The sequence below is a fragment of the Dictyobacter formicarum genome (assembly GCF_016587435.1).
In genome coordinates, this window is sequence record NZ_BNJJ01000023.1 from 57,672 (window position 1) to 115,342 (window position 57,671).

Consider the following 57,671-nt stretch of genomic DNA (forward strand, 5'->3'; position numbering starts at 1 on the left):
CTTTGTAGTCGATGAATAGGAACGCCAATCATTGACAATCGTGCTACCCATCCTTCCCTTGCCAATGAAAGACGCTTAAACAGACGCCGCACCAGGCGTCAAGGTTACTTCGTAACACGCCACCTATCACGGCGTACAAGCCAGAAGAGCTGCACCGTACACCTTACTTCGCCTTCAATGCACAGCCGCCCGCGAACTTGCGCGAGAGCTTTCAGTCCCTTCTGACACCCCTTATAAACTTTGAAGTTAGGCATGCGAGAACGTACCTACACATGCCAGGCCGCAGTCAGGAGCATTCACACACGCGCTACCATGTGTCAGAGGCTCAAACGTTGGCTTTCCTCAGTGTGCCAGACCCCTTAGAGAACCTATCAAATTGTTCATGTGCCACCTGTAGTCAGTCAAATTATTTTCTGACTAATCACATGCTTCAATTATAGTCAGTCAAATTATTTTCGTCAACATAATTTGACTCAAATTTTATTAAAACTGACTGTTTTAATAAAATTTTAATATTTCATGGAATGTTTGACTATTTTTGATATGTTGACTATAATTATTCAAAAGAGGCCAAAAAAGGGAGTCAAATTATGAGTCAAGAAAAATACATCTCATCAAAAGAAGGAGCAGCCTTATTAGGCGTGACAAAGCAATCGTTTTTTTATTATGTAGAGTCTAGAGGGATAAGAAGGCGAGAGATTAACGACGGAGGAAAAGACCAGTACGAGTATAGCTATGATGACCTCGTAAATATTAAAGATGAGGTTCAGGCTAAAATAACAAGCAGGAAAAAGAGCACATCCACAAAGGCCGCGGGAGCTACCAGAGAAGTAGGAAAACAAAAAGAGCCATCGGGAAAAACAGCATGGGCAGCTGCTGAAGACCTGCCCTACATCTATGCTTTAGACTGTGATACCTACGGCCTTGAGTATTCTGTTCCACCAACCAAGACGATCCATTGGTGGCAAAAAAATCAGACAGCTATTAGAGTGCTCTACAACGAAGAGAATCGCAAAGATATATGGGGATGTTTGACTCTGTTACCAATGGAAGAGGAAATAATCTTTAATCTGCTAAGAGGTGACTTAAGCGAGCAGCAGATAACAGCAGACCACATTTTAACGTATGAGCCGGGCAAGGAATACAACTGCTATGTAACCTCTTGCGTGATCAGGCCAGATAAGAGCAGTTCCTTCAACTCACTTCTTAATAGCGTGCTGGAACACTGGATAAACCATCCAGAAATAAAAATTAACAAGCTATACGGTTTCGCAGCAGGAGCGACCGAGGATATGTCAGATGAAAATGATGGAATGAGATTGATCAAAAAACTATTCTTCAGCCCTCGATATGACATAGACAAAAACGCCTGGGAGCTGAACTTAAACTACTACAATCCATCTCCAATCATTCAGAAATTTCAGAAGCGATTAAAGGAAGCAAGAAAAGAGAATTAAGCAGGATGCTCCAACAATTTTTTGTATCCATTCCTAAATGGCTCTACTTCTTACTCATCTTAGTAGCGTTTGAACTAGTAGCGGATATCCTGGCAAAACAGTTTGCCATCAGCGGCAAATACACATTTGCAATTTTATCAATTGTAGGATTTATAGCAGCCAACACCGCCTGGCTCATAAGTTTGAGAACTGGAGCAGAACTAGGCAAAGGCGCAGTTCTTTTTTCTGTTCTCTCAGCTATTGGAGCAGTGATTGTAGCTATCCTTATCTACCATGAGAAAGTGTCAACTTACCAGTTCATTGGCTTGATATTAGGCATCGCAGCAATTGCATTTCTCTCAATTGAATAACATAAGTATAGACATCAACTTAAGCCCCAGCAGATTCACTCAAGGAATTGAGAAGAAATGCCGGGGTTTTGTATTTAGGCGGAGATAAAAATAGTTATGGATCAGCAACGATATAAAAAGTAGGTATCTATCGAGCGAGCTTTTATTGACATTAATGATAGGCGGGTATATGATGCCATAAGTATACGGAGGGAGGCCGCACATGACATTACAGCCTATCACTGAGAATACGCTGTTCTATGGAGATAATCTAGATATTTTAGACCAGTACATTGCAGATAATAGTGTTGATCTGGTTTATCTTGATCCACCTTTTAATTCAAACCGCAACTATAATGTGTTATTTAAAGATGAGAGTGGTCAAGATAGTGAAGCACAAATCACTGCATTTGAAGATACTTGGCATTGGAATTACATTGCAGAGCAGACTTATAATGATCTAGTTACTAATGCAACTCCCCAGGTAAGTAAACTGATAGAGGCTCTAAGATCAGCTATAGGCACGAATCAAATGACTGCGTACCTTGTTATGATGGCCGCAAGGTTAGTTGAATTACATCGTGTGCTCAAACCTACAGGTAGTTTATATTTGCATTGCGATATGACTGCAAGCCATTATCTTAAAATTATTCTTGATACAATTTTTACACCTGAAAAATTCCGCAATGAAATTATTTGGAAACGTACGAGCGCTAGAAGTGATTCTCATAAATGGAACCACATCCATGATGTTATCCTATTTTATACAAAAACTGATTCCTATACTTGGAATACACAATACACTGCTTATGATCAAGAATATATTGATAGTTTTTATAAAAACGTTGAGCCTGAAACTGGTAGAAGATATGCTTCAGATAATTTAACTGCTTCTGGAACAAGAGATGGTAGTTCTGGTGATACATGGAGAGGCATAAATGTGCGAGCCAAGGGTATCCACTGGAAATATACAATAGAAACACTAGAGCAGTTAGATAAAGAAGGGCGAATTATATGGCCCAAGAAAGAAGGTGGTGTTCCTCGTTATAAGCGTTATTTAGATGAAATGCCAGGAGTTGCTATCCAATCTATTATAACTAACATCCCCCGTTATCAGCATTTTCAGCAGAAAAATTAGGTTATCCTACTCAAAAACCATTAGCTCTACTTGAACGTATCATCTTAGCTAGCAGTAACCCAGGAGATATTATTCTTGATCCCTTTTGCGGTTGTGGTACTGCTGTAGCAGCTGCTCAAAAACTTGATCGCAAATGGATAGGTATTGACATTACCCATTTGAGTATTGCCCTCCAAAAATACCGCCTTGAAGCAATGTATCCAGGTATCAAGTTTCAAGTCAAAGGTGAGCCTAATGACTTAGGAGCTGCCATACAGCTTTCTCGCGAAGACCGTTATCAGTTTCAATGGTGGGCATTATCACTTATTCGTGCTAAACCACTTGGCGGCCAGGAAGGAAGTAAAGAAGGCAAAAAAGGCAGCGATAAAGGGATTGATGGAGTTATTGCCTTTATCGATGATAACACAGGCAAAGCCAAGCGCGTACTTGTCCAGGTAAAATCAGGGCATGTGAAATCTGGTGATATCCGTGATCTACGAGGAACGATACAGAGAGAACAAGCGGCTATTGGTGTATTCATAACGCTAGAAAGCCCTTCTCGCGACATGATCACGGAGAGTGTGAGCGCAGGCTTCTATCATTCAGTTGGCTGGGGCCAGGATTATCCACGCATTCAAATACTTACCATTGATGATCTTTTACGTGGACGTACCCAGTTGAAAATGCCACCACAATTCGGAACGTTCAAACAAGCATCACGAGTACAGAGAAACATCGCTGAACAGCCTGAATTGTTCGGCTAGAAGATCTACAAGCAAGTCCTTCTATAAACATAAAGAGCACCTGGCGGAAATAACCAGGTGCTTTATGCTGTGTACTGAGAAGTAAAGAGATTAAGATTTGTTTCTCAAATCAGTCAGCAACTGCAAAATCTGATCAAGTTTCTTATCCAAAACATCGAAACGTTTATCATGCATATCAAGGTGAGCATCTTGCGCAGCAAAATGATTATCTTGTCGCTCGAAACGATCAAGCATATCCTGCTTAAAATCTGCTATTTGACTTCGCACAGCATTAAGGCGCTCATAGGCACCCATAGCCAGGCCCTTCACCAGAGCCAGATCTACAGCTGAATCCTGGTAAGCTCTTACGGTTTCAGCTTTGAACTGCTTCAGATCGTTTTCTACAGTGGTTAAGCGCTCTTCTTGAGTTGGCATAGAAACCAGCCTTTCAACGTAAATGGTTGATGGCATCACGTCCTACATAGACGCAATTATACCATACAATAAACGACACCTCATCAAAAGGGGATGAAAAACAGGACTCCCGAGGAGAAGTACACAAATACGAAAGAAGCAACCAGTCAAAGAGGAAAAAAAACAGCAGTTCTGACGAATCAGCCGTTCTCACGTAGCAAAAAGCCCATCCATAGCTTTGCTGTCTGCTTGCTATGAATGGGCCTGTCAGGCGGGTTTAGGTGGGCGATTAGGGATTCGAACCCCAGACCTACTGTGTGTAAAACAGTCGCTCTAACCAACTGAGCTAATCGCCCTTGATATGTCTCGCAGATGTGTATGAGCATCCGATTCAATTGCTCTTTTCGGATGCTGTTATCAGGTGCCCTCGAGTGGACTCGAACCACCACGCCTCTCGGCACAGCCCCTCAAGCTGCTGCGTATACCATTCCGCCACGAGGGCATTTACTGCGCGACTACGTGGACTATATTAACACCGATGACGCTATTTTGTCAACAGTTTTTTTAGGAATTTTCGGGGTTGCCGCCAAATCGTTTCAGGAGTCCTCCTTCTTTACTTTCGGCTTTTACCGGGGCTCTATCTGGTAGAGTTATGCCTGTCTTGATGGGCTTGAGCGTTTCAGTGTTGCTGGCTGTGATTTTTCCTATAGTTATTGGCTGCAACTGTTCTGTGTCGAGGTCGGACGATTTGATGAGCCGGGTTGGATGTGCCAGTCGAGGGCTGCTGCTATATGGGTGCGCCGACTTTTTGGTGTGCTGCGGGTAAATCGGCGCTTCGTTGTAAGCGGGCATATACGGCGTGAGCGGGACAGTTCCGATGCCTGCCAGGCTGGGCGTGGGAGGGACCACTCCAATGTCGGCCAGCATGGGGGTGGGTGGAACTGGCGCCAGTTCTTCAGTGTTTGTGAGGCGCGGTATCGCGGCCAGGCTGGTACGCGTCCAGGTAGATGTGCCCGGGGCGATAATGACTTTGCGCCGCCGTAGTACCAGGCCAGCATATGCCAGGAGAATGGCCAGCAGCATGATGCCTTCAATCAGCAGCGGTTGCTGTTGGCTGGCTGACTGATCAGGCTGGCTGCTTATATCTATTGGGCCCTGAGTACTATGGATCGGCGTGGGTTGTGACTTTGGAGTTTGATCGTTATTGCCCTCGGTTTTGTCGAGCCAGAGTTGATGACGTTTTGCGCTGGCCTGTTGCTCCCAGTTTTGTTCGTTGCCAATTGGTATATAGGCACGCGCCTGGGGTGTGGGTTGCGCGGTTGGTGCAGCCTGGGGAATCGCCGTTGGAGTTGGTGGTGGCGCTTCATTACGGTAGCGGGCCATCAGATTGACCACTTTATAGGCCCAGTTGCCAGAGCCGGAAGTGCCAACATAGGGTCCACTGATACTGTAGACGGTAGTGGCTCCCTGACTAACATATCTATTATGGAGCAAATTGAACCACTCGGTTATCGCTACTCCATAGGAAGGATAGATAGTGTAGCCGTCATAGGCCACCGGATAAACGCCGTTGCCACGCACACTGCCAGGATTACGGTCTCCCAGCCCGACGCCAGCCATGCCATCGTTTGTTTCGGTCCACCATACCGCCAGAGCAAAGGCATCATCAATATTGGTGTTGCGTGAGGCCTGCTCGACGATGGCTCCTGTGCCAACCATAGGGCTTCCCACCTGGGCAAAAATATGATCTACGGTGGCAGCCGAAAGGGAAGGAGCACCAACAACCGACATATCCGCGGCCTTACTGCTTTGTTGCGTCTGCCAGAAAAATCCTGCTATTCCACCGACCACAATCATGAACGAACTGAGCGCGAGTAATAGATGAGTTTTTTGTCGACGCCGGGATCTAATTATGCTTGTCATACAAAATACCAACCTTGACTCTCTTACAAACATTTGTTAGAGACATTATAAACAGACACATGAAATAATACTCTGCAGGGTCCGTATTTTTTTGAACGAGAAATGCAATATAGTTCGTTGATAATAGATATGATTGTATGTGCAGGTCAGCGTCTGATACAGATGCTGGCTTGTGGAATATATCTGCTCCTCAGCGCGCTAAGGAGCAAAGCACTCCCTTACGGGCGGGCGCATGCGCGCCCCAGCTATTGTTATTTGCTGACAGTGTGCACTGCGCATCAACAAATGGAAGATGTTTTGAGCTCCTATAAGATTGAAGCTCATGCCATAAGAAGACGATTATGATGAAAATCAAGCATTCGTTAGTTGAAACGGAATTTGTCGATTAAATACCTGGCTTGTGGATTGGCATGTGTCTATGTAGTAAATATGCTACATTTATGGCGCGATGGGTTATTGATGCTAATAGTACTTATGCTTGTGTACGTTTTACTTTGTAACAATATTTTACGTCAAATTATGTGTATGATTCTGTACAGGAACAGTCATATAAGTAGTGGTAGTGTGATCAATTGAATTGTAACATGCCTCAAGAATTTAAGGGCGTAATCTACCTTCCTAGTAGGTAGTAGGTCCTAACGGGGGTATGCTATACTGAAGGGCACATATCGTATCCCGTACAAATGCAGTGAAAAGATGGGGGGCTCACAATCAGCGGCCGATCGAAACACCAAACCGGTCTTTTGGACCGCGGCACCTTTCTTCATAAGCGCTACCAGATCCAAAGAGTGATTGGAAAAGGTGGCATGGGTGCGGTATATCTGGCGAAGGATATTAAAGAGCAGGGACAACTCTACGCCATCAAGGAGATGAGTCTGTCTTTAATCCCGCAAAATGAGCAGCAACAAACAATCCACAACTTTAAGGTTGAGGCAAAAATGTTATGGTCCTTGCACCATCCTAATTTGCCTACCGTTCATGGCGTGTTCACCCAGAATGATCGTTACTTTCTGGTCATGGATTATATTGATGGATTTACGCTAGAGGAATTGCTGGAGCGTAATAAGGCTCCCTTTCCTGAGCGGCGTGTGCTGGATTGGGCTCGTCAGTTGTGTGATGTGCTGGCCTACCTGCATAGCCATAGTCCACCGATCATTTTCCGTGATATGAAACCAGGAAATATTATGTTGTCGCGCAGTGGCCAGGTTAAGCTGATTGATTTTGGAATTGCGCGTTTCTTTCGTCCCTCAAATGCGCCCGATACGCAGATATTAGGGACGCCTGGTTATGCGCCTCCTGAGCAGTATGGGAAGGCGCAGACTGATGAGCGTTCGGATATCTATGCGCTGGGGATGACAATCTTCCATCTGTTGACCAATACGTTATCGGATGAAGGCTTTGGCTTAGAGCATGTGCGCGATATTAATCCGCGTATCTCTCCCATGGTGGCGCGCGCTCTGGAGAAGGCAACCAGCATTAAGCCCAGTGATCGCTATGAGAGCGTTGAGATATTCCGTCATGCTTTACTGGGTGTGGGCACTTTTGGTTTTGCTACCGGCGATGTCGCTTCGACTCCCGAAGAACTGGCAAGATTGTGCGCTACCTACCCTGAGGAAGCGGCTGAATATTTGCTGGATCAAGAGATTGAATCCTGGTTATTAGACCTGGGCGAAGATGAGTTGTCGGAAATCGCCAACCATCTGGCCAGGACGGTTGCTGATCCAGTCGATGCAATTGAAAAATTTGTCGAGGCTGTGCTCTATAATAAAGGGGGCCCAGGCCGCTACACGCTTCCACCAGACGTAAATTTAAACAATACGGTGAGCAACGTCAATGTACAGGTACGTAACCCGACCGCCCGGCATTATACTCCTCCTCCTGTAACGCAGACGGCCAGCGCCAACAGTCGGCAGCGCCAGACGCAGAAGGGACATATGCCTGTACCTGTCAGTCCTCGTGTGCTGGATTTTGGTACAGTCTATCCCGGCCTCTCGGCCCCATTGAAGATTACTATTGGGGATGCCGCCGGTCATGAGGTGAGCGGGACTATACATACTGATGAAGCCTGGATTCAGTTGAGCCAGACGACTTTTGATGCACCTCTGACCGAGATTAATGTACGTGTTAATAGTTTGCAGCTATCACGCCAGAATCACTATAGCGGCTTGATTGTGATCAGGATGGATGATGATGCGCGGGGCGAATTGATTGTGAAGGTGGAGGCGGAGGTGCAGGGCTTTATTGTGCGCAACAAGCGCCATCCGGGTCGCACTAATGGAGCAGACCTCGATTACTATGATGATGATGAACTCGATAGCCAGGGCGAGTTTCCGGCCATAAAAGGCAGTGGCCAACAGGTCATGACGCCGCCGACGCTGTTTCCGCGTAGCAGCGGAGATCTGGCCAAATATGGCACACCGAACATGAATGACTGGAATCCCTGGCCGATGGGGAACACGTTGCGCCGTTGGCGCTTATTAATGCTGACGCTGATGTGCTCATTTATGCTGGCCAGTCTTGCCTATACCTGGCTGGCACCGTGGCATCCTCTCCCATTGAACGGACCAGCGCACAACAGTAATCCTTTGTTCTTATTGATCCTTTTTATCTCTATTCCAGTCTCTACCATTGGTGCCCTTGTGCTGCAATTTGAGCGCAGTTGGCGCGCTCAGGGCGTCTATAATCGTTCTTTAACAGGGATGGCCAGTTCCCTGGTGATCCTTGGTCTGGGCGAGTTAATCTGGCAGATTGCAGTACGTTCCCCGTTAGGCTGGGTTCAATTAGTAGTCATGCTGGCAACCGCGGCCATTGGAGCAACTACAGGCGTCTATACACGCCCTCACCGCTCGATTCTGGCCCTGATCAAGAGTGTGCAGTCCTCAACCCACCAGTCGCGCTGGATGATGATTATATTGGCCCTGCTGGTTGGCTCTATCCTGGGCATCTTCCTGACGTTTGGCTTCGGCTTCAACCTCTTTACAGTGTTTGGTATCCTGTTAGCGATAGGCATTACTGTGGGGTTAGTAGAACGGGTTGATTATCTGGTGAAGTACAAGCTTCTTTAGAAGGATTGTCGTGGGGAACGAAACAAACATAGCGCGGCCAGACCTGATTGTTATACTGGGTCCGACTGCTTCTGGTAAGAGCGCGCTGGGTATCGCGCTGGCACAACGCTTTAATGGAGAGATCGTCTCCGCGGATTCGCGACAGGTATATCGTGGTCTGGATATTGGGACCGCCAAGGTGACACCGGAAGAGAGGAGCCTGGTGCCCCATCATCTGCTGGATGTTGTGGAGCCAGAGGAGGTCTATAGCGTAGCGCAATTTCAGCATGAGGCGATTGCTGCGATCAACGCGATCCTGCACTGTGGACGCCAGCCCTTGCTGGTGGGGGGCTCGCCACATTATATTCAGACGGTAGTGGACCATTTTGATATTCCGACCGTAGCACCGCAACCGGAGTTGCGCGCGCAGTTGGAGGCTCGTCCTCTAGAGGATCTATTGCTACAATTGGAACAACTTGATCCTCAGAGCGCAGCCAGCATCGACCGCCAGAATCCTCGCCGTGTGATCCGGGCGCTAGAAGTTTGCCTGGTAACCGGCAAACCCTTCTCGCAGCAGCGTGGAATTTCGCGGCCGCTATATCGTTGCCTCTTACTGGGTATCCAGTGGCCGCGAGAGATCCTTTACCAGCGTATCGATAGCCGCATTGATGAACGGCTGCAGCAGGGTCTGGTGGCGGAAGTACAGGCACAACTGGAAAAAGGTCTGACCCATGAACGCCTGGACGCGTTTGGCCTTGAATATCGCTTTGTGAGCCGCTGGCTACGAGGCGAATTCGCCAGCGAAGCCGAGATGGTACAGCGCTTAAAATATGCCTCGCACGATTTTGCGCGTCGCCAGTTAAGCTGGTTCAGACGAGATAAGAGTATCCTCTGGCTCGATGGACCGGGAGATTGCATTGAGCAGGCAAGCACTGCTGTGCAGGCCTTTCTAAACCAGCCCGAAGAAATTTCCACTTCCTAAATGAAATGTATTGGCCGCAGGCACGAAACGCATGCTTTTTCCATTTTTTCACAAAATGGGGATCCCGAGCGCACACGATTGGAGCATATAGGATATAATAATGGGGAATTATTCTGCTTGATGGCTTTTTGTATGTGGCGTAAAGAAAGGGAATAGAGCAATGGTTACCGCACTTGTCTTAATCAATGTGCAGCGTGGCACTGTGAATGAGACCGCACAGCGCTTATTAGAGGTGAATGGTGTGGCAGAGGTCTATTCAGTGACTGGTGAATACGATCTGGTTGCTTTATTGCGTTTCCAAAATTATGAAGATCTTGCCAGCGTAGTGACTGATCATATGTTGAAAATCACTACTATTACTAAAACACATACATTGATGGGCTTTAAATGCTTTTCACGAGCTGATCTGCAGCAAGCCTGGGATTTAGGGGTTGAATAATTAGGATCACCTGATTTTTATGATATTGCAAACTGAACGGCTTATATTACGAGATTTCGATGAACGAGATTGGAAGCTAACGCTGGAGTATCAATCTGATCCTGAATTCTTGCGCTTTAATCCCTGGACACATCGCACTGAGACGGATGCACACTCTTTGATCAGGATGTTTATCAATTGGAGCCGTGAGCAGCCTCGTAAGAAGTACCAGCTGGCGATTGTTTTGCGTGAGAATAATCAGTTGATCGGCAATTGTGGCCTGCGCATGAATCACGCGCATGCTGAGGTGGCTGATCTGGGCTATGAGCTAGATCGTCGTTACTGGCACAATGGGTACGCCACTGAGGCTTCGCAGGCACTGCTGGCGTTTGGCTTTGAGCAGTTGCAGTTGCATCGGATCTGGGCTTATTGCCTGTCGGAAAATATCGCTTCGGCACATGTATTGGAAAAAATCGGCATGCGCTATGAAGGTTTACAGCTTGAAAGCGAATGGATGAAGGGGCGCTGGTGGAACACTTTGCAGTATGCGATGCTGGAGCGTGAATGGCAAAGCATGCATCCGCATTCCTAGTTTCCCTTTTCCGGCGGTCTCTATAGCGTCCAGACCCGGACATTTTTAAAGGCGGCTTCCGCTGGTCCAGCAGTCATTGAGCCTGCGAGCAAGCCGATCTGTCCATGGGTGTAACCTCCATCATGAATCGATGAAACCTCTTGCCGATTGACATAGAGCGTCAGTACATCATGCTGGGCCACAACCGCGATCAAGTTAGGTTGCTGCAAGCCCTGGTTGAAGGCTTTGCTATTGCCCTGGTCAAGCAGCGTGGCATGGGCAATGCTATTGTCGGCGAAGCGATAGAACCAGTACGAGCCATCGGTATGGATACGGAAAAGATAGAAGTGCCCGTCGATACTGTTTTCTGATCGGAAGACGATGCCTCCAAATTCCCCTTGCTGAATGGTCATCTCTACCTCGTAAGCAAAATTGGTATAATCGGTTTTCTGAGCAATGCATGCGTGAAAATAACCGGTCAGGGGTTGATAGGCAACATAGGTATTATTTTTGAACAGGCAACGTGCCTGGCTCGCGTTGGCCCCTTCCTGCCAGTTAATGGCGGGATCAGGCTGCTGCAGCGTGCTGTTAAGCACCAGGCGGCCTGTATGGGGAGGATAGGGATCAGGTGGTCCAAAGCTGATGAAGCCGCTGGTATAGGCGATGAGCGCAGCGCTGACTACTACCATCATTACTATGAGCGGAACGAGGATGAAGATGCGCTTTCGAGGTGCCGGTGGCGGTTCTGAGGCCGGAATTTCAGCCACTACTTCACTTATCTCCATGACGGGAGTCAGTGTCGCGGCCTGATCTTCTGTAAGACCGGTAGGTATGGTAGGCGATGGTTCCATTACCAGCCCGAGCTCATAGGCATCCATATCCAGCCGTGAGCACAGTTTTTCGCGGAAGTAGGCGGAAGGGACAGAAACGTTACGCTCCCACGAACTGATGCGATTAGGGGTCGTGCCCAGTTCTTCTGCCATGCGGGCCTGTGACCAGCCACGCATCTCACGCTGATATTTCACGATCTCAGAGAAGGTCTTTTGTTTAGAGGTCTCCATCTGGCGCACCTGCGTTTCTGTATTGATTTACTTGTATTATAGCATTTCTAACAGAAAAAACGTATACATCTCTGATTTTCATGGCATCAATGAAAAGCCTGTGGCATCATCAATGATTGCCACAGGCTTTGTTGCTCTCACTTTATCGTGTGGGCTGGTTGTGCATAAACCAGACATAGCCATCTTCGAGGCCGGGTTCAGCGGGGGTTGCTTGCTGCCTGGTCGCCGGCGTGCCAACCACGCGATACTGGGTAGCGTTACTCATCTGCGTGGTCGAAACGATACTGAAGTTGCCCTCAGGTCGTATTCCATCGGTGGTGATATGCCAGACATGACCACGCGTTTGCTCAAGCATCTGGACAATCGTGCCCTGGAAGATGATCTGACCAGCTTTCATCATCGCAATATTACGGCAGGTCTGTGCGATATCTTCAACAATATGGGTTGAGAGAAGGACCGTGCGTTCTCCGGCCAGATCCGAGAGCAGGTTACGAAAGCGAATACGCTCCTCGGGATCCAGACCAGCGGTTGGCTCATCGACAATCAAGAAACGAGGATTATTGAGCAGGGCCTGCGCGATCCCCACGCGCCGCTTCATGCCGCCTGAGTACGTTTTTATCTTGCGCTGGGCCACATGTTTCAGTGCCACCATCTCCAGTAGCTCCTCGACACGCTGCTGACGTACTTTGCGCTCACTGAGACCTTTCAGGATCGCCACGTAATCCAGAAATTCACGTGCGCTCAGATCGGGATACATACCCAGGTCCTGCGGTAGATAGCCCAGTATTTTTTGCACCTGCTGGCGGCCCTGCGCGCTGGTGGCCTCGTAGGGTCCAATCTGGATCGTCCCGCTGGTAGGTTGTAGAATGCCAGCCAGTATACGCATAAACGTTGTTTTACCAGCTCCGTTGGGTCCCAGCAGACCAAACATACCGTTGGGGATCTCCAGCGACAGATTATCCAATGCCTGCACATGGCCGCGATATATTTTATTGAGTTGCTGAATTTGAATGTTCATTATTTGCTGATCCTTCCTATCTTTTATCTCTTGCGTCGCTTGTTTTGTCATTTTTGTTTTTCGATTGGTGTTGTTGTATATAGCATAGTGGCTGACCTTTCTTTTGTGACGCGTCTATAGTCGGGTTTATTGGTCAGGTCTATAGGCGGGTATACATGCCTTATTGATGTCGCTGTTGCCATTGCTGATAGCCATTCAAAGCCAGCATGATCAGCACAGCCAATCCGAGCAACAGCAACATGCTTGCCAGTCCTTGGACGGCGTTGGCTCGCTCGACCGGGAAGACGGTGACTCCGAAGAAACCACGGCTCATATAGCCACCCGCTGGCGTGAGAATGGTATCGCTCAGGGTGGGGATGCCATGTGGTTTGTAGAGATTACCCCAGAACCAGTAGCCGACGAACAGAAATTGAAACAGTGGTACCCAGATGAGCGCCGGAGTGGCGATCGCGACCGCTCCTACCAGCAGCATGCCCGGTAAAATGATCGTGACAAAGGTGGCGATGGCCAGCAAGAAAACATAGGCATTGAGCGTCTGTACAAAGATGACCAGGATGCCCAGGGTATAGAAGATCAGAATTGGCAGGAGCGTCGCCAGCGTACTGCCCAGGTATTTACCCCATAGCCTGGCCGCCGATGAACCTGGTAGCGTTGTCAAAATCTCCTGCACATGCGTCCGCTTATCACGGGGCAGACGATCGGCGATCAAGATGGCTACCGCCACCGGTAACAGGTAGTTGACAATATTGGTCCAGTAGGCTGTGGTGGCCACAAGTGGAGCGTCTTTAAGATGCTGGATCATTGGAATGACGCCCGGCGTTCTGAACATAAAGCCCAGGATGATTAACTGGATGAAGCCCATAGTGATCCAGAGCCAGGGACGTCGTATTTGCATACGGAATTCGTATTTAAAAGCTCCCAGGAGCGTTGCAAACATAGACATGCGTCAAATCCTTTCATGCGATAGGGGTTCTATTATTCAGCGCTGGCGCTTTTGAGCAGACTTTCGGTGTTGCGTAAGAGTAGCCAGTTGATCGGGATCAAGATGATCGCAACGGCCAGCAATTCCAGACGATTGGTGAGCCAGAACGGTGCATCTGGCATCAATGTGGTAGGAAAGAGTACAAAAGATTGGAGCCACGCGTTGGTTTCTAGCAGGTTTTTGATAAACAGGGCCTGCAAGATCCAGATGCCGCCCAGGACAGCTCCGCTGGCCGAGATACTGTGCGTCAGGATAGTGATACAAAAGCCCACACTCATAAACCAGAGCAGCGGGGCCAGCCAGATTAACTGGCCTACCAGGAATTGCCAGCCGAGGGCCCAGGATTGTATCTGTTGCGGCTGATAGCCCAGCTTGAAGCTGAACAGGATCGTATTGGTCAGGAAGCTGACGCAGGCTGCCCAGATCAGCACCAGCAGAAAGCGGTACATGGCCGTGCGTCGATAGTTAGTGGGCATTGTTAGCTGGAGCTCCAGTGCTGGATCGTGTAGACCGGTGGCGGCCACAATCGCGCCCATGGCGAGCGGCAAAAACATCTCCTGGCTCGCCATCAAGGCATGGGAAGTGTTGACACCCAGTATGTGTAGCAGTATGGCCAGTGCACCTAACAGAACGATCACCAGCAGCGGTGGCAGTATAACTTTCGGCCCCAGCAGGCGCAACTCATAGCGCAATAATTGTCTATTCATGGTGATTTCCTTTTATATCTTCTAGAGCGTAAACAATGTTGTGTTTCTCGGTACGTCTAAAGAATAAAGGAAATGATGGAGGTTGTGATGCGGCTGAAGTCGCGTCTTTTTTATACGTCTCCAGACCTGCTTTAAAGTGCTTCTTGCGGACGGGCGCTGCAGACGCGTAGCATCAGTCATAGGTGCTGACGAGGATATCGGGGACATTACGAGCATGCTGGGGGCATGATCTCCTCCTCCTCCTTGCCTCAGCTTGAAGGCGCGACAAGGCGAGTATGCAGATCATAGGGAGTATAAGAATCAGATGCCCATTCAGGGTAGGAGAGAAATAAAATATATTATAATAAAAAATCACTATTATACTGATGCATAAAGTGGTGCATATTTTTTGTTGGAGCAGGATGCATGGATTTGTTGAAACGGCCAGGACAGCGGCTACAGTGGAAGTTGACGTTGTCAGCGTTGCTGACTACGGTGGTGACCGTCTGCTTGATCGAGATAATCACCGTCATCGTGATTTTGATCTATTTTTTCGCTTTTCCTAACCGCATCTGGTTGAATAATGTGCAGAGTTTAGCCAATCAGGCCACACCATTCTTTGTGAATGAGCATCCCGATCGTGCCGAGTTGGCAAAGTGGTTGCAGATTTCTAACAATAGTTTAACTGAAGTTCCGCTACACTCGCCCGTCAGCTTTCTGGCTGTGGTGGATCAGCAGGGGAATGTCTTGATTGCTCAGGGTGGAGATGCGCAGCCACAGTTACATAGCGTGCTTTCAAAGGACGAGCAGCAGCAATTGCAGCGTCTGCTGCAGGGAAAAAACACCAGTCAGGGCCTGTCTTTTCAGGATGAGCCGCATATCTCGGTGTTGATGGCTCCAATTGTGGATGGGCAGCGGGTCGAGGGCGCCATCATTTTACGTTCAGATCAGTTGACGAATGTAGTATTTTCGGCCAATTTCAGCAATCTCTTGCCATTGATTGTGCTCAATGTGATCGTAATTACTGTGCTGGCTGCTCTGACCGGGGCCATCGCGGGTTTTCTAACGGCACGTGGCTTTACGCGTCGCTTCAGGCGTCTCTCGCTGGTGGCCGATCAATGGAGCCAGGGGGATTTTCTGGTGCGCACCATCGATACTTCTGAGGACGAGTTGGGACAACTGACGCGCCAGCTCAACAATATGGCCGGGCAGTTGCAGCAATTTCTACGCACACGCCAGCAACTGGCCACACTGGAGGAGCGCAATCGCCTGGCGCGCGATCTGCACGATAGCGTCAAGCAGCAGGTGTTTGTGGTAGCCATGCAAGTCGGAGCGATTCGCCTCTTAATGGGCAAAGACGTTGCCGCTGCTCGCAAGCGTCTGGATGATATGGAGCAGCTGGTACGCGAGATTCAGAAAGAACTCAGCGCTTTGATTCTCGAGCTGCGTCCAGTTGCACTGGAAGGCAGATCGCTGGCGCAGGCGCTGCAGGCGTATATCAAACAGTGGCAGGATCAAACCTGGATCGCCAGCAGCGTTGAGGTTGAGGAGACGTGCGCGGTCTCTCCTGCGCTAGAAGAAGCGCTCTTCCGCATTGCTCAGGAGGCGCTGGCGAACGTTGCCCGTCATAGCAACGCCACGCAGGTACAGGTACACTTGCGGTGCACAGAAGAGTTGGTAACGCTGCAGATTACCGATAACGGCAAGGGTTTTCAGCCAGAGAAGCGCGAGAAGCATGGCGTTGGCTTAATGTCCATGCAGGAACGTATACGCGAGCTGGGCGGACAGATCAAGATCGATAGCGCGAGCGGCAAGGGTACACAGATCCATATCGAGTGCGCGGCAACGCCAGTATAAATATAATATTTAACAGGGAGGCGAAAGGAGCCAGGTATGCAGGAGACGGCAGAGAACGCAATCACTGTTTTATTGGTGGATGATCACAGGCTGGTGCGCCAGGGGGTGCGCTCATTTCTGGAGTTGCAGCCTGATATCCAGGTGCTGGACGAGGCCGACAATGGCGAAGCCGCTGTAGAGCGGGCGCGTGCGCTCCAACCAACAATTGTCTTAATGGACATGATGTTGCCTGGCATCAATGGCATTGAGGCCACGCAGCGCATCAAGCAGCTGTGCCCGCACACAAAAATTATTATTCTGACCTCATTCCATGAAGATGAATATATCTTCCCGGCCCTACGGGCTGGAGCCCTCTCCTATGTGCTCAAAGATGTAGGGCCAGACGAACTGGCCGACACCATTCGTAAAGCGGCGCGTGATGAATCCGTGCTTCATCCTCGCGTTGCCGCCAGGGTAGTGCAGGAGATCCAGGGCGTAAAGAAAGAGGCACGCAACCTGGCGTCCGACCTGAGCGAGCGCGAACTGGATGTCTTGCGCCTGATCGCTGCCGGCCACAGCAACGCTGAGATCGCCGAGAAATTGGTGATCAGCGAAAAAACCGTCAAAGGCCATGTGAGCAATATTCTGGGCAAGCTACATACAGTTGATCGCACGCAGGCGGCCGTATACGCCTGGGAGCACGGCATCGTGCAGCGCAAACAATCTTTGCCGGATACCGGAGATATATAAAATGGCTTTGTGTCCCCGTGCACGGGGACACAAAGCGCCCCCTTACGGGCGTCCGCATACGCGGCCGCGTCTTTTTTTATGTGTTGGTGCCATACGGTCGCACAGCGACCGTATGGCACCAACACATAAAAAAAACTGTTAAGCGCCGTAGGCGCGTAGCGTCATAGGTGCTGACGAGCATGTCGGGGACATGATCTCCTTGCCTCAGCTTGCGAAGGCGCGAACCGCCTGCTTTTCAAACAATAAAAAGAAGAGTACCCAGGCATACGCGGCGTGTATGCCTGGGTACTCTTCTTTTTAAAAGATGGATTTAGGCCAGGTCGGCGAGGGAAACGGTGCGCTTCTCTTCAACCGACTTATAAGCACCAAGGATAACTTTAAGCACATTGATGCCTTCGGCCTCGGTATTGACCGGACGGCGACCCTCCTGCAGGCAGGTCACAAAGTCTTTGATCTCTTCTTCAAAGGTATTGACGCTGCTCATCTCGATTTTTTGCTCCTCGCCGCCTTGCAATTTGTAGAACAGATCGCTGCCATAGCTGTAGGCATTGCCTTTTTCCGCCACCAGCGAGAACTTCTCAGTGATGGAGGCAGGGACATAGGCCCAGCTGGTCACGATATTGCCCACAGATCCATCGGCGAAGCGTACCAGCACCTGGGCTGAATCCTCACCATCCATGAATTCCAGGCGATGCTTGCTGAGCATAGCTGTAACTTCAACCGGCTCACTGCTGGCCAGATAGAGCAACAGATACGTGGGATGGTAGCCGGTATCGATCAGCTCACCGCCACCGATCATCGAGCGCTTGGCGCGCCAGCCCATGTTTTTAGGATCGAACGAATTAAAGAAGCTATCGGTGGTGCGGATCTCATAGACCTTGCCGAAGACGCCTTCCTGGATCATCTGCTTGACTTTGGCGACCGGAGGCATGGTCAGCTGATTGTGGGCGCACATCAGGGTAACCCCATTCTGGGAAACGGCCTGTTGTACCGCTTCGGCCTCCTGCACCGTCAGACATAGGGGCTTCTCACACAGAATGTGCTTTTTCGCGTTGGCGGCCGCCACAATAGCATCTTTATGAAGGTGGTGGGGGAGACAGATGTCGACCGCATCGATATCAGCCTTCGCCAGCATCTCGTTATAGTCGCTAAAGATTTCTGCTCCGCCAACCTCCTGCGCACGTTTCTCTGCATTCGCTGCAACAACGTCACTAACCGCAGTGACTTTAGCTTGCTCGGGGATGCGCAGGTAGCCTCTGATATGTGGTGCCGTAATGCCTCCGCAACCGATGAGTCCAACTTTAATCGTCATGATGTCTTTCCTCCTTGAGTATGCGTTGGTTCAAGCAATAGGTGCTATATAAGAATTAACTATATAACCGGGCGCAGGGTATCCAGGTAGATACCACAATATATATAATCAGTGAGATGGGGTAGATCTAGAAGAGCTAGCACCATCAGTGAGTTGATTTAACCGTTGTTGTTCACGATATTGCTGGGGAGTTAGCCCCATGCGTTTCTTAAAGACATAATGTAAATAGCTGCCACTGGAAAAGCCATGCTGGCTGGCTAGTTGCTCAATGGTCTGGTCCGAATGTGTGAGGGCTATGCACACCTGGGTCAGGCGGTATCGCTCCAGATAGCCACTGAAGGTTTCTTCAGCCTGCTCATCCAGAATTCTTTGCAACTGGCGGCCGCAGATATGCAATTCTTCGGCCACCTCTTCCAGCGTCAAAGCGTGCGCATAATTGTCGCGAATGTATTGCGTAGCCAGGCTATAGCGATAGGCATTCATATCCCTGGAAGGCAACGCCGTATTGATCTGAGTGACATGGTGTGCGCGAGCGGCGCGCAGCATAATTTGGATGACCGCCTGTCTGATGGTCGAGAACGCTCCTAACTCGCGATCATGCCAGGCCCGGTAAGCTGTCAGAAACCAGCTCATTGCATCATATTGATCCACAGTTGGATGGGCCTGCATCGTATGCAACTGGCGCATACACTCCTCTGCCTCCGCCACCTCCCATTCTTCGCCCCAGGGAGTATCAGTTTGTCCGGCCGCCGGGGTATCATCGAGCTTGACGATATCAATATGCAGACACAGCTCATCAAGCTGCTCCCATTGATTGGCCTCTTGCTGATGAATCACATGCGGACCCGTTAAAAAAAACATGCCCGCATGAACAGGATAGGCTCCATCCTCCAGCACAACCACCCCGGTCCCGCTGGGAATGAAGTGAAACTCGAAATCCCGGTGCTTATGGGCTTGAATAACATGGCCAGCCTTCAATGACGTCAGATGACAGCGGAGAACTTGGATGCCGTACTGTCCCCACCGAAAGCGAATATCCAGGCGATCAAGCGCCTGGGGGTCCGCCTGCATAAGTTGAAATTGTGAAGGTCCCATGTTTCTCCGCGAAGTATGGTAGCGCGATCGACCCAGACCCTTTGCCACAGTCATCACCGTGTCTCCTCTGTCTGTCTCAGCTAGTCTATGTTAGCGCTGTAATGAATTTAGTTGTACAGGTTGATTGCTGCGGGCAGAGATGTTCGCAGCTTCCATTAACATTGTGAGCTCAATGGCTGTCTGGATATTTTCAGTGGCGGTTGTGCCCTGCTGGATATGGCTGACCCATTGCTGGAAGGCGCTCGGTAGATCGGCTGGTAGTTGTGAGATGGTATGCCAGCGATCACCGCCAGGCGCGCCTGGTTGCGTACTGCGCATGATCAATTGAGCTTCCGGTGTACCAAAGAAGAGGCTGCCCTCGGTTCCATGTGCCTCAATCGTAAAGGGAGAGAAGCGATTCACAAATCCGGCCTCAACCACGCCGATAGCGCCATTGGGATAGCGCAGCGTAACCAGCGCGTTATCTTCGACCTCGCGACCCGTGACATAGCCATAGTTGGCACTGACACTTTCAGGCAGGCCCAGAAACAGGCGTGTCAGGTACATCGGGTGGCAGCCGAGATCGATCATAGCGCCGCCGCCGCACTGTTCGGCATTAAAAAAATGGGCTGGTAGCCAGCCATTGGGATTATCGGCAGTCGCGATAGCGCCATTATGCGAGAGGCGCACACGTACCAGCGTAGCTTCCCCCAGCTGCTTTTGGCGCATTATCTCGCGAATAGCCTGGGTGTAGCCAGCATTGAGGCGAGGCAGTGAAACGGTCAGCTTGACCCCCGCCTGCTCAATGGCGGCTATGATTTCATTGCACTCATGCAGCGTGGTGGCGATAACCTTTTCTGTAAAAATATGTTTGCCAGCTTTAGCGGCCGCAATCATCACATCGCGATGGATATTGGTCGGAGTATCTACAATGACCGCATCGATATCAGTCTGGCGCAGCAGCTCATCCAGATTATCATAAAAACGCACGCCCAGCTGCTCCGCCTTTGCGCGGCCCCGGGCTGGCTCTTCATCCCACGCAGCCACAATCTGGGTATCGGGGTGCTCAAGTGCTTGTCGTGTATAGTCACGTGCATGGACATGCCAGAAGCTCAACATTGCAACACGAATCATCACTATTCTCCTTTGAAATTGCGACTAGTAGTGAATGGTTTAATTTAATTCTACATTTAAGCTAGAGGTTTTTGCAATCTTATGTGGCGACACACATGTATGAAATTACGACAAGCTCATTAATTGGTAGGGGATTATAAGACGGCACCAATGGATGTGTGGGGCCTGGAAAAGGCTAGAGAAGGAGATTGTGAGGGCGGCTGGCGCCGCCCTCAAGCGAACTTATTGACTTATTTAAGATGCCAATCGGTTGTTGTTTTGCCTGGATAGGTTGCTGTTTTCCTCACCAGTGTATCAGGTGGTCCGGGGAATAGGCGAATGGGTTGGCCTTTTTCTGCCAGCAGCATGGTGTCGTGCCAGATTGGGCCAGCACCATCGACGCCGGTGACATTCACCATCGGCGAGTTGTCGTTGTTACCCGCCCAGACTCCCACCGTGACATCCGTGGTATAACCCATGGTCCAGTTATCGCGGAAGTCATTGGAGGTACCCGTTTTGGCCGCCGATGGCCTGATGGGACCCGGTCGGCCAGCATAACACTGGTTCATGGTCGTCTTATATAGCACCAGTGAGCTACATTTACCAAACTCGTAGATACGCGAGTCGTTATCACTCAGCACATCCGTAATCATAAAGGCCGTCTCTTTGCGCAGCACACGCACGGGTTGTGGTGTGATTTGCAGGATCAGCTTGCCATTTTGATCTTTAATGGTATTGATCGCGTGTGGTGGGACGCGAACGCCTCCATTGGCGAAGGTTGCATAGCCAGCCGTGTTATCGATCAGGTGCACGCTCAGCGAGCCCAGAACCATGGTGTAGTTGGGTATGCCCTCGTACGTGGTAAGACCCATGCTCTGCGCTGTATGCAGGGCCTTGTCGACGCCGGTACGCAGCAGCAATTTGACCGCGGGAATGTTAAACGAGTTCTGCAGTGCATAGCGGTAAGAAACCCAGCCATGAAACCGCTCATCATAGTTATGCGGTGAATAAGAGGGCAGGCCACAGCACATCTGGATCGTGAGCGGACCATCCAGCACGGTCTCCCCCGGGCTGATGCCCTCATCAAATGCGGTCGCATAGATGTAGGGTTTGAACGAAGAGCCGGGCTGACGATAGCCCTGTGAAGCCACATCAAAATCGCCATATGTGGGATTGTCGGGATCAATGTTGCCAACCAGGGTCCGAATCGCTCCCGTATGCTGGTCCAGTACCACGACGGCGGCATTGGACATATTATGCACCCTTGCCATCTCCGCGATATGTTTCTGGGCCGTTTTGAGCACCTTGTTTTGTAAGTCCAGGTCTAGTGTGGTCATGACAACCAGGCCAGCGCGCGAGAGATCGCTGATCTTAACGTGCAGATCGTCGGCCAACTCACGTAACGTGTAATTGACGAAATGAGGCGCGATCCTGTTGTTAACGAAACCACGATGCTTAATGAAGTTTGGCTTCTGGGACTCCATAATGGCATCGGCGCGTTCTTGCGCTGTAATATATCCCTGGTTATACATCTGCTGCAGCACCTCTTGCATACGTATTGCGGCCGCCTTGGGATGTAAGAATGGATCGCGCGCGATCGGCGAGCTAGGAATGCCAGCCAGCATCGCTGATTGGGCAATATCCAGCTGTTGGGCCGCCGTTTGGGTTGGCGTATCTTTTAGTCCGAAGTAAGCAAGGGCTGCCTCCTCTGCTCCGTAACAACGTTCGCCATAGTAGGTCGTATTCAGGTACATCTGTAGAATCTGTTCTTTGGTATAGTAGTGCGAGATGTCGGGGGCCAGAATAACCTCCTGCAACTTACGCAGCATAGTAGCCTGATTGCCCACGATACTATTTTTAATCAACTGCTGCGTAATCGTGCTGCCACCAGAGACCACCTTGTTAGTGGTCATATCAGAGATTGCGGCACGTAAGATACCCGTAATATCATAGCCGGGGTTTTTGTAGAAGTTCTGATCTTCGATCGCGATTTCAGCATGGGCCAGGTGGGGAGAAATTTTATCCAGTGGCTCGCTGGTTTGCAACCCCTGGTCCATCATCTGAAAAATCAGTTTCCCATGTACATCATAAATGCGCGTGCTATCTTTCGGCAGAATATCCTCAAGCGTCGTAATTTTGTCCCCAAACCGTTCGTGGGTCGCATTGATAAAGCCTACCACCGTCACAAAGATAAGCACCATAATCAGAAAGACCGAAAACAGGCTGGCCGCCATCGGCAGCAACGTTCCGGTCCCGATGCGATCGCTGAGCGCAATCGTGTTCAGCGTTTGACGTAAATTCTTGCGCTTGATATGCCGCCTGAGGCGCCAGCCAGTCGGATGAATACTTTGATGCGAGCCAGTATAGAATATGCCTGGAACCGGCCGCATAGGGACATCATTCATGCGCTGAGCAACCGCGGCCTGACTATGTGGCGGTAAACTGGCAGGCATTCGATGCCGTGGCTGTGAACCCTCTGCTCTCTGCGAGCCAGAGCCTCCTCCGGGGGGTGGAGGCGGATTCTCTCCGACATGCCGATCGGTCTGCATGGCCAAACCTCTTTCTACAACCTATCTTCACTCACTACTACAACTCTTTGCCCATACATACAACACTGCGCGCTTGATTGATGCAACCATCTATATTAGTGGAGAGTGGCACATCCCTGGTTGTTTTTTGTGGAATGAATGAAATTTGCGTGGTGCATGACGCAATATATAGAATAATAGCAATGTTTCCGCCCTTTACGTAAAGGAAGAGTATAGCTTCACTTTTAATTATATGCGTCGCCTATGATGCCAAGTAATGTTCTAATATGAAAAGGTGAACCTCGTGGACATACACTTATCGGCAGTAAATGCCTTCACAATGCCTGTTATACAACCGAACTGAACTATAATCTAAAAAATAGTTATCTGTACATAGTAACGCCATAAACGAATCAATAGTAACTCGCCAGGCTTACTTTTTCATATATAGGTTTTCCAGAGGCGAAAGCAACAAGAAACACGACCCGTAGATGCGCCCCTTGCGGGCGCTTCTGACCTTCTGCACAAAAAAGAAACAATAGTAAGCGCCCACGAGTGGGCGCACCTGCGAGTCGTTCTTAATTTACCACCAACCCATATGGGGGGTAGAATTGCCTGGAGGGGGAGCGACAAAATTGAAATTGTTACAGTAGGGATGTTCGGTGGCAATAGAAGTATTTACAGAAGTATGCACCTTCTTATGATGCTTATGCTTATGTTTCATTGGGATAATAGTGGCTGCTGGATCAAGAGTCTGCATCTGTGTAAAGGTAGGATAATGGCCTGGCAGGTACCAATCGGTGGTGTGAATGCCATCTGGATAGGTCATATCGCCTCGCTCCAGTCCACCGGGATTGACAAAGTCTTTGATCGGGTGTTCCTCTTCTGCCAGTAACATTGAGTCATGCCAGATGGGGGCCGCGCCCTGGACGCCAGTGACATTCAGCATGGGGGTGTAGTTATTGTTGCCCGCCCAGACTCCCATTACGAAGTCCGAGGTATAACCCATGGTCCAGTTATCTCGGAAGTCATTGGTGGTACCTGTTTTGGCTGCCGCAGGCCGGACGGTGCCGCGATTGCCAGCCCAGCACTGGGATTCGGAGTTCGTATAGAGCTGTAAAGGATTGCAGTCCAGGAATTCTGGCAGGCGCGAGTCATTATCGCTCAGCATACTGGTCATCATGTATGCGATCTGAGGGCTGATAGCCCGCTTGCCTGGTTTGGTCTGGTGGGTAATGACCTTGTTATTGTAGGTATAGACAATCTTATCAATCGCATATGGTTGGAAAGTCTGGCCATTATTGGCGAAGGCGCCAAAGGCCGTAGTATGCTCCAGCAGATTGACGCCCAGGCCACCCAGCACCATCGAGTAGCCAGCGTCCCCTTTTGGATGTTCAATGCCCATATCTCTGGCTGTCTTCAGCGCGTTGCCAATCCCTACATGCTGCAGGGTTTTGACGGCCGGAATATTCAAGGAGTTCTGCAGCGCGCAGCGCATGGTGACATGACCATGGAAAAGCTGATCATAGTTCTTTGGTGAGTAGGTTGGTGGATTTGATCCCGGTGGGAGCACAATCGTCAAAGGGGCATCATCAATGGCCTGAGCGGGCGTATATCCCTGCTCCAGGGCGGTCGCATAGACATATGGCTTAAACGAGGAGCCTGGCTGGCGATAGCCCATCGTCGCCACATCAAACTTCCCATCGATGGTCTTGCTATTATAATCGAGGCTTCCCAATAAAGAACGAATCGCGCCACTATGATAATCGATCAATACCTCTGCCGCATTCGTCACATTATGTCCCCCCAGTTCAGCGATATGTGTCTGCATTACTTTCTGAATTTTGTCCTGTAGCCCGATATCAAGCGTGGTATACACCTTCAGGCCTGAACGCGATAGTTGGCCGCGAGAGAGTTTTAGCTGCTGCTCTAGCTGCTGAATCACATATTGACTGAAATGTGGTGCCCGATCATTTAAATTGGGGGGGCCCTTAAAAAAGTCCGACTTTTGTGCTTCCTTGAGCGCATCCTGCGCTTGCTCCTGAGTGATATAGCCCTCACGGATCATCAGGGTCAGAACGGTATTGAAGCGATTAAACGCGGTTTGAGGATGCAGGCTCGGATCATACAGCCAGGGAGAGCTGGGCATGCCTGCCAGCATCGCCGATTGGGCCAGGTCAAGCTGAGCTGAAGCGGGCTTGCCCGGCTGATCTACCAATCCAAAGTACATCGTGGCGGCAGCATCGATACCATAAGCCTGATGACCATAGTAAATGGTATTCAGATACATCTCTAAAATATCGTTTTTGCTATAGAGGCCATTGATTTCAGGAGTGAGCACGATCTCCTGCATTTTGCGCATCAGGCTGGCCTCATTGCCAACCACCAGATTTTTAATTAACTGCTGGGTGATGGTGCTGCCGCCCTCGATCACGCGCCCATGCTCAAGATTTTGAATGGCGGCCTGCAGGATACGGAAAACGTCGATACCAGAGTTGTTCCAAAAGTTTTTATCTTCCGTGGCAACGGTCGCGTTAATTAACTGTGGAGAAACCTGGTTGAGCGTGACCGAGGTATGCATGCCCTGATCGGTAATCTGGGACAGCAAGACGCTTTTGCTATCGTAGATCTTCAGGTTGTCGTGCGGCGTCAGATCGTGTAGAGATATGAGCTGCTGGTTGTAAGAGCTGCTTGTGCTGTTATAGAAGTGGTAGGTGGCATAGGAGCCTGCGCTCGTGATGGTAAAGATGAGCAATATGATGGCTCCGAGTATACTGAAGACACTCAGCCAGAAACGATTAAATGCCCGGTGGGTCTGCTTGCGGTTGCTGCGTAGATGCTTGCGTGAGATATGACGCAACAGCAACTTGCGCCGCCGCTGTGCTATCAGGAGTCCATTGCGGCCGCGCGTATGCATATTGTTGGCGGAAGCATAGGGCTGTGGGAGCTGGCTCTGCTCGGCGGGTGAATTTTGTGAGCCATCGTTCTCGGCTGACTGTGAGAGACGCTGGTGTCGCCTGCTTTTCTGCTCAAGATAGTGCTGGGCTCGCCTGATCCTCTCCTGGCGTGCCTCATAATAGAAAGGGAGCTGAGATGATGCCGGGCGCGTGCCGCTCGTGCCATCGTCTTGTCTGTTGATAGCAGGTGTGGCTGGCAATGGTGGTAGTGATGGCGTATCAGGAACCGGTGTAGTTGGAGTCGAAGGAGGAGTTTGTGCGTTGTCTGATTCCCGATGTATCTGCATCGAATCCTCATGCTGCTCTTGTGAATATGTATTATCCTCAGGATATTGCTGTTCGCCTGACATAAGAGGTTCCCCTCCTTATTCATCCAAAAGGTCTTCTATAGCTTTTGTGTGTCCAACATGTTTCAAGTTATTTCTTTTCTTTACTTAGTTAGACGTTGTAAAACGCAAAAGGTCTCGTTCCAGTGAAGTATTTTTATTTGTGGCACGGTATTGAGGCATCCTTTTAATAAAAGGACACGTGGAAAAAGCTGATGATTGTTTGTGTGATCTATCAGGGTTTGCTGTTCTGGTGTTGCGTAACTTCGATCAGGGCAGGCAGAATTTCATCGGTGATGGCCTGTATCTGGTGGAAACTTTTAATCCAGAAGATATCATGATCGCGGCCACTGCGTATTTCTGCCATTTGTAGGATGCCTTCATTGATCAGTGTCTGGAAGTAGAGGAAGGCCCGTACGGCGTCGGAAAGTGGTACATTGGAGTTTCCGGTAATAGAGCCATATTCAGTTCCCAACTCGACCGCCTCTTTTTTTAAATCGTCGATATGTGTCTCATCATTAAGTGTACGCAACATGAGATCAAGCAGACGGCGGCCAAGCCGGCGATAGGCATCGCGGGCCGCTGTATCAAAGTGTTGATACCAGGGAAAGGTATCCAGCGTGCCATCGGTAAAGGCAAAGCGTACACGTCCCAGTACGCTTTGGACGAGGAGCACAGATGCTGGATCGGGCCTGGGCTCAGCTTCCTGGCGCAGGCGTGCCTCGATATCGGCGCGACGGAAGCGGCGGTGTCCACCGCTGGTACGCCGTGAGGGTATCTCATTACGATCAGCCCATAGGCGCACTGTGGCTGGATGCATACCCAGCAACTCTGCCGCCTCGCGTAAACTTAGCCACTCCTCTCCTGTGTGCGATGTCACCACGTTACCTCCTGCGAATATGGGGGTTATCTGGACAATTAAGAAATGCTCAATATGTAGCTTGATTGTATGGAATTCATACAGTATCGTCAAGTCTGAGGTTGAACTCTTCCGACCTTGCCGATAAGCTTCTACCTGCTTTGGTTGCATTATGGTTTTGAAGCCGGGGGATACCTTTGCTGGCAGCCAGCATTATTAGATGTGTACCCCCTATATATTATATCGATTATATCCCCCGGTTAGACAGCCCGCTCTCACCATATCCATCTTTATCGATGTTGTGTAAGTGATGAAGATGTGTTTCATGGAAATGTAAATCTAGAAATTTTTGTGAGATTTAGGTGTAATATGCCTTATATTATTATGTATATTATTCTCATATAGAGCATGCCTGAACCCATAGGGTTCGCGCCTGCGGCCCCTCACACTACGCTCCTACGGAGCTCAAAACAGGTTTAATGAGTGGTGCAGAAAATGGGCACAGCCCATTTTCTGCACCACTCATTAAACCGCGAGCGGGCGCGTATGCGCCCGCTCGCACGGAGGCTTCGTTTCCCATGGTGATGGACATCAGACACATTCATAAACGGTGTTTGATTCCCGTTGTGATCAGCGTCTGTATGCATGAGCTGTTGCTCTCTGTGAGCTCAAAACATACGCCATTCAGTGGTGCAAATCGTGCATACTGTGCATAATTTGCACCACTGAAGAAAAAATGTGCGGCCGCGCATACGGACGCCCGCAAGGGGGGCACATTGATTCCCATGATTATGGGAATCAAACACTTTCATAAAGAGTGTCAGACTCCCATAGCATCCGCATGCACGGTGCATGGGTTTACACACCTCCCGTGCTCAGGATGTCCTTTCATGGCTGGTGCAGCAGGTGCGCGAATGCGCACCTGCTGCACCAGCCATGAAAAAGAGAGTGGGGACGCCTGCGTTCCCCAGGCCCAGGGGCGCTCTGATTCCCAATATGTTGGGAGTCTGACACTCTCATAGATGTTTGCTGTTTCTGGCATCATATGCTTGAGATAGAAAGGTTTTTTTATGTCCCACTCTAGTCAAAGAGTGCAATTTACAGGGCGACGTGCCTGGTTACCATCAGCTCTGCCTCTCGCCTGGTGGCAGTTGAGGCGAACTAAAGGATTGCTTTCGATGGTGGGGCTGGGAGTGCTGGCGGTAGTAATTTGTGTATGTGTGGCGCCACTTTATACACAGGTAGCCATGACGGCTGGCCTGCAAGAGGCTCTAAGTGCTACTCCTGGCAATGCCAGTATTTCTATTATCAGCCAGGATGATCTACCTTTTTGGGATAGTTTGCAGCCAGTGACGGATAGTTTTAGCAGGTACTCGTTGGCCTCTATACGATCAAATCTGGATGATAGCAAACAGCAAATGGTCACTGAAGCTACAGCACTACCTGTTTATCTGCATGCTCCCCTGGCTAAAAATAGCAAGCCCTCACTGGATCAGATATCGCTGGAAGGCACTGATATGGTGGCCGTGAAGAGCGGAAAACACGTGTCGCTTATCCAGGGTAGACTACCGGATGCACATTTAAAGGCTTATACAGATCCTGATAGCACGATTGAAATTGCCCTACCTGCGAATACAGCCAGCACCATGCATATGGCGGTTGGCTCACAGTTCTATACGCAGGTTGCGACCGCCTCACCAACAGATAGCAAAAAAGCTACCCGGCATATCATTCCCATAAAGATCGTCGGCATTTTTCGCGATATGGATGGCAAAGATCTGTTCTGGCATGGAGATAGTCTAGGGAAATCTTCTCTCTCTACGAGTCCGAGTGGTCCCTTTGTGTATAAGGCGGTAGTTTCCAATGAGGAACTGGTCAGTACCTTCTCGCGTTTCATATCGCAAGCAGATAAGCCGAGTCAGAATCCCGTAGTTTTTCCAGATGACAATATCGCACCTGTTCAACAGCCCGCCTATCCGCTGGTTAATCCACTGAATGTGACATGGTATTACTCGTTGGATGTACATACGATTTCTAATAATCAACTCAATAGTTTGCTGTTGCAACTGCATGAATTTCAATATCGCCGCTACCCAACGGATAGTATGTTATTGGCTTATGGCCTGACTAAGATTCACACATTTGCTCCTATCGACTCTTTGACGAATTATCAAAAACAGCTGGCGATTTCGCAGGTGCCGGCGCTGAGCCTGGTGATAATGATCTTTTGTCTCTTGCTGTACTTTGTGGCGCTGATGGCCAATTTATTAGTTGAGCGCCAGGCGCCTGCGCTGGCCATTGTGCGCAGCCGTGGCGGCAGTCGTGGCCAGATCTTTGGTGCCTTGATGGCACAGGGAACGGCTGTTAGCCTGCTGGCATTGCTCGCGGGACTGATCCTGGCCATTCCTATTACAGCCTGGCTAGGTTACATGCAGCTTCCTGCCACCGATTATGTGGCAATCAGTACGGTTTTATCTAACTGGGTGCGTACGAGCCTGTCGGTGAGTGGTTATGCACTGCTTACTGTGGCGGTGGTTCTGTTAGCCTTGATGATCGCCATTTATCAGGCGACCGCATTAGACGTGCTGGCTCTGAGGCGTGAGGCGGGACGCTCTACTCGTCGGCCTCTCTGGTTGCGCTTCAGGTTAGATCTAATCGCGGTCATCATCATGAGCGTTGGTTTTGGCGTATCCATCTATCTCACCAATTCCAATACACTGGACCCACACCTGCGCCTGGCATTGCTCTCGCCCCTGGTCATGGCGCGAGCGGTCTGCACTATCATTGCAGCGTTACTACTCTTCTTACGCTTCTTTCCATACCTACTGGATTGGGGGTCCCGCTGGGCGACGCAGCGCAACCGAGGTGCTTCCTCGATGCTAGCGCTGGCGCAGCTCGCGCGCTCGCCGCGCCAATCGTTGCGCATGGCCCTGTTATTTGCTCTGGCGACCGCCTTCGCTCTATTCGCTTTGATCCTGGGGGCCTCCCAATTTCAGCGTGCCAGCGACGTGGCCACCAATGCCGTAGGCGCCGATTTCTCAGGCACTTTCTTCAATCAACCAGACGCCACCACTATGAGTGATCAGATTCATGCCTATAGTCAATTAAAGGGTGTGCAGGGAGTTACGGTTGGTTATGTCGATAAGCTCAATCTGGGTGAACAGCAAGCGTATGTGAATTTCCAGGCGGTAGATGCTGATACCTATAAAAATGTTGTGTACTGGCCAGCGGATAACGCGTCTCAGCCCTTGCCGACATTAATGGCGCAGTTGGCTCAGGGCCGTACCTCGGAGGACCACGATCAGTGGGTACCAGCCCTCATTGATCAAGCAATGGCCAGCAACTATCATCTCGGTCTGGGCAGCACATTCTCGCTCTCGGCCACTGGTGACGGTATCAACCTGATTCCCTTTAAAGTCACCACAATTGTCAAATACATGCCCGCGACGGCGACGCCCGATAGCGTATTAGTCGATCTACGGGCCTATCAAAAGCTCTACGATAAGCTTGTGAATACCGTTGGCAGCCAGCCCTTATCCATCAATCAAATCTGGCTGCGCACCACGGATGATGCTACCAGCCTGGCGCAGATTCGCCATGAACTGCTCAATGGCGACCAGCTACAACTGGCCGCCTTCAACGATCGGCGCCAGTTGACCGAAAATCTGCGCCGCGAGCCTTTATATATCCAGTTGATTGGCATCCTGGCCCTGGGACCACTGGTTGCCCTGCTGCTGGTGATGATGGGAAGCCTGATTGCCTCGTGGTTGCAGGCGCGAGATCGGCTGGTTAACTTTGCCATTATGCGTGCGCTGGGAGCTACGCCACGCAACATCGCTAGTATTCTGGCCTGGGAGCAGGCGATTGTTTATGCCATTGCCATCCTGCTGGGAGCGATTTTTGGTGCCTTGCTATCCTGGATGGTCGTGCCATCGCTGGTCTTTACCAGTTCGCCCGGCCAACAGACCAGCCTGGATGAGTTCTACCTGGCTCAGAGCATCCCGCCAGTTCAGATTATTGTGCCCACATTGCTGGGCGTTGGCCTGGCCATTCTGATTGTGGTGTGCGTACTGGCGTTGAGCATGATATTGCGTGTGATCTCCAGGCCATCCCTGGCCGGGACCTTGCGTATCAACGAGGATTAACTTAGGAAGAGGTCATTCATGTCTTCGGTATTTACATTGGCTGTCTGGCAATTACGGAGAACAAAGTGGCTGCTCTGTATTGTGGGGTTAGGAGTGCTGGCAGCGGTCGTTTTTGTGTGCGTGGCCCCGATTTATGCGAAGATCGCCGCGACCGCAGGCTTGCGTAGCGAGCTCAAAGCCAGCCTGGATAATAGTAATATTACGGTGACCGCGCAGACGAACCGGCCTTTTCTGGACCGCATACAGGCGGCAGGCAACATCATAGGTGGTGATGCCAGATCGTTACTGAGCCACTACCAGGATAACCAGCAAGCACGTTTTTCAGTGTCTACTGATCCTTTACCCATGCTAGTTGGCCAGCCAGGAAGCAACCAGTTTAAGATAACCGGCAATAACCTTACCATCAACGGTGCTGACCTGGAGTCGGGCAGTCAGCATGTGCAGCTAATAAGTGGAAGATTGCCGCAGGTGGTGGTTAAAGCCCATAACGATGTGGATCAGACCATCGAAGTCGTACTCACGCCGGAGGCCATGCAGAGTTTGCATGTACAATTAGGTGCAGTGCTACACGTTGAGGTCGACATTACACGCAATTATATGCTACTGAAAGAGGTCTCATTGCCACTCAAGGTGGTGGGAACGATTAAGTCGCCTGAAAATACACCTTACTGGCGGGGCACTTTATTTAATCCTGCTCAGGTAGATAAGAATGGCTCCGATAGCCGCATTAACTATTATGCTCTGACCGCCAATGAAACCCTGATCTCTACCCTATCACAGCTTATTCCCTTATCGGATAAACCTGGAACGAGCCAGAACATTGATAGCAGCACTCTTACCACACCAGCCAGCCCTCTACACATTTCATGGTTTTATGCCCTCAATCCCGATGCCATTCAAAGTGATCAATTAAATTCACTGCTAACGACCTTAAATGTCTTTCAAGGTACTGGTGGCACCGATAATATGCTCAGTCAGCAGTACGGCATAAGCAATATACAGACTACTGTGCCTGTTAACAATTTAAGCCATTACCAGGATCAAATAGCGATTGCGCAGCTACCCTCGACGGGCTTGATGCTGGTGATTTTTCTATTGCTGCTGTATTTTGTCTCGCTGATGACAGACCTGCTGGTTGAGCGCCAGGCGGCAGCACTGGCCATTCTGCGCAGTCGAGGAGCCAGCCGTGGACAGGTCTTTGGTTCACTTTTGCTCCAGGGCGGTGGACTGGCCCTGCTCGCTTTGATTCTAGGTCCACTGCTCGCGTTACCCATGAGCCGCTTGCTGGGACACTGGTTATTGCCGGCCCAGGATTATCCCGCCATCGACCTGATCTTGCGCGATCCCTGGCTACTGCTACTTTCGGTAAGCGGGTATGCGCTGGTTACCGTGTTAGTGGTAGTGATCGTACTGGTTTTTGCCATTAACCACATGACCGCGCTGGACGTGCTGGCGATCCGCCGCGAGTCCAGCCGTACGACCCGGCGCCCATTCTGGCTCCGCATGAATCTGGATGTCATGGCCATCGTGTTGATGGTCGTTGGCTACCTTATCTCGACCTACCTCACCAACACCAACGTGCTGGATGCCAAACTGCGACTGGTTCTGCTCTCGCCCCTGGTGCTGGCGCGTACCGTCTGTACCATTCTGGCGGCCATCCTGGTCTTTCTGAGGTTCTTTCCATCCATGTTACACCTGGGTTCCTGGCTGGCCACCAGGCGCAGTCGCGGGGCATCTTCCATGGTAGCACTGGCCCAACTGGCACGTTCGCCGCGCCAATCGGTACGCATGACCATGCTACTCTCGCTGGCCACTGCTTTCTCGATGTTCTCCCTGATCTTTTATGCATCGCAGGTGCAGCGTGCGAACGATGTGGCCCTTCATACGGTGGGTGCGGATTTCAAAGCTACGCTGGCCTCGAACGCGACCCTTGCCACGCTACCACAGACGCTGGCCTCCTATCAGCATCTCGCGGGTGTTCGTGGAGTGACAATCGGCACCCATACTTCGATGCAGCTGGGCGAGCAACAAGGAGACGTCAACGTGCTGGCTGTCGATGCTGACACCTATGCGCAGGCAGTTGCGTGGCCGGCTGATAATAGCAGCCAATCGCTGTCCGCATTGATGCGGCAATTGAGCGCACAGCGAGCGGACGCCATCAACAAAAAAGAGATCCCGGCTATCGTCGATCAATCTTTCGAGCAGAAATATCCGCTTAAAGTGGGGGATAAATTTACCCTGTCCGATCCAAACGATATTGATACGCCCTTCTATTTCAGGGTGATAGCCCAGGTGCAGCAGATACCCACCCAGACCACTCCCATAGGCGTGCTGGTGGATGCTAAAAGTTATGGGAGTATCTACAATATAAAGCTGAATAAGAATGGAGGAGGACCATTTCAACTGTCAACCATCTGGCTACGCACCAGCGACAATATTGAAGACCTGCAGGCGATTCGCAGTGTGCTGCAATCTCAGACTGCCGACATGAGCGATCGGCGACAGATGGTGGACTCACTGCACAAAGAGCCGCTGTACCTGCAGGTGATGGGCATCCTGGCCCTGGGACCGCTGGTCGCTCTGTTGCTGATCTTGATTGGGAACCTGGTGGCCTCGTGGCTCAGTGCCCGCGATCGGCTGACCAATTTCGCACTGCTACGTGCTCTGGGAGCCTCGCCACGCAACATCGCCAGCACCCTGACCTGGGAGCAAAGCATCATTTATGCCACGGCTATCATTCTGGGAGTCCTGTTTGGCGCACTGCTATCGTGGATGGTGGTACCGGCATTGCTCTTTACCAGTGCACCAGGGCAGCAACTGACCAGCGATGAATTCTTTTTCGCGCAAAACATCCCACCAATCCAAATCATCATTCCCACGCTGCTGGGCATCGGCCTGGCCTTGCTGGTAGCCATTTGTATCCTGGCGTTAGGCATGATGGTAAGGATTGTCTCCAGTCCTTCGATGGCCATGACATTGCGTCTTAACGAGGACTAACCCATCCATCGGTCAGTACCACATGCTGGGTATGGGATGGTAGCGACTGAAGGGCGGTACAGAAAAAATGAGGGCGAATCCATAATTTCGTGGGTAATTCAGCCAAAGAGAGCCAGTCGAAAATCATCGGCTGGTTCTCCATCTCTTCTGGACGCTCAAACGGCCCTGTTTGCTGATAGAGGTAAGAGTTAGCCGGAAAAGCCAGCTCAAAGTAGAGTCCAATCTCGTGGTGGTCAATCTCCTCGGAAAAGAAGTTCTCGACCACATAGAGCAAGCGTCCGATACGAGCCTCCTCACCTAACTCCTCCTGCATCTCACGTTGTAACGTCTCCTGTGAGCTTTCTCCCAGTTCCGCGCGGCCACCCGGCAGAAACCAGAACACACCTCTGGGATCAAGGGTAGCCTTCTGGCAGAGCACGCGGCCCTCATGAATAGCGATACCGCCAATCCGATACGTAAACTTATGACTGGCGGTTTTGAATCTGATCATTGTGCGTATCTTATCGGTGATTGTCATAAGTAATCCCTCCCATCTGATAGATAATTGCTTTTGTAGGCATTGTAGTTAAACATAAAAAAACGTGTATCATTTTTTACGATTTAAAACGATGAAAAGGAACATTTTTAGGTTATAGCTTACAAATGTCCTACTCCTGCCCGTCTGTCATTCGCTAACAGCGGCCTGCTTAAGCATATGCATTAGCCATGAGAGCTATGGTAATAGATTAATTTTCTATGAGTCTTTGTTATAGTTGTGCTTTATTTGTTGACTTTTCATATGAATTAGGTGCTATGATAGAAACATTGTTAGATGGTGGTTGTTTTATATTCCCTATAAAGCGTGTTTGAAAAGCAAGCGTTTCGTGTCTTCGACCCCTGACGCTACGCGCCTACGGCGCTCAAAACGTTTATGGGTTGTTGCAGCACGTGCGCATCTGCGCACGTGCTGCAACAACCCATAAAAAAGAATGGGGGGGCGTCAGCGCCTTACAGATAGAGGTTTTTGAGATTTGCGCCAGGAAAGCGGGGATGCAAGGGGCGGCCAGCCCCTTGACTGGGGGTTTGGCGAGCATGCTGGGGGCATGATCAAGCTGTGCCCCCAACTCCTCCTCTCTCCGTGCCGCCCGCATGATCTTTAACAAATAAAGCAGGTATAAAGCGGGGAGGTGCAGGAGGGCCGGCGAGGCCCTCCTGCCGGGGTTCGGGGTGTCCCCGACCACTCCTCCCCCTCCTCCCGCCGAAGGCGGGAATGCAAGAGGTATTTTTATACCGTATTAAAAAGTAAAAGATCATCAGGGCGGCATCAGGGGTCTCAGGGGCGCAGCCCCTGAAAAACCTATACCTGTAAACGTCAGCGTCCCCAGGCTGGCGGGTCATCCCATCCCGATGACTATGATAATGAAATACGATCATAAGGAGTAATAAGGCATAAATAAGATGTGCTAAAAAAATAGAAGAAAGGATCGATAGCGATGGAACAGAATAGACAGCAGGAGTCCACAGTTGACTCGAAGCATGTTGCCAATGAGAGGGACCTTGCCGGTGCTGGCGGAGGGAACATTCCCTGCAAGGCTTCTTCCTTCCCTTCTAACCAGCAATCAGGTGCATCCGAAGAGGAAATGGTGGGGCGTGGGGTGGATAACGATACCGATACGGCTCCTAAACAGCACACCGAGCCGGGAACGCATGCAGCCCCAGGGGCAACCAGCGCTAGCGATCAGCCAGAGCAGGGTGCTCTGGGTGGGCGTACACCGGCACAGGCGAGTCAGAGCATTGGTGACATGGATCATCTGCGTGAGCACAGCGGCATTGAAAATACACCCGTTGATCCGATGACCTCGCGCGCTCCCGATAAAGTCAATCAAAAGCAAAAACAAGATCAAAAGGATAAGCAAGATCACGAGTAGATGTGTATTATCAGCTCTTTACAACCTCCGGAAGCGTTACCAACTGCCCAGTAGTTGCCATAAAAAAAAGCTTTTCACAATCCATATCAGGGTGGAAAAGCTTTTTTTGTGCCGCCAGCATGCATACATTTTTCATTGATGGAGTTTGCATGCTACAATGCACACATTAGCCTTATTAAGAGAGAGAAAAGGAGAAAGCTTCGTGACGACAACACAATCCCTTCCCCACTGGAATATGGATGTGGTATATCCGGGCCTGGATTCGCCCGAGTTTGCGCAGGGCTTTGCCAGGGCTATTCAAGAGATTGAAGCATTGGCCCAATTGTTCGACGCTTCCCAGATTGAGAAACGAGATGATCTGAACATAGATGAGCAGATGATTCGGACCTTTGAGACGGTAATCGAGCGCTATAATGCAGTGCTGGCGAGTACTACAACTATTTATGTATATATCAGTTGTTTTGTGAGCACCAATTCGCGCGATGAGGTAGCGCAGGCGCGGGCCAGTGAACTGGGAAATGCGCTGGTAACCCTGTCACAGTTAGAGACACGTCTGACCGCGTGGCTGGGTTCGCTGGATGTTGAGCGCCTGATCGCCCATTCGACGGTTGCTCATGCCCACGCTTATGTCTTGCGGCGCGCCAAAGAGCAGTCCGTACATATGATGTCGCCGGCTGAAGAGGCGCTGGCTGCTGAATTGAATGCCAGCGCTGGCCGGGCCTGGTCAAAGCTGCACAGCAATATGACCTCACAACTGGCCGTCAACATTGAACTCGATGGCCGGCAGCAGCAGGTACCGATGAGCGTGGTACGCAACCAGGCCTCCAGCGCGCAGCGAGAGACGCGCCACCGTGCCTACGAAGCAGAGCTGGCAGCCTGGAAAGAGACAGGCGTACCTCTAGCCGCGGCGCTTAACAGCATCAAAGGAGAGGTCAATGCTCTGGCCCGGCGCCGCCGCTGGGGCAGTGCCCTGGATGCTTCGCTGTTCGCCAATAGTATTGATCGCGAGACGCTGGATGCCATGATGAGTGCGGCCCGCGCCTCCTTCCCGGACTTCCGTCGCTACATGCATGCCAAAGCCCGCGCCCTGCAGATTCCTCAACTGGCCTGGTATGACATATTCGCTCCGCTGGGCACCACTGATCGCGTCTGGGCTTTCAGTGAAGCGGAGCAATTTATCGTCAAGCAGTTTGGCACATTTTCTGAGCGCCTGTCTAATTTCGCGGCTCGCGCTTTCCGCGAAGGCTGGATCGATGCCGAGCCACGACCTGGCAAGCATGATGGGGCCTATTGTACCCCGTTGCGCGCCGATGAATCGCGTGTCTTCACCAACTACAAAGCTAACTTTGATGGCGTGACTACCCTGGCGCATGAACTGGGCCATGCTTATCACAACTTCAACCTGGGCGAGCGCACCGAACTACAACGCTCCATGCCCATGACCCTGGCGGAAACGGCCAGCATCTTCTGCGAGACCATTGTCAACCAGGCTGCCCTCAAAAAAGCCAATCGCGAAGAGCGCATCGCGATCCTGGAAGCATCCATCCAGGGGGCCTGCCAGGTGGTGGTAGATATTAGCAGCCGCTTCCTGTTCGAGCAAAATGTCTTTGAGCGCCGCAAGCAGCGTGAGCTCTCAGTTGATGAGCTCAATGAAATCATGCTGCAGGCCCAGCGCGACACCTACGGTGACGGGCTGGATCAGCAGACACTTCATCCATACATGTGGGCAGTCAAGGGCCACTATTATAGTACCGAACTCTCGTACTACAACTATCCCTACATGTTTGGCCTGCTCTTTGGGCTTGGACTCTATGCGCGTTATCAACTGGACCCCGAGGCTTTCAAAAAAGGCTACGACGAACTGCTCTCATCAACGGGTCTGGCTGATGCCGCCACGCTGGCCTCGCACTTTGGCATTGACTTGCACTCCGAGGCATTCTGGACCGCCAGTCTGGATATTGTGCGCCGCGATATCGATACCTTCTGCGAACTCATCCAGCCCGAAGGTTAATTGCGACCTGGCAATGTCGTATGCGATACTTAAATGTAACAAAGTTTTGATTGATTGCATTTAAGAACGCATGTCAGCGCGTGAGGACGCTCTGCAAGACAGACGAAAAGGCACCGTTGACAGCGGTGCCTTTTCACTGTCATTTGTGCTTTTCCTCCACGTACTGTATTGGTCGCTAGAGGAGTAACCATGGATGAATGCAAACCATCCGCGTTGAGCGCGCTTGTCATAGATGAAGATTGGGAGCAAGCCCTAGAGCAAGCTTTGGAGCAAATTGAAGATGTTGTTGCTGACGCCATTTTTCTGTTTGCCAGTATTGATTTCGCTCCGTATTTTCCTATGATGCTACATATCGTACGGCGCGCGACCGGGACGCCTATACTGATTGGTTGTTCGGGGCAGGGCATTATCGGTTCCGACCAGGAATTGGAGGATCTACCGGCGATTTCACTGCTGGCTCTCTCTTTGCCGGGTGCGCGCCTGCGAACCGTGCGCGTGACGCAAGAATTGCTCGAGGCTAGCAAGGGTCCCCATGATCTACGCCAGCAACTCGGCCTGCCCTTTGACGACGTCAACGCCTGGTTTATGTTTGCTGATCCATTTCACATGGATTGCGAAGAGCTGGTTGAAAAATTCTCCCAGGCTTATCCCGGCCTACCGATGATAGGGGGACTGGCATCTGGCGATTTCGAGGATCACGAGAGTTATATTTTCTACAATGATGAAGTGCATGAAGATGGCGCCATTGGCTTAGCGATTGACGGAGACTACACTATACTGCCTCTGGTTTCCCAGGGCTGCGATCCTATCGGCGAGGCCTGGACGATCACCAGTGTACTGGATAACGGCCTGGTTGACGGCATCTCCAACCGTTCAGCCTATAACATGCTGGTGGATACATTACAAACCCTAAGCCCGGAATTGCAGAGACGTGCTCAGCGTAACCTGCTGGTGGGCCTGGCCGCCGACGAGTATCAGGATAACTATGAGCGAGGGAGCTTCCTGGTGCGGCAATTATTTGGAGTAGATCGCCGTACCGGCGCATTGGCGATTGGGGCTCAGTCGCGCATAGGTCAGACTATCCAATTTCAGCTAAGGGACGCCACCTCAGCTGATCTGGATCTTCATGAATTGCTGTCGCAGGCCAGGACAAACCTGGGGGACAACCAGCCGATAGCTGGCTTGCTCTGTACCTGCAATGGCCGTGGCGTTGGCATGTTTGGCATACCCGACCATGACGCCGGAGTCATAACTCGCGAACTGGGCCAGCTGCCCCTGAGCGGACTCTTCTGTAACGGCGAAATCGGCCCCGTCGGTAAACGCACCTTCTTACACGGCTTCACTGCCTGTCTCGGCCTGATCATCAAAAAGTAATTTAATAAATTGTGGTTTTGTGGCAAATGTGCCGTGCACATTTGCCACAAAACCACATAAAAGAGAGCTCAGGCGCGGATGCGTCCGTCCACAAAAGGCACCCGCTAAGAAGTAATCACAATGGTCGCCGCGCTCAGCGGCAAAGGATATATCTGTATTACCATCTCCTCTTTGGGCCAGACCGCAAGCTTCTGGCCGGGCTTCAAATCTTGCAGGTTGGCGCTCTGGCAAGCGTTACTATGCGCTATATAGATATGTGTCGCGGCGCTAGTATGTACCACCATACTGACCCGACCCATTATCGGATCCACCACCCTGCCCTGCGGATCATACAGTTTGACTGTATTATGGACACGATCGATACTATCAATTATACCCGTATACTGCGCGTGCTGCGTACATGGCGAATCCGCCTGTGTAGTCTGTATACAGAGATGGATAATGCTAAGACTTAATAGCAGCATCGTAATCAGAGCGACACTCCCCCATAACTTCATCGTTTACGACCTTCCCATCCGTTCAAGTTCTGCATATAGCGAGTGCGTAACATTAATCAGATGCATTTCATACAGGGGCTGTATTTTTAATGTAACGCCAGGGCATCTCCAAAAGTTCCTTTTAATTCTGATAGTTCCATCTTTCCAGCTGGCGAGAACCTGCGATCTTTTTATGTTACACTTGCAATTAAGAGAAAGATTTCTGTCTATCAGAATCTTTGCTACCTGTACGCCTGGATAAAGATGAAAAGGTTGTTATGCTAATGGATGGATATGGTTCAGTAACACAGATTTTAACCGCAACGGATGTGCAGCAGATTCTGACGCGCGCATTTGCAGAAATGGCTTTAGATGGCAAGCGCGTTCTGGTATTGATCCCAGATGGGACGCGTACAGCTCCTATTCCTTTAATGTTTCGCGCCCTTTATGAGCAACTGGGACAGCGCGTGGCACAACTGGATTATCTGATCGCGCTGGGTACGCATCAGCCAATGTCTGAAGAGGCGATTGCTCAACTGGTAGGTGTCTCCGCCGAGGAGCGAGCCAGGAGTTTTCCCAAAACAAAGATATATAACCATCAATGGTCAGATCCGGCCACGCTGAAGACCATTGGTGTGATTACCCCGACTGAAGCGCGCCAGCTTACCGAAGGAACGTTGAACGACGAAGTGCCAGTAACGCTGAACCGCATGATTTTTGATTACGACCAGCTACTTATCTGTGGTCCTGTTTTCCCCCACGAGGTGGCCGGTTTTTCGGGCGGCGCCAAATACCTGTTTCCCGGCATCGCCGGTGCCGATATTATCAATTTCTCTCACTGGTTAGGAGCCCGCAAGACCAGCATGGCCACGATTGGCGTGAAGGACACACATGTACGGCGTGTCATTCACCGGGCGGCCGAGTTCGTCAACGTTCCTTTGCTCTGTCTGGCCCTGGTCGTCAAGGGACCAGAGCTTCATGGCCTCTATTGTGGTAGCTACCGGGAAGCCTTTGAGCAGGCGGCCGACCTATCGGGGAAGCTCAATATTGTCTACACCGAACGTCCTTTTAAACGCGTACTCTCAATGGCATCTGAGCACTACGATGATCTCTGGACAGCGGCCAAGGCCATGTACAAGACCGAGCCAGCTATCGCCGACAGTGGCGAGGTCATTATCTACGCGCCACATATTACCGAAGTATCCTATACACATGGCAAATTGATCGATCAGATCGGTTATCATGTGCGTGATTATTTTTTGAAGCAATGGGAGCGCTTCAAAGATATACCGGGAGGGATTCTAGCTCACAGCACCCATGTTAAAGGCTCGGGCACATATGATCTGGAGAGTGGTATTGAGCGACCACGCATTCAAGTGACGCTGGCCACTGGTATTCCCGAGGAGCGCTGTCGCCGTATCAATCTAGGCTACCTCGATTACCGCACACTCAATCTTCGCGATTGGGAGCAGCGAGAGGACGAAGGTATCCTGCTAGTGCCAAATGCGGGAGAAGTACTGTATCGACTCACCAAATAGGCTGGCTAACACGTATTCCTGATAGAAGCCGCTAAAAGACTCAGCTTTTTCAATGATGATATAAATTTAGAAACTTCTATGCGATGCGGTTACAAAAGGAACGACTGACACCAAGAGGCCTGTTTGCCACATTTTCGGAATACATGATAAAATATTTCAGGTACAGGCGCCAACAGAGCGGGGAATATCTTATGGATCAACAAATCTTGAACAGCTCAGCCACTTCTCCTTTAGAGAGGCCTGATCTTTATATCAACCGAGAGCTAAGTTGGATCGAGTTCAACCGACGCGTCTTTGCCGAAGCCAAGGACGCCCGCCATCCACTTCTAGAGCGAGTCAAATTTATCTCCATTTTTGAAACTAACCTCGATGAATTTATTATGATCCGCCTGGCTGGCCTGAAGGATCTGATCGATTCACGTACCGCACCGCGCAGTCCCGATGGAAGAACAGCCGAGCAGCAATTGGCCGCAGTACGCCAGCGCCTGGCCCCGCTGGTTCAGGAGGTGCGCCGTTACTGGCGGCAGGTGCTATTACCGCTGCTGGGTCAGGAGCATATTCATATTCTTGATTATGAGCAGCTAGACGCCAAGCAACGTGATGCCATGCGTCGTTATTTTGAAAATGAGATTTTTCCTGTCTTGACGCCTCTGGCCGTAGATAAAGGACATCCTTTTCCGCATATCTCCAACCGCAGCTTAAACCTGGCCGTAGTGATTGCCTCCAACGATGAGGAGCAAGAGGATCTGTTTGCGCGCATCAAAGTACCACCAGCCCTGCCGCGTTTGCTGCCGGTACCTGTCTCCTCGGAAGAGCCCCGGGCGGTAGCGTTTGTCTGGCTGGAGCAGGTGATTGCCGCCAACCTGCAGATGCTCTTTCCTGGTTTTGAAATCTGGGAATCCTACCCCTTCCGCGTCTTACGAGATGCCGACATTGAGTTACAGGAAGACGAAGCAGCCGATCTGTTGGAATACATCGAGCAAGAGGTGCGAGAGCGCCGCTTCGGTGTCGTTGTCGATCTGGCCGTCAACCCCTCGATGCCAGTACGTATTCGCAGCTTGCTGTTGGAGAATCTAGAAATTAGCGAAAACGACCTGACGATCATCGATGGACCTCTGGGCATGGGTGACGTCATCGAGCTACACAGCATCACGCGACCCGATCTGAAAGATCCGCCCTTTACGCCGCGTGTGCCACTCATTATTCGTAATAGTGAAAATATTTTTGATGCCATACAAAAGCACGACATCCTGTTACACCATCCCTATGACAGCTTTAATCCGGTGGTTGATTTTATTCGTGCTGCAGCCGAAGATCCACAGGTACTGGCGATCAAACAGACTCTCTATCGCGTGGGATCGAATGCCCCTATCGTGAATGCCCTGCTGCAAGCCGTTGAGAATGGCAAGCAGGTAGCGGTACTGGTAGAATTAAAAGCGCGCTTCGACGAAGAAAACAATATCGGCTGGGCACGCGAGCTAGAGCGCGCAGGTGTACACGTCGTTTATGGCCTGGTAGGACTCAAGACCCACGGCAAAGTCGCCATGGTTGTGCGTAAAGAAGATGATGGCCTGCGGCGCTACATCCACCTGGGCACCGGCAACTACAATGCCTCGACCGCCAAAATTTACGAAGACCTGTGCATGTTTACCAGTCGCTACGACATTGGTATGGATGTGACTTCACTGTTTAACTCGCTGACCGGTTATTCGCGGCAGGGTGCTTATCGTAAATTGCTGGTAGCGCCAGTCAGTCTGCGCCAAGGGATCATCGAGCGCATCGAACGAGAGATAGAGATCCACAAAACGAACGGCAACGGGAAACTGATCTTTAAAATGAATGCCCTGGTCGATCCTGAAGTGATCGACTATCTCTATCGAGCGTCCCAGGCCGGCGTGGAAATCGAACTGATTATTCGCGGTGTCTGCAGCCTGCGTCCCGGCGTGCCAGGGGTGAGCGAAACCATTCGCGTACGCAGCATCATTGGACGCTTCCTGGAGCACAGTCGTATCTACTACTTTGGCAATGACGGCAAGCCTGAAATCTACCTGGGCAGTGCCGACATGATGCAGCGCAACCTGAACAACCGCGTTGAAGTGCTCTTTCCCATTCAGTCGCAAAGCATGAAACGCGCCCTGATGGAGCGCATGATTATTCCCATCCTTGCCGACAACGCCAACGCCCATGAACTGTTGCCAGACGGCAACTACCAGGCCATCCGACCCAAGGCCGGGGAAGCACTCTTCGACAGCCAGAAATGGTTCTTAGAGCATCCCTTATTCGAATTCGACGAAGACAGCGAGCATACAAATCCCACTATCAGCGCTATTCCCTCCAGCTCCTAAAAAAACGTGCGGTTCGCGCCTTCGGCTCCGGAAATCGGGTGCAAGGCCCGAATCTATGGGAACACGCCCGAAAACCATGCGCTTCGCACCTGTGTTGCTCAAAAGCGGCCGCGCATGCGGACGCCCGAAAAGGGGCGCTTTGCTTCCTCTCACCAGAAGGGTCAGACATATTCTAACCGGGTCAGAGCAGGAAAGATTAATCTACATCAGGACCCACTTTAAAGAAGCTATCTGAACATGATACAATAGTCCCATTGTAAGATTTGCGATGGGATTATTATCATACCCGATTTAAGACCGTAGCTAACTGTGCACTAAAATCAGCACAGCAGTTACGAACGAAACGAAGCGGATACATAGATTTTAGTATGCTTGAAACTATCAAAATGCTGGCCGAAATTTTTCGCGCCCAGCATAAACAACTCTATATTGTTGGAGGCACCGTACGTGATGGCTTGCTGCAGAGAGGGCAATCAAACGACGGCGACCTGGCAACGGACGCCCGGCCCGAGGAGATCAAGCGCCTGGTGGCTCCAACACATCCAACTGCCGTTGTCCTGGTAGGGGAGCGGTTTGGAACCGTGCGTCTCCACTATGAGAACAGCATCATTGAAATCACCACATTTCGCTCCGAACGCTATGATCCAGAGTCACGTAAGCCCGAGGTTTGTTTTGGGGATAGCCTGGAAGAAGACCTGGCACGCCGGGATTTTACCATTAATGCCCTGGCTCGCAATCCTCTTAATGGTCGCATCATCGATTTATTCAATGGTCAGCAAGACCTGGAAAATCATGTGTTACGGGCGGTCGGCAATGAACCAGATAAACGCTTCAACGAAGATCCACTGCGGTTATTGCGAGCGGTACGCTTTGCTGCGCAGCTCGATTTTGAGATTGACAGCGGAACGCGGGCCGCGATTGTACGGCAGGCCAGCACTCTGCAGAAGATCAGCCGGGAACGTATTCGCGACGAGATGAACAAGTTGCTGCTTTCACCTCATCCAGCCAAGGGTCTGGATCTGCTGGTTGGTTTAGGTTTGATGGAATGGATTATTCCAGAGGTGATGGAACTGCGCGGTGTCAGCCAGCGGCCCACGACCGGTCGCGCCAGCAAAGACGTGTATATCCATGTTTTACGTGTTGTCGAGCGCTCCTCTGCCCGGCCTGTAGCGCGCTGGGGCGCACTGCTACATGATATCGCCAAGCCACGCACCAAGGTGGTGGAAGACAACAAGGTCCATTTCTTCGGCCATGAAGATGTCGGCGCCTACATGGCCCGCGACATCCTGAAGCGCCTGCACTTTGATCGCGAGTTTATACACAACGTCAGCCAGGTTGTCAAACTACACATGCGGGCCAATGCCTACACATCTGATTGGACAGATGGGGCCGTGCGCCGACTGATGCTGGACAGCGGGGATATCTTGCCAGACCTGCTTGATCTCTCACGAGCAGATATTACCAGCTACCGTATGGACAAAGTCAATCGAGCCGCCGCCCGCGTACAAGAGCTGTCAGAGCGCTGCCAGCGACTGCGAGAAGAGGCCGAGCGCGTCCCCCTGCGCAGTCCTTTGGACGGCAATGAGTTAATGGAGCTCTTCGACCGTGGTCCTGGGCCCTGGTTGCGTCCCTTAAAAGATCATCTATTGAGCCTGGTTATTGATGGCATTCTGGCGGCCGACGATAAAGAGGAAGCAACCAGAATCGCCCAGAAAATTATGAATGAACAACAGTAAAGCGAAAGTTGATGTAATAGTATGCGTGTAGAAAAGGATTTCGTATTACCTGGAAAACCAATATTTCTGGCGTCGCACCTATCTAGGATTGGAGACGCCACTGGTCAGCCTGCCCACGGAAGTTATGGAGCAACTATTTACTTCGCTGGTTGATGCCCTCAGCCGTGGTGTCAGCGTCACCCTGCTCCTGCCGAACAATCCCAATGTGGGTCGTGATTTTACCGATGACGGCCTGAAATTTTTGTGGGAACTTGCACCGGAGGCAGTGACATCTGGTAAACTGCAGGTATACACATCTGAATGACAATGACATCCCTTTTGAAACAAACAACCCTGATGACACGCCTGAAGAGCGAGCCGCAGAGGTCTCGGCGCCCTAGTAAGAAGAGAGAAACAGGAAGCCGACAAATTTAGCCACAGATTAAGAAAGAGGTTTTTATATGGCAAGTAATAATACATCGGGGGGCAAAAAAGGGCCGGATAAGCCGGATGCAACCGGGATGCAGAACACGCAGATGCCACCAGCGAACAATACAGCGTCTTCGGCCGCCCGACCCGCTGCGAAGCCTCGCAAAGGGCATCAGCACCATGGCAGCAAAGGAGCGCGGCCAGCCGTTGGCGGCACAGCTATACCCGGAGCCAAATCCACCCAGGCTCGGCAAATCTCTGAGTCTAGCAATCCTCAGCAACAACAGTATGAGAGCTATAACAGAGACATGCGCCGTCGCATGGAGCGCATGGGATACGAAAATGAAGAAAATCGCACCATAACCGCGCAGAGCCAGCGCCAGAAGCGTATAGAGCGCATAGAGCAGCGCCGCCAGCAACAGCTTGCCCATGTCAAACGGAATCTGCCTGGTGGTAAGGTCGACACCAGCCCACGTCGAGTCTATTGGATGATCGCAGGCGTTGCCATCCTGATTATCCTCCTGATTGTCGCCTTTGCCATCTGGCGAGCCACCGGCCACTAAACCTTTGCAAAAAACATGATCTATACATAGGTGCGCCCCTTGCGGGCGCTTGTCTGTTTTTTCGCTCGAAAACGCACTTGATAAACATTAAGGAGCGATTTAAATCAATGTATCACATTGTTATTGTTTCTTTTTCGAGTGTGAAAGGACAAAAGCGCCCGCAATAGGTACACCTATAGTGTTTGCCCCGGCCTATCCAGGACTCTCTCCCACCGCCCCTACCGGCAGCATGCTTTCTATAAAAGACCAGCCCCGGGCATAAATCACACCCCTAACGTGTTATAATAAATAAAAAATATTGCAAACTTGTGCCTATCTCTCTGTTATGATACACTTCAAATGGCAAAGTATTGCCTGAATATGGCTTTTACTCCTGTGGTAGAGGCAGGAGTGGAGATAAATATAAAAAGCACTTTTATTGTTAATTAATTGCATTAGGTTGTGGATAGGAGGTTGTTTATACCTTGACAACAGAAAAAGTTCGACTTGTCCCACTCGGTGGCCTGGGAGAAGTTGGCAAAAATATGATGGTTGTAGAGTATGGTGAAGACATCATCATTGTGGATGTAGGGGTGATGTTCCCCGACGAAGAGATGTTCGGGGTTGACCTGGTAATCCCCGATACAAGCTATCTGACGGATAAAAAAGACCGTATTCGTGCTATTCTGATCACCCACGGTCATGAAGACCATGTAGGTGCCCTCCCATATGTTTTGCCGATGCTCGATTTCCCCCCCATCTTTGCAACCCGTTTGACCCAGGGGTTGATCAATGTGAAACTGAAAGAGCACCGTTTACTGGATAAAGTATCCGTGAACCCGATTGCTCCTGGTGACCAGATAGAGCTTGGTTCCTGTTTCGCAGAGTTTTTTCGGGTCAATCATAGTATACCAGATGCTATTGGTATCGTAATTCACACGCCGATTGGCGCAGTTGTTCATACGGGCGATTATAAGTTCGATTACACACCAGTTGATGGCAAACCAGCCGACCTGGGACTACTAGGAAAGATCGGCAATGATGGCGTGCTTGTGATGATGGGTGACAGTACCCGCGTAGAATCGCCTGGCTATACTCCGTCTGAGCGAGTTATCAATGACTCATTCGACAAGATTTTCGCCAATGCACCGGGCCGCATTTTAATTGCTACCTTTGCCTCCCTGATTTCACGCGTACAGCAGGTACTGGATACCGCACAGCGCTATGAACGCTTTGTGGCCTTTATGGGTCGCAGCATGCAGAACAATGTGCAGATGGCCATCGAATTGGGATACCTCAATATGCCGAAGGGCATGTTGATCCGGCCCGAGGACATTAACAAATTTAATCCAGACCAGGTTGTGATTGTCTGTACTGGCAGCCAGGGCGAGCCAACCTCCGCGTTGACGCGCATCGCCAATCAGGATCACCGCCAGATTCGCATACAGCCAGGGGACAGCGTCATCTTGTCCGCTACCCCGGTTCCAGGCAACGAAAAAATGGTGCATCGTACCATTAACAGCTTGTTCCGGCAGGGTGCCGAGGTATACTATCAGGGTATCTCAAATGTGCATGTATCCGGGCATGGAGCGCAGGAAGAGCTGAAGTTAATGCTCAGCCTGTTGCGACCACGCTTCTTCGTGCCGGTGCACGGTGAATACCGCCAGCTGGTCCTACATGCCAAACTGGCATATTCGCTTGGCATTCCAGAACAGAACATTATTGTGGCTGAAGATGGTGATATTATTGATGTCACCGAAGACTCCATTCAACTGAAGGAACATGTTTCATCCGGCAACGTGTTTGTCGATGGTCTCAGTGTTGGTGGCGTCGGACAAATCGTCTTGCGCGATCGCAAAGTCTTGTCACAAGATGGCATCCTGATGGTGGTACTCACCATCGACAAAGAGAGCGGACAGCCACTTGCAGGACCCGACATTGTCTCGCGTGGCTTTGTATATATGCGCGACTCAGAAGAGCTGCTTGAGAACTCCCGCCTGCGCGTCCTTGATGCACTGAACGGTTTCGATAAGCGTCCTCACAGCGGTTCCGATTGGTCCTTCGTCAAGGACAAGATTAAACATACGCTCAGTGAGTTCCTCTACGAACAAACTCGCCGTCGTCCAATGATCCTGCCCATGGTGATGGAAGTATAAAAATAAAAAGACAGGGAGGAGTTTTTCCTCCCTGTCTTTTTATTTTTTGGGAGCTCCTGCGCGGGCGGGCGCATACGCGCCCGCTCCCTTTTTCATTCTGATTTGTGAAGCGTGTGCCTCGGCACACGCTTCACAAATCAGAATAATTGTTTTTGATTAATATGCGACAAAAAACTGTGCCGTTGCACAGTTTTTTGTCGCATATTAATCAAAAACAACGGGCGCGTCAGCGCCCGTACCTTTGTCCCCATTACTATATGCTGAAGGCAAGAAGCTTTTATAATGGGAAATTGCGGCCTGAATATATTATACCCATCGAAACAGGCTGCCTTTCCGTATAGTAAAGACGAGGGTCTGGCTGAATTCATCGATTATCAGGCCAGAAACTGTTAAAATATGTATATGTTGTAATAAGTCTGGCAAGTAGGTCACTAATAGGTAAACAGGTTAATTGTTTTGAAAATATCGAAGGAATTATGCACCATAAATAGATTTTACATGGTTCTGTTACCGAACGTCCGAGCTATCCTCTATTGCTTCTGTGGAACATTTGGGCTATTATACACTTGTCTGACTCTTAGAAAAGGAGGGAACCAGCAACATGGCAGGCAGCGATCGCAAAGCAGAGGCGAGGCGTAAAGGCGATAGGGTAGTGCCAAGCCTCGATCGTGGCTACTCGCGCGCTAGCCGAGCTGTTGGGGGACAAGGTTCAATAAGCTCGCAACGGGTTGAACAGCGCTCGAACTCAGCGTCACCAAAGCAAGGTTCGCGCGGTAGTGGGAGTGGTGGAGCGTCCAGGCAAGCCGCGCGAGGCCGTCAGGATGCTGGGGCCAAGGGGGAAAGAACAATAGTAAATCATCTTCCCGTTCACAGAGGTCTTCACGAACTCCTTCAGCACCCAGTGATGTCAAAGATACACAATTCCTCCAGTGGATACTGGATAAATGGAATAGTCTGTCTCCAAATCAACAGCAGCGCATTTCTAATTCATTATTGCTTGTATTATCTTTACTTTTATTCTCGTCTTTAACTATTCTTAGTTCGGCACCGATTTGGAGCAACATCGGCAAGTTCTTTCTAGTTTTTCTTGGCTGGTCTGCATATGTTCTGGCCTTTGGCTTTGTAATGTTTGCAGTGACGCGCCTGTGTGAAAGTTTGCGCAATGAGCAATTGATCCGAAACTCGATGGTATTCGGTTTAGTTGTGCTGTGCCTGCTGGTGCTCTTAGAGAGTCGCCTGATTATGGGTCCTCTCACCGCCGGGGCGCTGGCCGATGTACTGGCACTGCCTTTTCAAGGTTGGCCACCAGCTGTAGGGCATGTACTGGTCATTGGGCTTATTTTGGTTGTGACGATTTTTACGTTCCGCATTACGTTTGCCCATGTGCTGATGGTGTATCGCTTTATTGAGCGTATTATTGGCGATGGGCCACGTGGTGAAGAAGAGGATGAGGAAGAGCTCGATGTCGCTCCATCGCGTTTTCTGGGCCAGCGACCGCAATTCAGCCGCTATAGTGCGGCCAGCAAGGCGGCTCTGGACGATTTTGAAGATGCCGATGAGCGCGAGGATGAACTGGAACTTCCATCGACCCCTTCGCGGCGGCAATCGCCCTCGCGTTCTGGTAAGGCCGCCCCGGCGGCGCGAGCCTCCAGGCAGCCAGCTGCTCCACTCGTCGATGAAGAGATCTACTACGACGATGGCTTCAACAGCTACGATGACTATAGTGATAAGACAATTGCCATCGAGCCAGAAGAATATGAGTACGAAGACGAAAACTATTATTTTGACGACGAGGACCCACTCAACGATATCAACCTGCATAAGCAACATATCAGTATGGTGCCGCGCGGAGTCCATGATCCGCAGCCATTAGATATCACTGACCATACCGGGGCGACGCGGGGAGCGCGTCAGCAGGCATTGTCATTTGATGATCAGACAGTTATAGATGATGATGTCGTGCTGCAGCCAGCTCCAGGCAATGAGCCCTTGATACTGGAACCCAAGCCGCGTGCCGAGGCGGCTAAACCTGGTCGGCAGATTCGCCAGGTGGCGCCAAATCCCCCGGTTCCGGTGCAGCGTCAGGCTAGCGCGGCCACCCCTGCTGTTTCGGCTGCTTCGAAAAAAATGGCGGCCGCCGTGGCCAGCGCTAATACACCAAACATTAAATCAAGCTGGCAGTTACCAAAGATTGATGTGCTACAGGCACCTGATAGCATGAAGCAGCAGATTTTTTCGGAAGACACAGCTGCTCTGGCCAAGTTGATTCAGGACACGCTACGCAGTTTCCGCGTTGAAGCCGAAGTACGCGAAGAAGATATCAGCATTGGCCCAACCATTATTCGTTTTGGTATTCGTCCCACAGGCCGACCACAGATGATCGTGGATGAAAAAAGCGGCAAGATGGTTCCGGTGCGCGACGCTTCGGGACAAATCGTGTATGAGACACGAACCCGAGTCAGCCGCATCATGGCCTTGCAAAATGACCTGGCCCTCGTACTGGAGGCCAAGACCATTCGTATGGAAGCGCCCGTGCCCGGTCGTCCTTATGTTGGTGTTGAGATCCCCAATAAGAATAGTCGACTGGTCATGTTGCGCGAGGTATTAGAGAGCAAAGAGTTCCATGCCGCCAAAGTTAAGTCCAAGCTCTCGATTGGTCTGGGAAAAGACGTTGCGGGCCAGGTAAGGGTGGGCGATCTGGCCAAGATGCCCCACCTGTTGATCGCGGGTGCCACCGGAGCTGGCAAGAGCGTCATGATCAACGCTATTATCGCCAGCATCCTGATGCAATCCACTCCCGACGACGTGCGGCTTCTGATGGTAGACCCCAAAATGGTGGAATTGAACATGTACAATGGCATTCCCCATCTGCTGTCGCCAGTAGTCGTAGAAGTCGAGAAGGTGGTATCGCTGCTCAAGAATGCTATTGCTGAAATGGAGCGCCGCTACCGGCTCTTTTCACAGCTCGGCGTGCGCAACCTGGAAGGTTATCGCAAGCTGCGCGCCCAGAAGTTGACGCAGGGTGATACCAGCCTGAACAACCTGCCAGCTATTGTCATCATCATCGACGAGCTGGCCGACCTGATGATGGCCGCGCCAGAAGAGGTCGAAGGCATGATCTGCCGCCTGGCCCAGCTGGCCCGTGCCACCGGCATTCACCTGGTGGTCGCCACCCAGCGCCCATCGGTTGACGTTATTACAGGTCTGATCAAAGCCAACATTCCAACCCGTATCTCTTTCATGGTCAGCTCCGCCGTCGACTCCCGCACCATTATCGATATGGGAGGCGCTGAGCGGCTACTAGGTCGTGGGGATATGTTATACCTACCCGCGGACGCGGGACGTCCTGAGCGCATTCAGGGCGCGTTTCTGAGCGATGAGGAGGCCCAACGTCTGGCCGACTTCTGGCGCCAACAAATTGTGCAACATGCGCTGGCTCTGGGTATTGATCCCAATGCCGCCAATGTGCAATCTCAGGTTGAGCCTGGTTGGGAACTAAAAGTCGAGCAACCCGACGAATTTGAGTTAGAGGATGAATTGTTGGATCGAGCTGAAGATGTCGTGCGTGAGCAGGGCCGGGCCTCTATCTCATTGCTCCAGCGGCGCCTCAAAGTTGGCTACTCGCGTGCCGCCCGCTTGATCGACCTGCTCGAGCAGCGTGGCATCATTGGGCAATCAGTAGATGGAGGGCGGGCGCGCGAAGTCTACGACCACGGTCAGCGTGGAGGCGACGGACATAGTCTGGCGGATGAAGCCGACGATATCATGGTAGAAGAAAAGGCGCGCAACGATTTCCTGCGCAATCAAGCCTCGCGCTTCCAGCACAATCCACCCTCCCGCACCCCCATCGATGACGACGAAATGGACATGTAACATAGGTTCGACCCTTGCGGTCGATTGCCGCGAGCCGCAGCGAGGCGGCCCCGTTCGGGTGTGGTTCGGTTCCCTGTGGCGACTCCTTTGGCCGGGCAAGCGGTGCTCAAACGGGAAGGTTCCTCTCGGGCACCGCGTGGGCCGAGGTATCCTCCCATGAGGGATATGATCTCTGGGATACGGGGCCCCACAAACGGCGGGGCTAATCGGAGGCAAGCTCCGAACCTATTATGATTGTTTATCCGAACCTATTATGATTGTTTAAATGAAGGCGATATCGTAGACATCCTCGAGGGGACGATAGCCGATTTTCTGATAGATGCTATTAGAGGTAGGGTTGGAGAGATCGGTAAAGAGGCTACAGGCACGCCAGCCATTGTCGAGGAGACGCTGGCTCAGGGCGGAGACACAGCTAGAAGCATAGCCTTTGCCTCGTGCTTCGGGAGGCGTATAAACCGGGCCAATGTTGATAACGGTGCGCATGGCACGGCCTTTAGCCGCCATAGAGACGATCCGGCTTGCCGGAGTTTCCCAGAAAAAGAAATCGCCATTGGCGAGCCTGATTGGCAGACTGCGTGTAATGTCGTCGGCAGGTTGATCAAGATGGGCCTCTTTAGCAAAGGCCAGCATCCATTTCAGGAGTAGCTCGCGATCCCCTTGAGTCGCCTGGCGTAAACGCCCGGTTGTGATCGGAGGCTGCAGGACCTCAGTCAGTTCAAAGACGCGCTCACGCACTGCGATCCGGTAGGACTGCCCGGTAGCGGTCTGCCAGCTCCGCGCAAAATCTTCAGCCACCTTGACGGGTCCGATGCAACCGGGGAAGACTACCTGGTGGTTTTGTAGATACTCAACCAGTGTATCCAGGGCTGCCTGATGTTTTTCTGGCCGCTGGCTATAGAGGATCAGGCGATTGGGTGGCGTCATACAGGCGGCCACCAATAATCCATGTTCATCAGTGACGGTGGCCAGAAATGGAATGCTCCCATAATAATCAGGCTGGGCCTGAAGGCGCATACTGATGCCAAGCATAAGATTATTGGCCGCCTCGTTTTGGAGCAAGACATCTTGCGTCTGGGCCAGGAAATCCTGGGCGTGTGTGTGAATGGTGATCTGCATGGGCTCCCTCCGGTTATGATGATAATGACCGGGTTTTATATATGGGTTTCGTCGTCCAACTCTTTTAATATCTTTTTGTCCTGTTTACTGCTCAGGTCGAGTTTGGCGAAGAGATCGGGTCGGCGCTCACGTGTACGGCGAATCGCCTCTTTGCGGCGCCAGCGCTCGATGTTGGCGTGGTGCCCGGAGAGCAAGACATCTGGAATGCCCCAGCCGCGGAAGACTGGAGGGCGCGTATATTGGGGATATTCCAGCAGATTATTGCTATGCGACTCGTCAGCGGCCGAGCCCTCGGTCAGTACGCCGGGCGTCAGGCGACTGACGGCATCCACCACGATCATCGCCGCCAGCTCTCCGCCTGTCAGCACATAGTCACCAATAGAGATCTGATCAGTTACCAGGTGTTCGCAGACACGTTCATCGATACCCTCATAGTGGCCACAGAGAAGCGTAATGCGTGGCTCCTGGGCCAGTTCATGGGCGATTTTTTGATTAAACAGACGCCCCTGGGGCGTTAGATAAATAATGGGGCCGCCCTGATGGACCGCCTCAATGGCATTGAAAATCGGATCAGGCTTCATAACCATACCGACCCCACCGCCATAGGGATAATCATCCACAACATGGTGTTTGTCGGTCGTGACATCACGGATATTGTGCAGAGCGATACTCAAGAGATTACGCTCCTGGGCCCGCTTCAGAATACTTTCCGTAAATGGACCCTGAAACATGGCGGGGAAAAGCGTGAAAATGTCGAAATGCATGTGTCTACTCACCTCTACGTATATGTGTTACAATAACACCGTTGCCTCTTACTGGCAAGTCTATGGCTTGGATGCATAAAGCTTTTCGAACGTATACCTCGTTCTCGAAAAGACCAGTTGAAATTTCCACCGCGGAGTCTATTATGTCTTGGTTCCAGCCGCAGCACGTAGAAGATCCTCTTGATCAAATGACGGTTCTGGTGGGTAGAGCGATACAATTGCTGCGTGGTGAATCGGGTGTGTTTGTGGTCTCAAACGAAGCGTTTGATCCACAGAGCAGTGCTGAATATACACTCTATCATCTAAACAAAGCTGCCGTGCCCTTTCTGCTGGCCTATGTGCAGGAAAGCATGCAGCCAAATACATTGCATCCTCTCGTTGTAGAGACGATACCACCAGAGCTGGCCAGACAATTAGGATTGGCGGAAGAGGTGGTAGAGGGGCAAGGAGTTGAATGTGGTTCTTTGGCCCTGTATGATGAAGCGGGGCCGCTTGGAACATTGTATTTCCTACGCCTGGCCACGTTGCGCTCGTGTTTTGAACGCTACAGCAACGAAGATGACGCTGAGCAATCGGCGCTACACCTGTTCGCGACCCAGCTCGCGGGCAGCTTACGTTTCGCCCTGCGTTCTCAAGCCCTGGTAAAAGAGCAGGGCCGCCTGGCAGCTATTTTTCAATATAGCACCGAAGGCATCTTAACGGTCGATAACGCGCTGCGTATTATCGATTTTAATCCTGCCATGGAACGTTTGACTGGCTGGCGCGAAAACGAAGTCCTGGGCCAGTTCTATATCAAAGTGCTGCGCCCCAAAGATCGCCAGGGCAACGACCTGGGATTGCAGGATTCTGCGGTCCTGCAGGCATTTGCGGGTCAGGAGGTGGTCAATCGCGAGATGTTCATCTGTGCTCGTGACGGGCAGCGTTTCGCGGTAGCGGTCACCGTCTCATGTGTCCGTTCGGCGCGTGGGGAGCCCATGAACGGCATTTTAAACGTTCATGACCTGACCCGAGAACTGCAACAAGAGGAGCAGCGCTCAACGTTTATTTCTGTTATTTCGCATGAATTGCAGACGCCGATCGCGATCATCAAAGGCTACGCATCCACATTAGCACGTGCCGATGCGCGCTTTGATAGCAAGACGATTCGCTCACGCCTGGTGGCGATTGAGGAAGAGGCGGACCGCCTGAATAAGCTAGTGGGCAACCTGCTTTACGCCTCGCGCATTCAAGCTAATGGATTACAGATGGATATCACCACACTCGATCTGGAGAATCTGATTCGTAGCATGGCCCGGCGACTACGTGCCAAACATCCCGAGGCCCAGATCGAACTCTCGATACCGCCGCACTTGCCAGCTGTTATGGCCGACCGCGAGCGTATCGAAGAAGTATTACAAAATCTATTAGATAACGCCGTGAAGTACTCGCCAGGGAAACCAGAAATTACTGTTGCCTGCTATGTGACTGGAGAAGAAGTTATCGTCAGTATCATCGACACTGGCATGGGCATTGCGCTGCGCGAACAAGAGCAAATTTTTGACCGTTTTCACCGTATTGGAGAGCCGCTCTCCCAATCGACACCTGGGGCGGGTCTGGGCCTGTATATCTGTAAAGCAATTATCGAGGCCCATGGAGGGCGTATCTGGGTTGAAAGCACACTGCGCCAGGGTTCAACGTTTTCGTTTAGTTTACCGCGTGAGGAGAAAGCGCCATTACCAATGGTGGTTTTTTGATGATGGAACAGGAAGTATTTGATCAGCGTGACATGACTATTTTGATCGTGGACGATGAGCCGCGTATCCGCGATCTTGTGCGTATGAATCTGGAGTTAGAGCACTATCGCGTGCTCGAAGCCAGTAACGGCATCGAAGCCATGGACGAACTACGCGATAACCTGCCCGACCTGGTCGTATTGGACGTAATGATGCCAGAGATGGATGGCTTTGAAACCCTCAGAGCCATTCGTGAAGTATCGACTGTCCCGGTAATTATGCTTACAGTGCGGCAGAATGAACAGGATCGCATCCGTGGCCTGGACCTCGGAGCCGACGATTATATTGCCAAGCCTTTCAGTCCCCGTGAGCTACTTTCGCGTATTCGAGCACTCTTACGTCGTTCTCTAATGGCCCCTCCATCGCGTAAAACAGAGATCGTAGTTGATGATGACTTGACTATTGATTTTGCCCGCCGTGAAGTCATTGTACGTGGACAAAAAGTGGTCTTGCGGCCAACCGAGTACCGACTACTCTATCACCTGGTCAGCAATGCCGGCCGTCTGCTCACACATGAAACCTTATTATCAAAAGTCTGGGGACGAGAGTATCGTGATGAGTCGCACTATCTGCGCCTCTATATTACCTATTTACGTCAAAAGATAGAGAAAGACCCCGCACATCCACAGTATATTCTTACCGAGCGTGGAGTCGGATATCGCTTTAAAGCCCTTGATGATGTACATAAATAAGCGAGAGCATGCGTGCCCGAGCCCTTTGTATTTGTTGGTGCGCACCGTGCGCACCAACAAATGGAACAGGTTGGTTCTGGAACAGGAGAGCATTGTTTAATGAATAAAAAGGAACGCGTAGATGCAGCCCTGCGTGGCGAAAAAGTCGACCGGGTTCCCGTCAGCGTATGGGGACACGATTATGAGCGAGAGTGGGGAGTTCAATCATTAGCCGAAGCAGTGGCCGAAAATTTTAATCGCTATGATTGGGACTACGTTAAAGTGAATCCACGGGCCTCCTACCTGGTTGAAGGCTGGAAGGCCAGATATCGTCCCTCAG

At 51.0% G+C, this 57,671-nt stretch carries 41 protein-coding genes, 2 tRNA genes and 1 pseudogene (1 of these 44 only partly in view); 26 read left to right on the forward strand and 18 right to left on the reverse strand.

The genetic code is table 11. The annotated features are described in order from the left end of the window. The first annotated feature begins 590 nt into the window (after positions 1–590). From JMI88_RS30970 to JMI88_RS30985, 5 genes and pseudogenes are all read left to right on the forward strand, one after another. On the forward strand, positions 591–1,457 hold the full coding sequence (locus JMI88_RS30970) for a hypothetical protein (protein ID WP_201365914.1): 867 nt from the start codon (positions 591–593) through the stop codon (positions 1,455–1,457). Positions 1,458–1,462: 5 nt separating this feature from the next. Further along, positions 1,463–1,807, forward strand: a complete 345-nt coding sequence (locus JMI88_RS30975) for an SMR family transporter (protein WP_201365915.1) — start codon at positions 1,463–1,465, stop codon at positions 1,805–1,807. Between the two features lie 202 nt (positions 1,808–2,009). Continuing rightward, a complete protein-coding gene (locus JMI88_RS30980) occupies positions 2,010–2,924 on the forward strand; it encodes a DNA methyltransferase (RefSeq protein ID WP_201365916.1) in 915 nt (304 codons plus the stop codon). Between the two features lie 41 nt (positions 2,925–2,965). Then, positions 2,966–3,019, forward strand: a pseudogene (locus JMI88_RS40415) (hypothetical protein); the annotation flags it as partial. A 63-nt stretch (positions 3,020–3,082) separates the two neighbouring features. Next, complete coding sequence (locus tag JMI88_RS30985) at positions 3,083–3,667, forward strand: restriction endonuclease (RefSeq protein WP_236023129.1); 585 nt, start codon at positions 3,083–3,085, stop codon at positions 3,665–3,667. A gap of 90 nt (positions 3,668–3,757) precedes the next feature. Here the strand turns inward: JMI88_RS30985 and JMI88_RS30990 are convergent, their stop codons facing one another. The 4 genes from JMI88_RS30990 to JMI88_RS31005 all read right to left on the reverse strand — a co-directional run bounded on the left by JMI88_RS30990 (position 3,758) and on the right by JMI88_RS31005 (position 5,983). Beyond that, positions 3,758–4,081 carry a hypothetical protein gene (locus JMI88_RS30990; protein ID WP_201365917.1) on the reverse strand — a complete coding sequence of 108 codons (324 nt, stop codon included), beginning with the start codon at positions 4,079–4,081 and terminating at the stop codon, positions 3,758–3,760. A 261-nt stretch (positions 4,082–4,342) separates the two neighbouring features. Continuing rightward, positions 4,343–4,416, reverse strand: a tRNA-Val gene (locus tag JMI88_RS30995). A 66-nt stretch (positions 4,417–4,482) separates the two neighbouring features. Continuing rightward, positions 4,483–4,562 (reverse strand) — tRNA-Leu (locus JMI88_RS31000). A 62-nt stretch (positions 4,563–4,624) separates the two neighbouring features. Then, complete coding sequence (locus JMI88_RS31005; RefSeq protein ID WP_201365918.1) at positions 4,625–5,983, reverse strand: glucosaminidase domain-containing protein; 1,359 nt, start codon at positions 5,981–5,983, stop codon at positions 4,625–4,627. Positions 5,984–6,726: 743 nt separating this feature from the next. On the opposite strand from JMI88_RS31005, the gene JMI88_RS31010 reads away from it, so the two are divergent. The 4 genes from JMI88_RS31010 to JMI88_RS31025 all read left to right on the forward strand — a co-directional run bounded on the left by JMI88_RS31010 (position 6,727) and on the right by JMI88_RS31025 (position 11,019). Next, the gene (locus tag JMI88_RS31010; protein WP_268906038.1) at positions 6,727–9,048 is read left to right on the forward strand and encodes a serine/threonine protein kinase; all 2,322 of its coding nucleotides are present in this window, start codon (positions 6,727–6,729) and stop codon (positions 9,046–9,048) included. 10 nt (positions 9,049–9,058) lie between these two features. Continuing rightward, on the forward strand, positions 9,059–10,009 hold the full coding sequence (gene miaA, locus JMI88_RS31015) for a tRNA (adenosine(37)-N6)-dimethylallyltransferase MiaA (RefSeq protein ID WP_201365920.1): 951 nt from the start codon (positions 9,059–9,061) through the stop codon (positions 10,007–10,009). Positions 10,010–10,169: 160 nt separating this feature from the next. Next, complete coding sequence (locus JMI88_RS31020) at positions 10,170–10,448, forward strand: Lrp/AsnC family transcriptional regulator (RefSeq protein ID WP_201365921.1); 279 nt, start codon at positions 10,170–10,172, stop codon at positions 10,446–10,448. 19 nt (positions 10,449–10,467) lie between these two features. Next, positions 10,468–11,019, forward strand: a complete 552-nt coding sequence (locus tag JMI88_RS31025) for a GNAT family N-acetyltransferase (RefSeq protein ID WP_201365922.1) — start codon at positions 10,468–10,470, stop codon at positions 11,017–11,019. 20 nt (positions 11,020–11,039) lie between these two features. Here JMI88_RS31025 and JMI88_RS31030 read toward each other — a convergent pair whose 3' ends face one another. From JMI88_RS31030 to JMI88_RS31045, 4 genes are all read right to left on the reverse strand, one after another. Then, on the reverse strand, positions 11,040–12,059 hold the full coding sequence (locus JMI88_RS31030; RefSeq protein WP_201365923.1) for a helix-turn-helix domain-containing protein: 1,020 nt from the start codon (positions 12,057–12,059) through the stop codon (positions 11,040–11,042). 142 nt (positions 12,060–12,201) lie between these two features. Further along, positions 12,202–13,077, reverse strand: a complete 876-nt coding sequence (locus tag JMI88_RS31035) for an ABC transporter ATP-binding protein (protein ID WP_201365924.1) — start codon at positions 13,075–13,077, stop codon at positions 12,202–12,204. A gap of 160 nt (positions 13,078–13,237) precedes the next feature. Then, positions 13,238–14,020 carry an ABC transporter permease gene (locus JMI88_RS31040; protein WP_201365925.1) on the reverse strand — a complete coding sequence of 261 codons (783 nt, stop codon included), beginning with the start codon at positions 14,018–14,020 and terminating at the stop codon, positions 13,238–13,240. Positions 14,021–14,052: 32 nt separating this feature from the next. Beyond that, a complete protein-coding gene (locus JMI88_RS31045; RefSeq protein WP_201365926.1) occupies positions 14,053–14,766 on the reverse strand; it encodes a hypothetical protein in 714 nt (237 codons plus the stop codon). Positions 14,767–15,171: 405 nt separating this feature from the next. Between JMI88_RS31045 and JMI88_RS31050 the strand changes: the two genes are divergently transcribed. Both JMI88_RS31050 and JMI88_RS31055 read left to right on the forward strand, forming a co-directional pair. Continuing rightward, a complete protein-coding gene (locus tag JMI88_RS31050) occupies positions 15,172–16,602 on the forward strand; it encodes a HAMP domain-containing sensor histidine kinase (protein ID WP_201365927.1) in 1,431 nt (476 codons plus the stop codon). Positions 16,603–16,638: 36 nt separating this feature from the next. After that, on the forward strand, positions 16,639–17,331 hold the full coding sequence (locus JMI88_RS31055) for a response regulator (protein ID WP_201365928.1): 693 nt from the start codon (positions 16,639–16,641) through the stop codon (positions 17,329–17,331). Positions 17,332–17,641: 310 nt separating this feature from the next. On the opposite strand, the gene JMI88_RS31060 is transcribed toward JMI88_RS31055, so the two are convergent. From JMI88_RS31060 to JMI88_RS31085, 6 genes are all read right to left on the reverse strand, one after another. Further along, a complete protein-coding gene (locus JMI88_RS31060) occupies positions 17,642–18,643 on the reverse strand; it encodes a Gfo/Idh/MocA family protein (protein WP_201365929.1) in 1,002 nt (333 codons plus the stop codon). 108 nt (positions 18,644–18,751) lie between these two features. Further along, entirely contained in the window at positions 18,752–19,792 is a 1,041-nt protein-coding gene (locus JMI88_RS31065) for an AraC family transcriptional regulator (RefSeq protein WP_201365930.1), read from the reverse strand. Positions 19,793–19,828: 36 nt separating this feature from the next. Continuing rightward, entirely contained in the window at positions 19,829–20,851 is a 1,023-nt protein-coding gene (locus JMI88_RS31070) for a Gfo/Idh/MocA family protein (RefSeq protein WP_201365931.1), read from the reverse strand. 230 nt (positions 20,852–21,081) lie between these two features. Further along, the gene (locus JMI88_RS31075; protein WP_201365932.1) at positions 21,082–23,379 is read right to left on the reverse strand and encodes a transglycosylase domain-containing protein; all 2,298 of its coding nucleotides are present in this window, start codon (positions 23,377–23,379) and stop codon (positions 21,082–21,084) included. A 562-nt stretch (positions 23,380–23,941) separates the two neighbouring features. Continuing rightward, complete coding sequence (locus JMI88_RS31080) at positions 23,942–26,665, reverse strand: transglycosylase domain-containing protein (RefSeq protein WP_201365933.1); 2,724 nt, start codon at positions 26,663–26,665, stop codon at positions 23,942–23,944. A gap of 211 nt (positions 26,666–26,876) precedes the next feature. Then, positions 26,877–27,521 (reverse strand): MerR family transcriptional regulator, encoded by a 645-nt coding sequence (locus JMI88_RS31085; protein ID WP_201365934.1) that lies wholly within the window; start codon positions 27,519–27,521, stop codon positions 26,877–26,879. Positions 27,522–28,570: 1,049 nt separating this feature from the next. On the opposite strand from JMI88_RS31085, the gene JMI88_RS31090 reads away from it, so the two are divergent. Together JMI88_RS31090 and JMI88_RS31095 are read left to right on the forward strand one after the other, a co-directional pair. After that, complete coding sequence (locus JMI88_RS31090) at positions 28,571–31,645, forward strand: ABC transporter permease (RefSeq protein ID WP_201365935.1); 3,075 nt, start codon at positions 28,571–28,573, stop codon at positions 31,643–31,645. 18 nt (positions 31,646–31,663) lie between these two features. Then, positions 31,664–34,642 carry an ABC transporter permease gene (locus JMI88_RS31095; RefSeq protein ID WP_201365936.1) on the forward strand — a complete coding sequence of 993 codons (2,979 nt, stop codon included), beginning with the start codon at positions 31,664–31,666 and terminating at the stop codon, positions 34,640–34,642. On the opposite strand, the gene JMI88_RS31100 is transcribed toward JMI88_RS31095, so the two are convergent. Beyond that, a complete protein-coding gene (locus tag JMI88_RS31100) occupies positions 34,629–35,159 on the reverse strand; it encodes an NUDIX hydrolase (protein ID WP_201365937.1) in 531 nt (176 codons plus the stop codon). The genes JMI88_RS31095 and JMI88_RS31100 overlap by 14 nt on opposite strands. Positions 35,160–36,114: 955 nt before the next feature. On the opposite strand from JMI88_RS31100, the gene JMI88_RS31105 reads away from it, so the two are divergent. The 3 genes from JMI88_RS31105 to JMI88_RS31115 all read left to right on the forward strand — a co-directional run bounded on the left by JMI88_RS31105 (position 36,115) and on the right by JMI88_RS31115 (position 39,934). Then, entirely contained in the window at positions 36,115–36,549 is a 435-nt protein-coding gene (locus tag JMI88_RS31105; protein WP_201365938.1) for a hypothetical protein, read from the forward strand. A gap of 202 nt (positions 36,550–36,751) precedes the next feature. Beyond that, on the forward strand, positions 36,752–38,560 hold the full coding sequence (locus tag JMI88_RS31110) for a M3 family oligoendopeptidase (RefSeq protein ID WP_201365939.1): 1,809 nt from the start codon (positions 36,752–36,754) through the stop codon (positions 38,558–38,560). Positions 38,561–38,749: 189 nt separating this feature from the next. Then, positions 38,750–39,934, forward strand: a complete 1,185-nt coding sequence (locus JMI88_RS31115) for an FIST signal transduction protein (protein WP_201365940.1) — start codon at positions 38,750–38,752, stop codon at positions 39,932–39,934. Positions 39,935–40,038: 104 nt separating this feature from the next. Here JMI88_RS31115 and JMI88_RS31120 read toward each other — a convergent pair whose 3' ends face one another. Next, positions 40,039–40,431, reverse strand: coding sequence for a hypothetical protein (locus JMI88_RS31120; RefSeq protein WP_201365941.1), 393 nt, complete (start codon positions 40,429–40,431; stop codon positions 40,039–40,041). Between the two features lie 257 nt (positions 40,432–40,688). Here JMI88_RS31120 and JMI88_RS31125 point away from each other — a divergent pair, with 257 nt between their 5' ends. The 7 genes from JMI88_RS31125 (at position 40,689) to JMI88_RS31155 (ending at position 53,008) form a co-directional block, all read left to right on the forward strand. Continuing rightward, complete coding sequence (locus tag JMI88_RS31125) at positions 40,689–41,948, forward strand: lactate racemase domain-containing protein (protein WP_236023130.1); 1,260 nt, start codon at positions 40,689–40,691, stop codon at positions 41,946–41,948. A 191-nt stretch (positions 41,949–42,139) separates the two neighbouring features. Beyond that, positions 42,140–44,293 (forward strand): polyphosphate kinase 1, encoded by a 2,154-nt coding sequence (ppk1, locus tag JMI88_RS31130; protein ID WP_201365942.1) that lies wholly within the window; start codon positions 42,140–42,142, stop codon positions 44,291–44,293. 368 nt (positions 44,294–44,661) lie between these two features. Beyond that, on the forward strand, positions 44,662–46,029 hold the full coding sequence (locus JMI88_RS31135) for a CCA tRNA nucleotidyltransferase (RefSeq protein ID WP_201365943.1): 1,368 nt from the start codon (positions 44,662–44,664) through the stop codon (positions 46,027–46,029). 124 nt (positions 46,030–46,153) lie between these two features. Next, positions 46,154–46,333, forward strand: a complete 180-nt coding sequence (locus JMI88_RS31140; protein WP_201365944.1) for a hypothetical protein — start codon at positions 46,154–46,156, stop codon at positions 46,331–46,333. 136 nt (positions 46,334–46,469) lie between these two features. Next, complete coding sequence (locus JMI88_RS31145) at positions 46,470–47,000, forward strand: hypothetical protein (protein WP_201365945.1); 531 nt, start codon at positions 46,470–46,472, stop codon at positions 46,998–47,000. Positions 47,001–47,464: 464 nt separating this feature from the next. After that, on the forward strand, positions 47,465–49,135 hold the full coding sequence (locus JMI88_RS31150; RefSeq protein ID WP_201365946.1) for a ribonuclease J: 1,671 nt from the start codon (positions 47,465–47,467) through the stop codon (positions 49,133–49,135). 1,125 nt (positions 49,136–50,260) lie between these two features. Beyond that, positions 50,261–53,008 (forward strand): DNA translocase FtsK, encoded by a 2,748-nt coding sequence (locus tag JMI88_RS31155; RefSeq protein ID WP_201365947.1) that lies wholly within the window; start codon positions 50,261–50,263, stop codon positions 53,006–53,008. Between the two features lie 261 nt (positions 53,009–53,269). Here JMI88_RS31155 and JMI88_RS31160 read toward each other — a convergent pair whose 3' ends face one another. Together JMI88_RS31160 and trmD are read right to left on the reverse strand one after the other, a co-directional pair. Then, positions 53,270–54,124, reverse strand: coding sequence for a GNAT family N-acetyltransferase (locus tag JMI88_RS31160; protein ID WP_201365948.1), 855 nt, complete (start codon positions 54,122–54,124; stop codon positions 53,270–53,272). Positions 54,125–54,159: 35 nt separating this feature from the next. Then, positions 54,160–54,888 (reverse strand): tRNA (guanosine(37)-N1)-methyltransferase TrmD, encoded by a 729-nt coding sequence (gene trmD, locus JMI88_RS31165; protein ID WP_201365949.1) that lies wholly within the window; start codon positions 54,886–54,888, stop codon positions 54,160–54,162. A gap of 143 nt (positions 54,889–55,031) precedes the next feature. Between trmD and JMI88_RS31170 the strand changes: the two genes are divergently transcribed. The 3 genes from JMI88_RS31170 to JMI88_RS31180 form a co-directional block, all read left to right on the forward strand. Further along, positions 55,032–56,621, forward strand: coding sequence for a sensor histidine kinase (locus JMI88_RS31170; RefSeq protein WP_201365950.1), 1,590 nt, complete (start codon positions 55,032–55,034; stop codon positions 56,619–56,621). A 2-nt stretch (positions 56,622–56,623) separates the two neighbouring features. Continuing rightward, a complete protein-coding gene (locus tag JMI88_RS31175; protein ID WP_201365971.1) occupies positions 56,624–57,352 on the forward strand; it encodes a response regulator transcription factor in 729 nt (242 codons plus the stop codon). 99 nt (positions 57,353–57,451) lie between these two features. After that, on the forward strand, positions 57,452–57,671 hold the start of the coding sequence (locus tag JMI88_RS31180) for a uroporphyrinogen decarboxylase family protein (protein WP_201365951.1). Its footprint extends 770 nt past the window's final position; only the first 220 of its 990 coding nucleotides appear in the window; its start codon is at positions 57,452–57,454; the stop codon falls past the right edge of the window.

Excerpts from the sequence above, each read along its gene's own strand:
- JMI88_RS30970 (WP_201365914.1), top strand. The coding sequence starts at position 591 with ATGAGTCAAGAAAAATACATCTCATCAAAAGAAGGAGCAGCCTTATTA.
- JMI88_RS30975 (WP_201365915.1), top strand. The coding sequence starts at position 1,463 with ATGCTCCAACAATTTTTTGTATCCATTCCTAAATGGCTCTACTTCTTA.
- JMI88_RS30980 (WP_201365916.1), top strand. The coding sequence starts at position 2,010 with ATGACATTACAGCCTATCACTGAGAATACGCTGTTCTATGGAGATAAT.
- JMI88_RS30990 (WP_201365917.1), bottom strand. The coding sequence starts at position 4,081 with ATGCCAACTCAAGAAGAGCGCTTAACCACTGTAGAAAACGATCTGAAG.
- JMI88_RS31005 (WP_201365918.1), bottom strand. The coding sequence starts at position 5,983 with ATGACAAGCATAATTAGATCCCGGCGTCGACAAAAAACTCATCTATTA.
- JMI88_RS31020 (WP_201365921.1), top strand. The coding sequence starts at position 10,170 with ATGGTTACCGCACTTGTCTTAATCAATGTGCAGCGTGGCACTGTGAAT.
- JMI88_RS31025 (WP_201365922.1), top strand. The coding sequence starts at position 10,468 with ATGATATTGCAAACTGAACGGCTTATATTACGAGATTTCGATGAACGA.
- JMI88_RS31030 (WP_201365923.1), bottom strand. The coding sequence starts at position 12,059 with ATGGAGACCTCTAAACAAAAGACCTTCTCTGAGATCGTGAAATATCAG.
- JMI88_RS31035 (WP_201365924.1), bottom strand. The coding sequence starts at position 13,077 with ATGAACATTCAAATTCAGCAACTCAATAAAATATATCGCGGCCATGTG.
- JMI88_RS31040 (WP_201365925.1), bottom strand. The coding sequence starts at position 14,020 with ATGTCTATGTTTGCAACGCTCCTGGGAGCTTTTAAATACGAATTCCGT.
- JMI88_RS31045 (WP_201365926.1), bottom strand. The coding sequence starts at position 14,766 with ATGAATAGACAATTATTGCGCTATGAGTTGCGCCTGCTGGGGCCGAAA.
- JMI88_RS31050 (WP_201365927.1), top strand. The coding sequence starts at position 15,172 with ATGGATTTGTTGAAACGGCCAGGACAGCGGCTACAGTGGAAGTTGACG.
- JMI88_RS31055 (WP_201365928.1), top strand. The coding sequence starts at position 16,639 with ATGCAGGAGACGGCAGAGAACGCAATCACTGTTTTATTGGTGGATGAT.
- JMI88_RS31060 (WP_201365929.1), bottom strand. The coding sequence starts at position 18,643 with ATGACGATTAAAGTTGGACTCATCGGTTGCGGAGGCATTACGGCACCA.
- JMI88_RS31065 (WP_201365930.1), bottom strand. The coding sequence starts at position 19,792 with ATGACTGTGGCAAAGGGTCTGGGTCGATCGCGCTACCATACTTCGCGG.
- JMI88_RS31070 (WP_201365931.1), bottom strand. The coding sequence starts at position 20,851 with ATGATTCGTGTTGCAATGTTGAGCTTCTGGCATGTCCATGCACGTGAC.
- JMI88_RS31075 (WP_201365932.1), bottom strand. The coding sequence starts at position 23,379 with ATGCAGACCGATCGGCATGTCGGAGAGAATCCGCCTCCACCCCCCGGA.
- JMI88_RS31080 (WP_201365933.1), bottom strand. The coding sequence starts at position 26,665 with ATGTCAGGCGAACAGCAATATCCTGAGGATAATACATATTCACAAGAG.
- JMI88_RS31090 (WP_201365935.1), top strand. The coding sequence starts at position 28,571 with ATGTCCCACTCTAGTCAAAGAGTGCAATTTACAGGGCGACGTGCCTGG.
- JMI88_RS31095 (WP_201365936.1), top strand. The coding sequence starts at position 31,664 with ATGTCTTCGGTATTTACATTGGCTGTCTGGCAATTACGGAGAACAAAG.
- JMI88_RS31100 (WP_201365937.1), bottom strand. The coding sequence starts at position 35,159 with ATGACAATCACCGATAAGATACGCACAATGATCAGATTCAAAACCGCC.
- JMI88_RS31105 (WP_201365938.1), top strand. The coding sequence starts at position 36,115 with ATGGAACAGAATAGACAGCAGGAGTCCACAGTTGACTCGAAGCATGTT.
- JMI88_RS31115 (WP_201365940.1), top strand. The coding sequence starts at position 38,750 with ATGGATGAATGCAAACCATCCGCGTTGAGCGCGCTTGTCATAGATGAA.
- JMI88_RS31120 (WP_201365941.1), bottom strand. The coding sequence starts at position 40,431 with ATGAAGTTATGGGGGAGTGTCGCTCTGATTACGATGCTGCTATTAAGT.
- JMI88_RS31125 (WP_236023130.1), top strand. The coding sequence starts at position 40,689 with ATGCTAATGGATGGATATGGTTCAGTAACACAGATTTTAACCGCAACG.
- ppk1 (WP_201365942.1), top strand. The coding sequence starts at position 42,140 with ATGGATCAACAAATCTTGAACAGCTCAGCCACTTCTCCTTTAGAGAGG.
- JMI88_RS31135 (WP_201365943.1), top strand. The coding sequence starts at position 44,662 with ATGCTTGAAACTATCAAAATGCTGGCCGAAATTTTTCGCGCCCAGCAT.
- JMI88_RS31140 (WP_201365944.1), top strand. The coding sequence starts at position 46,154 with ATGGAGCAACTATTTACTTCGCTGGTTGATGCCCTCAGCCGTGGTGTC.
- JMI88_RS31145 (WP_201365945.1), top strand. The coding sequence starts at position 46,470 with ATGGCAAGTAATAATACATCGGGGGGCAAAAAAGGGCCGGATAAGCCG.
- JMI88_RS31155 (WP_201365947.1), top strand. The coding sequence starts at position 50,261 with ATGTTTGCAGTGACGCGCCTGTGTGAAAGTTTGCGCAATGAGCAATTG.
- JMI88_RS31160 (WP_201365948.1), bottom strand. The coding sequence starts at position 54,124 with ATGCAGATCACCATTCACACACACGCCCAGGATTTCCTGGCCCAGACG.
- trmD (WP_201365949.1), bottom strand. The coding sequence starts at position 54,888 with ATGCATTTCGACATTTTCACGCTTTTCCCCGCCATGTTTCAGGGTCCA.
- JMI88_RS31170 (WP_201365950.1), top strand. The coding sequence starts at position 55,032 with ATGTCTTGGTTCCAGCCGCAGCACGTAGAAGATCCTCTTGATCAAATG.
- JMI88_RS31175 (WP_201365971.1), top strand. The coding sequence starts at position 56,624 with ATGGAACAGGAAGTATTTGATCAGCGTGACATGACTATTTTGATCGTG.